56 protein-coding genes and 1 pseudogene (1 of these 57 cut by a window edge) are annotated in these 54,148 nt (G+C 72.5%); 20 read left to right on the top strand and 37 right to left on the bottom strand.

Features of this window, described 5'->3' with window-relative positions; genetic code table 11:
- From AB0D74_RS46915 to AB0D74_RS46905, 3 genes are all read left to right on the top strand, one after another.
- A protein-coding gene (locus AB0D74_RS46915) for a nucleotidyl transferase AbiEii/AbiGii toxin family protein (protein ID WP_362601468.1) crosses the window boundary here: on the top strand, positions 1-283 show its 3' portion. Its footprint begins 827 nt before the window's first position; 283 of the gene's 1,110 nt are visible here — the last part of the coding sequence; its start codon lies beyond the left edge, outside the window; the stop codon is at positions 281-283.
- Positions 284-468: 185 nt separating this feature from the next.
- Complete coding sequence (locus AB0D74_RS46910) at positions 469-1,971, top strand: metallophosphoesterase (protein ID WP_362601464.1); 1,503 nt, start codon at positions 469-471, stop codon at positions 1,969-1,971.
- A gap of 77 nt (positions 1,972-2,048) precedes the next feature.
- Positions 2,049-3,083, top strand: a complete 1,035-nt coding sequence (locus tag AB0D74_RS46905; RefSeq protein WP_362601461.1) for an LLM class flavin-dependent oxidoreductase — start codon at positions 2,049-2,051, stop codon at positions 3,081-3,083.
- 1 nt (position 3,084) lies between these two features.
- Here AB0D74_RS46905 and AB0D74_RS46900 read toward each other — a convergent pair whose 3' ends face one another.
- The gene (locus tag AB0D74_RS46900; protein WP_362601458.1) at positions 3,085-4,059 is read right to left on the bottom strand and encodes a TauD/TfdA family dioxygenase; all 975 of its coding nucleotides are present in this window, start codon (positions 4,057-4,059) and stop codon (positions 3,085-3,087) included.
- Between the two features lie 244 nt (positions 4,060-4,303).
- Here AB0D74_RS46900 and AB0D74_RS46895 point away from each other — a divergent pair, with 244 nt between their 5' ends.
- Positions 4,304-4,738 (top strand): cupin domain-containing protein, encoded by a 435-nt coding sequence (locus tag AB0D74_RS46895; protein ID WP_362601455.1) that lies wholly within the window; start codon positions 4,304-4,306, stop codon positions 4,736-4,738.
- Between the two features lie 19 nt (positions 4,739-4,757).
- On the opposite strand, the gene AB0D74_RS46890 is transcribed toward AB0D74_RS46895, so the two are convergent.
- The 6 genes from AB0D74_RS46890 to AB0D74_RS46865 all read right to left on the bottom strand — a co-directional run bounded on the left by AB0D74_RS46890 (position 4,758) and on the right by AB0D74_RS46865 (position 11,080).
- Positions 4,758-7,115 (bottom strand): SpoIIE family protein phosphatase, encoded by a 2,358-nt coding sequence (locus AB0D74_RS46890; RefSeq protein ID WP_362601453.1) that lies wholly within the window; start codon positions 7,113-7,115, stop codon positions 4,758-4,760.
- 57 nt (positions 7,116-7,172) lie between these two features.
- Positions 7,173-7,640, bottom strand: coding sequence for a peroxiredoxin (locus tag AB0D74_RS46885; RefSeq protein ID WP_362601450.1), 468 nt, complete (start codon positions 7,638-7,640; stop codon positions 7,173-7,175).
- Entirely contained in the window at positions 7,641-8,018 is a 378-nt protein-coding gene (locus tag AB0D74_RS46880) for a DoxX family protein (protein ID WP_362601447.1), read from the bottom strand.
- A gap of 31 nt (positions 8,019-8,049) precedes the next feature.
- Positions 8,050-8,595: a MarR family transcriptional regulator gene (locus tag AB0D74_RS46875; RefSeq protein WP_362601444.1), complete on the bottom strand. Its 546-nt coding sequence runs from the start codon at positions 8,593-8,595 to the stop codon at positions 8,050-8,052.
- Positions 8,596-8,684: 89 nt separating this feature from the next.
- Positions 8,685-9,410 (bottom strand): polysaccharide deacetylase family protein, encoded by a 726-nt coding sequence (locus tag AB0D74_RS46870; RefSeq protein WP_362601441.1) that lies wholly within the window; start codon positions 9,408-9,410, stop codon positions 8,685-8,687.
- Positions 9,407-11,080, bottom strand: coding sequence for a glycosyltransferase (locus AB0D74_RS46865; RefSeq protein ID WP_362601438.1), 1,674 nt, complete (start codon positions 11,078-11,080; stop codon positions 9,407-9,409). Before AB0D74_RS46865 ends, AB0D74_RS46870 begins: the two co-directional genes overlap by 4 nt.
- A 193-nt stretch (positions 11,081-11,273) precedes the next feature.
- On the opposite strand from AB0D74_RS46865, the gene AB0D74_RS46860 reads away from it, so the two are divergent.
- The 3 genes from AB0D74_RS46860 to AB0D74_RS46850 all read left to right on the top strand — a co-directional run bounded on the left by AB0D74_RS46860 (position 11,274) and on the right by AB0D74_RS46850 (position 13,777).
- Positions 11,274-11,687 carry a BlaI/MecI/CopY family transcriptional regulator gene (locus AB0D74_RS46860; RefSeq protein WP_362601436.1) on the top strand — a complete coding sequence of 138 codons (414 nt, stop codon included), beginning with the start codon at positions 11,274-11,276 and terminating at the stop codon, positions 11,685-11,687.
- 4 nt (positions 11,688-11,691) lie between these two features.
- The gene (locus AB0D74_RS46855) at positions 11,692-12,708 is read left to right on the top strand and encodes a M56 family metallopeptidase (protein WP_362601433.1); all 1,017 of its coding nucleotides are present in this window, start codon (positions 11,692-11,694) and stop codon (positions 12,706-12,708) included.
- A 130-nt stretch (positions 12,709-12,838) separates the two neighbouring features.
- Positions 12,839-13,777, top strand: a complete 939-nt coding sequence (locus AB0D74_RS46850) for an alpha/beta hydrolase fold domain-containing protein (protein ID WP_362601430.1) — start codon at positions 12,839-12,841, stop codon at positions 13,775-13,777.
- Positions 13,778-13,876: 99 nt separating this feature from the next.
- Here AB0D74_RS46850 and AB0D74_RS46845 read toward each other — a convergent pair whose 3' ends face one another.
- The 5 genes from AB0D74_RS46845 to AB0D74_RS46825 all read right to left on the bottom strand — a co-directional run bounded on the left by AB0D74_RS46845 (position 13,877) and on the right by AB0D74_RS46825 (position 20,309).
- On the bottom strand, positions 13,877-14,920 hold the full coding sequence (locus AB0D74_RS46845; protein WP_362601427.1) for an Ldh family oxidoreductase: 1,044 nt from the start codon (positions 14,918-14,920) through the stop codon (positions 13,877-13,879).
- Between the two features lie 20 nt (positions 14,921-14,940).
- Positions 14,941-16,641, bottom strand: coding sequence for a thiamine pyrophosphate-dependent enzyme (locus tag AB0D74_RS46840; RefSeq protein WP_362601424.1), 1,701 nt, complete (start codon positions 16,639-16,641; stop codon positions 14,941-14,943).
- A gap of 13 nt (positions 16,642-16,654) precedes the next feature.
- Complete coding sequence (locus AB0D74_RS46835) at positions 16,655-17,515, bottom strand: amidohydrolase family protein (protein ID WP_362601421.1); 861 nt, start codon at positions 17,513-17,515, stop codon at positions 16,655-16,657.
- Between the two features lie 141 nt (positions 17,516-17,656).
- Positions 17,657-18,856, bottom strand: coding sequence for an L-2-hydroxyglutarate oxidase (gene lhgO, locus AB0D74_RS46830; RefSeq protein WP_362601418.1), 1,200 nt, complete (start codon positions 18,854-18,856; stop codon positions 17,657-17,659).
- Positions 18,849-20,309: an aldehyde dehydrogenase family protein gene (locus AB0D74_RS46825; protein ID WP_362601415.1), complete on the bottom strand. Its 1,461-nt coding sequence runs from the start codon at positions 20,307-20,309 to the stop codon at positions 18,849-18,851. The genes lhgO and AB0D74_RS46825 overlap by 8 nt, the downstream gene beginning before the upstream one ends.
- Before the next feature lie 205 nt (positions 20,310-20,514).
- Here AB0D74_RS46825 and AB0D74_RS46820 point away from each other — a divergent pair, with 205 nt between their 5' ends.
- Positions 20,515-20,802 (top strand): antibiotic biosynthesis monooxygenase, encoded by a 288-nt coding sequence (locus AB0D74_RS46820; RefSeq protein WP_362601412.1) that lies wholly within the window; start codon positions 20,515-20,517, stop codon positions 20,800-20,802.
- Between the two features lie 157 nt (positions 20,803-20,959).
- Here AB0D74_RS46820 and AB0D74_RS46815 read toward each other — a convergent pair whose 3' ends face one another.
- The 9 genes from AB0D74_RS46815 to AB0D74_RS46775 form a co-directional block, all read right to left on the bottom strand.
- Positions 20,960-21,964 (bottom strand): methionine synthase II (cobalamin-independent)-like protein, encoded by a 1,005-nt coding sequence (locus AB0D74_RS46815; RefSeq protein WP_362601409.1) that lies wholly within the window; start codon positions 21,962-21,964, stop codon positions 20,960-20,962.
- Between the two features lie 4 nt (positions 21,965-21,968).
- Positions 21,969-22,433, bottom strand: a complete 465-nt coding sequence (locus AB0D74_RS46810) for a heme-binding protein (RefSeq protein WP_362601406.1) — start codon at positions 22,431-22,433, stop codon at positions 21,969-21,971.
- Entirely contained in the window at positions 22,430-23,215 is a 786-nt protein-coding gene (locus AB0D74_RS46805; protein ID WP_362601403.1) for an alpha/beta hydrolase, read from the bottom strand. Before AB0D74_RS46805 ends, AB0D74_RS46810 begins: the two co-directional genes overlap by 4 nt.
- A gap of 25 nt (positions 23,216-23,240) precedes the next feature.
- Entirely contained in the window at positions 23,241-23,612 is a 372-nt protein-coding gene (locus AB0D74_RS46800) for a VOC family protein (RefSeq protein ID WP_362601400.1), read from the bottom strand.
- Positions 23,609-24,379: a fumarylacetoacetate hydrolase family protein gene (locus AB0D74_RS46795; protein WP_362601397.1), complete on the bottom strand. Its 771-nt coding sequence runs from the start codon at positions 24,377-24,379 to the stop codon at positions 23,609-23,611. The genes AB0D74_RS46800 and AB0D74_RS46795 overlap by 4 nt, the downstream gene beginning before the upstream one ends.
- Positions 24,376-25,824, bottom strand: a complete 1,449-nt coding sequence (locus tag AB0D74_RS46790; protein ID WP_362601394.1) for an NAD-dependent succinate-semialdehyde dehydrogenase — start codon at positions 25,822-25,824, stop codon at positions 24,376-24,378. The genes AB0D74_RS46795 and AB0D74_RS46790 overlap by 4 nt, the downstream gene beginning before the upstream one ends.
- A 20-nt stretch (positions 25,825-25,844) precedes the next feature.
- Entirely contained in the window at positions 25,845-26,777 is a 933-nt protein-coding gene (locus tag AB0D74_RS46785) for a VOC family protein (protein WP_362601391.1), read from the bottom strand.
- Between the two features lie 103 nt (positions 26,778-26,880).
- Positions 26,881-27,792 carry a LysR family transcriptional regulator gene (locus tag AB0D74_RS46780; RefSeq protein ID WP_362601388.1) on the bottom strand — a complete coding sequence of 304 codons (912 nt, stop codon included), beginning with the start codon at positions 27,790-27,792 and terminating at the stop codon, positions 26,881-26,883.
- 112 nt (positions 27,793-27,904) lie between these two features.
- Positions 27,905-28,468, bottom strand: coding sequence for a carboxymuconolactone decarboxylase family protein (locus tag AB0D74_RS46775; RefSeq protein WP_362601486.1), 564 nt, complete (start codon positions 28,466-28,468; stop codon positions 27,905-27,907).
- Between the two features lie 229 nt (positions 28,469-28,697).
- On the opposite strand from AB0D74_RS46775, the gene AB0D74_RS46770 reads away from it, so the two are divergent.
- The 3 genes from AB0D74_RS46770 (at position 28,698) to AB0D74_RS46760 (ending at position 30,614) form a co-directional block, all read left to right on the top strand.
- Entirely contained in the window at positions 28,698-29,102 is a 405-nt protein-coding gene (locus AB0D74_RS46770) for a cupin domain-containing protein (protein WP_362601384.1), read from the top strand.
- A gap of 130 nt (positions 29,103-29,232) precedes the next feature.
- Positions 29,233-29,655: an SH3 domain-containing protein gene (locus AB0D74_RS46765; RefSeq protein WP_362601381.1), complete on the top strand. Its 423-nt coding sequence runs from the start codon at positions 29,233-29,235 to the stop codon at positions 29,653-29,655.
- Positions 29,656-29,849: 194 nt separating this feature from the next.
- A complete protein-coding gene (locus AB0D74_RS46760; protein ID WP_362601378.1) occupies positions 29,850-30,614 on the top strand; it encodes a DUF2690 domain-containing protein in 765 nt (254 codons plus the stop codon).
- A 54-nt stretch (positions 30,615-30,668) separates the two neighbouring features.
- Here the strand turns inward: AB0D74_RS46760 and AB0D74_RS46755 are convergent, their stop codons facing one another.
- The 6 genes from AB0D74_RS46755 to AB0D74_RS46730 all read right to left on the bottom strand — a co-directional run bounded on the left by AB0D74_RS46755 (position 30,669) and on the right by AB0D74_RS46730 (position 36,433).
- On the bottom strand, positions 30,669-31,994 hold the full coding sequence (locus AB0D74_RS46755) for an MFS transporter (RefSeq protein ID WP_362601375.1): 1,326 nt from the start codon (positions 31,992-31,994) through the stop codon (positions 30,669-30,671).
- A 233-nt stretch (positions 31,995-32,227) separates the two neighbouring features.
- Positions 32,228-33,178, bottom strand: a complete 951-nt coding sequence (locus tag AB0D74_RS46750) for a catechol 2,3-dioxygenase (protein WP_362601372.1) — start codon at positions 33,176-33,178, stop codon at positions 32,228-32,230.
- Positions 33,159-34,277 (bottom strand): 4-oxalomesaconate tautomerase, encoded by a 1,119-nt coding sequence (locus AB0D74_RS46745; protein WP_362601369.1) that lies wholly within the window; start codon positions 34,275-34,277, stop codon positions 33,159-33,161. The genes AB0D74_RS46750 and AB0D74_RS46745 overlap by 20 nt, the downstream gene beginning before the upstream one ends.
- On the bottom strand, positions 34,274-34,978 hold the full coding sequence (locus AB0D74_RS46740) for a 4-carboxy-4-hydroxy-2-oxoadipate aldolase/oxaloacetate decarboxylase (RefSeq protein WP_362601366.1): 705 nt from the start codon (positions 34,976-34,978) through the stop codon (positions 34,274-34,276). Before AB0D74_RS46740 ends, AB0D74_RS46745 begins: the two co-directional genes overlap by 4 nt.
- On the bottom strand, positions 34,975-35,730 hold the full coding sequence (locus AB0D74_RS46735; RefSeq protein ID WP_362601363.1) for a PIG-L deacetylase family protein: 756 nt from the start codon (positions 35,728-35,730) through the stop codon (positions 34,975-34,977). The genes AB0D74_RS46740 and AB0D74_RS46735 overlap by 4 nt, the downstream gene beginning before the upstream one ends.
- 52 nt (positions 35,731-35,782) lie before the next feature.
- On the bottom strand, positions 35,783-36,433 hold the full coding sequence (locus tag AB0D74_RS46730) for a GntR family transcriptional regulator (RefSeq protein WP_362601360.1): 651 nt from the start codon (positions 36,431-36,433) through the stop codon (positions 35,783-35,785).
- A gap of 294 nt (positions 36,434-36,727) precedes the next feature.
- On the opposite strand from AB0D74_RS46730, the pseudogene AB0D74_RS46725 reads away from it, so the two are divergent.
- Positions 36,728-36,988, top strand: a pseudogene (locus AB0D74_RS46725) (EamA family transporter); the annotation flags it as partial.
- Positions 36,989-37,121: 133 nt separating this feature from the next.
- On the opposite strand, the gene AB0D74_RS46720 reads toward AB0D74_RS46725, so the two are convergent.
- The 4 genes from AB0D74_RS46720 to AB0D74_RS46705 form a co-directional block, all read right to left on the bottom strand.
- Entirely contained in the window at positions 37,122-38,282 is a 1,161-nt protein-coding gene (locus tag AB0D74_RS46720) for an FAD-dependent oxidoreductase (RefSeq protein ID WP_362601357.1), read from the bottom strand.
- On the bottom strand, positions 38,279-38,476 hold the full coding sequence (locus tag AB0D74_RS46715; protein WP_359223486.1) for a ferredoxin: 198 nt from the start codon (positions 38,474-38,476) through the stop codon (positions 38,279-38,281). The genes AB0D74_RS46720 and AB0D74_RS46715 overlap by 4 nt, the downstream gene beginning before the upstream one ends.
- Positions 38,477-38,510: 34 nt before the next feature.
- Entirely contained in the window at positions 38,511-39,743 is a 1,233-nt protein-coding gene (locus tag AB0D74_RS46710; protein WP_362601353.1) for a cytochrome P450, read from the bottom strand.
- 337 nt (positions 39,744-40,080) lie between these two features.
- Positions 40,081-40,806: a response regulator transcription factor gene (locus tag AB0D74_RS46705; protein WP_362601350.1), complete on the bottom strand. Its 726-nt coding sequence runs from the start codon at positions 40,804-40,806 to the stop codon at positions 40,081-40,083.
- Between the two features lie 306 nt (positions 40,807-41,112).
- Between AB0D74_RS46705 and AB0D74_RS46700 the strand changes: the two genes are divergently transcribed.
- Entirely contained in the window at positions 41,113-42,153 is a 1,041-nt protein-coding gene (locus AB0D74_RS46700; RefSeq protein ID WP_362601347.1) for an alcohol dehydrogenase catalytic domain-containing protein, read from the top strand.
- On the opposite strand, the gene AB0D74_RS46695 is transcribed toward AB0D74_RS46700, so the two are convergent.
- A complete protein-coding gene (locus AB0D74_RS46695; RefSeq protein ID WP_362601344.1) occupies positions 42,137-42,793 on the bottom strand; it encodes a TetR family transcriptional regulator in 657 nt (218 codons plus the stop codon). The two genes, AB0D74_RS46700 and AB0D74_RS46695, sit on opposite strands and share 17 nt — an antisense overlap.
- Before the next feature lie 209 nt (positions 42,794-43,002).
- On the opposite strand from AB0D74_RS46695, the gene AB0D74_RS46690 reads away from it, so the two are divergent.
- The 5 genes from AB0D74_RS46690 (at position 43,003) to hemC (ending at position 48,591) form a co-directional block, all read left to right on the top strand.
- Entirely contained in the window at positions 43,003-44,475 is a 1,473-nt protein-coding gene (locus AB0D74_RS46690; RefSeq protein WP_362601341.1) for an MFS transporter, read from the top strand.
- Positions 44,476-44,585: 110 nt separating this feature from the next.
- On the top strand, positions 44,586-45,818 hold the full coding sequence (locus tag AB0D74_RS46685) for a sensor histidine kinase (RefSeq protein WP_362601338.1): 1,233 nt from the start codon (positions 44,586-44,588) through the stop codon (positions 45,816-45,818).
- Positions 45,815-46,501 (top strand): response regulator transcription factor, encoded by a 687-nt coding sequence (locus AB0D74_RS46680; protein WP_362601335.1) that lies wholly within the window; start codon positions 45,815-45,817, stop codon positions 46,499-46,501. Before AB0D74_RS46685 ends, AB0D74_RS46680 begins: the two co-directional genes overlap by 4 nt.
- Positions 46,502-46,594: 93 nt before the next feature.
- Positions 46,595-47,551, top strand: a complete 957-nt coding sequence (locus AB0D74_RS46675) for an ATP-dependent DNA ligase (RefSeq protein WP_362601483.1) — start codon at positions 46,595-46,597, stop codon at positions 47,549-47,551.
- A 104-nt stretch (positions 47,552-47,655) separates the two neighbouring features.
- On the top strand, positions 47,656-48,591 hold the full coding sequence (gene hemC, locus AB0D74_RS46670; RefSeq protein WP_362601332.1) for a hydroxymethylbilane synthase: 936 nt from the start codon (positions 47,656-47,658) through the stop codon (positions 48,589-48,591).
- A 301-nt stretch (positions 48,592-48,892) separates the two neighbouring features.
- Here the strand turns inward: hemC and AB0D74_RS46665 are convergent, their stop codons facing one another.
- From AB0D74_RS46665 to AB0D74_RS46650, 4 genes are all read right to left on the bottom strand, one after another.
- Positions 48,893-49,423, bottom strand: coding sequence for a hypothetical protein (locus AB0D74_RS46665; RefSeq protein WP_362601329.1), 531 nt, complete (start codon positions 49,421-49,423; stop codon positions 48,893-48,895).
- Positions 49,424-49,621: 198 nt separating this feature from the next.
- Positions 49,622-50,473, bottom strand: coding sequence for an ABC transporter permease (locus AB0D74_RS46660; protein ID WP_362601326.1), 852 nt, complete (start codon positions 50,471-50,473; stop codon positions 49,622-49,624).
- Positions 50,433-51,272 carry an ATP-binding cassette domain-containing protein gene (locus tag AB0D74_RS46655; RefSeq protein WP_362601322.1) on the bottom strand — a complete coding sequence of 280 codons (840 nt, stop codon included), beginning with the start codon at positions 51,270-51,272 and terminating at the stop codon, positions 50,433-50,435. The genes AB0D74_RS46660 and AB0D74_RS46655 overlap by 41 nt, the downstream gene beginning before the upstream one ends.
- Complete coding sequence (locus AB0D74_RS46650; RefSeq protein WP_362601319.1) at positions 51,269-51,724, bottom strand: MarR family transcriptional regulator; 456 nt, start codon at positions 51,722-51,724, stop codon at positions 51,269-51,271. Before AB0D74_RS46650 ends, AB0D74_RS46655 begins: the two co-directional genes overlap by 4 nt.
- A 274-nt stretch (positions 51,725-51,998) precedes the next feature.
- Between AB0D74_RS46650 and AB0D74_RS46645 the strand changes: the two genes are divergently transcribed.
- Positions 51,999-52,790 (top strand): RNA polymerase sigma factor SigF, encoded by a 792-nt coding sequence (locus AB0D74_RS46645; RefSeq protein WP_362601316.1) that lies wholly within the window; start codon positions 51,999-52,001, stop codon positions 52,788-52,790.
- Between the two features lie 3 nt (positions 52,791-52,793).
- On the opposite strand, the gene AB0D74_RS46640 is transcribed toward AB0D74_RS46645, so the two are convergent.
- Positions 52,794-53,111, bottom strand: a complete 318-nt coding sequence (locus AB0D74_RS46640) for an ANTAR domain-containing protein (protein ID WP_362601313.1) — start codon at positions 53,109-53,111, stop codon at positions 52,794-52,796.
- Positions 53,112-53,238: 127 nt separating this feature from the next.
- Between AB0D74_RS46640 and AB0D74_RS46635 the strand changes: the two genes are divergently transcribed.
- Positions 53,239-54,054: a VOC family protein gene (locus AB0D74_RS46635; protein WP_362601310.1), complete on the top strand. Its 816-nt coding sequence runs from the start codon at positions 53,239-53,241 to the stop codon at positions 54,052-54,054.
- Positions 54,055-54,148 lie beyond the last annotated feature (94 nt).

The following is a 54,148-nucleotide window of genomic DNA, read 5'->3' as shown; positions in this document are numbered from 1 at the left end:
GGATCTCTACGACGCCGTCCTCCTGGCAGAGGACAGTCGCACCCGGCTCTCCCCACGACTCCTGCGGAGGGTCCTCCGTGACTCCCCCACGGGTGCTGTACCGGATGGCTTCACCTTGGACTCGGTGCGGTTCGACGAAACGGACTGGGTGAGGTTTCAGGCAGATCGCCCCAACATCCAGGGAACCGCGCAAAGTTGGCTTCAGAGACTGACCGCAGCTCTGCCACCGGAAACCCTGCCTACTGGGTGCCGCCGCCGGCGAACGCACGGAACTCGGCGCTGACACGGGCACGCCGGACGACGGAGCCGGTCGGCGACATCCCGCACGAGCCCGGCACCCGCTGACGACGACCCCGGGTCCGCTCTCCGTCCCGGGATGCCCGCGCACCGTCGCTTTCGACCGGTGCTCCGACCGGTGCCTCGACAGCCGAATGCGGTTCGCCCCATTGATCGTTGTACCGTTCCCGCGTGTCTGACTCCTCACGCAAGACCGCAGAAGGCGCCGGCTGGGGCGAGGCCGAGCGCGGCGCCTACCGCCAACTGATGCCGGACCATGTCGAGAAGCTGTTCTGGTTCAACCCGAAGACCATGTGGGCGGCCCGCAACGGGGTGCTGGCCTCCTGGTTCGGCGATCCGACCGGCCGTACCCGCAGTCGCTGGGTGGCACAGCGGGCGGTCGCCGGGGCGCCCGCCGACAAGGTGATCAGGCGTCATGAGGCGGACCGGTTCTCGTTCATGGTGATCGGCGACACCGGCGAGGGCGACGACTCGCAGTACGCCGTGGTGCCGGGGTTCCTGAAGGCGAGTCGGGACACCGACTTCGCGGTGATCGCGAGCGACGTGATCTATCCGGTGGGCACCACCGACGACTACGGCACCAAGTTCTTCCGCCCGTACCGGGACTATCCGGCGCCGATCTACGCGATACCCGGCAACCACGACTGGTACGAGGACCTCGGCGCGTTCATGCGCGTCTTCTGCGACGACGCCCCGGCGCTCCCTGCCGAACCGAGACCGCGTCCGCTCACCCGCGCCTGGTGGCGCGCCCTGCTCTGGCACCGGCCCCGTGAGGCGGACGAGCAACTCCTCACGCAGGCGCAGAAGTTGCGGCCGAGTCAGGAACAGACGGCCGTACAGCCCGGGCCGTACTGGGCCATCGACGCCGGGCCGGTCCGGATCGTCGGCATCGACACCGGGCTGCTCGGCACGATCGACGCCGAACAGGGCGCCTGGCTGCGGGAGGTGTCCCGGGGGCCGCGGCCGAAGATCCTCGTCACCGGCTCCCCGCTGTACGTGGACGGCGAGCACCACCCGTGCGCGATCGAGGGCGGTGGCACGGTCGACGACGTCGTCCGCGACCCGGCCCACCACTACGTGGCGGCGATCGGCGGCGACATCCACAACTACCAGCGCTACCCCGTCGACGTGGACGGGCGCACCATCCAGTACGTGGTCGCGGGCGGCGGCGGTGCCTTCATGCACGCCACCCACACCATCCCCCCGGTGTCGGTCGCGAACGTCACCGAGGACGACTTCCGCTGCTACCCGCTGCGCGGCGACTCCCTCGCGTTCTACAGCCGGCTGTACGGCCGGCGGCTGCGGCTCCGGCGCTTCTTCACCCTCACCGAGGCGGAGGCGACGGCCGTGATCGCCGAGCGCCTCGGCATCAGGCCCGGGCGGCTGCCCGCCCCGGACACCCGGGTCGGCCGCCGTGCGCGCCTGGTCGCGACCCTGCTGGGCGCGGGCAGCCGCCCGGACCGCGGGCCACGGTTCCGGCTGCCCGTGAAGAAGATCTACACGCAGCTGTTCTCCCCCGGCTCGGCCACCTACAGCCCGCCGTTCTTCAAGTGCTTCCTGCGCCTCGACGTCAGCCCGGAGGCGGTCCGGCTGCGCTGCTTCGCCGCCACCGGGAACCGCCCCCAGGAACTGGATCCGCCGGTCGAGGACGAGATCACCATCCCGCTGACCTGACCCCGAGCTGATCACACTCCCGCAATGTTCGGGTGCCACAATCGGGGCAGAACTGACGTACGACCGCTGGAGGACCCGTGCCGTCCACCCCCCGCCCGCTGCGCAGACTGGGCTTCCTCACCATCGGCCTGTTCGACGGCGCCGATCCGGGCCGGGGGCACGAGTCCACGCTGGAGATCATCGAGCTGGGCGAGCGGCTGGGCTTCGACAGCGCGTGGGTGCGCCACCGGCACCTCCAGTACGGCATCTCGTCGCCGGTCGCGGTGCTCGCGGCGGCCTCCCAGCGCACCAGCCGGATCGAGCTGGGCACCGCCGTGATCCCGCTGGGCTGGGAGAACCCGCTGCGGCTCGCCGAGGACCTGGCGACCGTCGACCTGCTGTCCGGCGGCCGTCTCAACCCGGGTGTGAGCGTGGGCCCGCCCATGCACTACGAGCAGGTCAGGGAGGCCCTCTACCCCGACACGGCCGACGTCGAGGACTTCAGCTACGAGCGGGTGCGGCGGCTCCTGGACTTCGTCCGGGGCAAGCCGGCCACCGACTTCAGCGGGGTGGAGGGCTTCGAGGTGTTCTCCGACGTCGTCCAGCCGCACTCGGCCGGGCTCGGGCGGCGGCTCTGGTACGGCGGCGGCAGCCTCGGCTCGGCGCGCTGGGCGGGCGAGCACGGCATGAACTTCCTGACCAGCAGTGTCGTTCGGGCCGGGGACGAGGCGGACGGGTACGACTTCACGGAGATCCAGCTCTCGCACATCCGGGAGTTCCGCGCCCGCCACCCGGACGGCGAGGCGGCGCGGGTCTCCCAGGGGCTGGTGGTCATCCCCACCGACTCCGCCACGCCGCAGCAGCGCGCCCGGTACGAGGCGTACGCGGCCAAGCGGCTGCCCCGCACGACGGCCCCGCAGGGCCCCGGGCGGCTGCTCTTCGCGCCGGACATCGTCGGGACCTCGGCGGAGATCGTCGAGCGGTTGCACGCGCACGCCGCCTTCCGCGAGGTCGACGAGGTGGCCTTCGCCCTGCCGTTCACGTTCGAGCACGAGGACTACGTCCAGATCCTCACGGACATGGCGACCCATCTGGCCCCGGCGCTCGGCCGGCGCCCCACGGCCACCGCCTGAGTCACCAGCGGCGCACCTCCGTGCCGGTCACCGGCTCCGACGGCTTGCCGTCCACCCCGACCGGCACCTCGCCGTGCAGCATCACCCGGTGCATGACGCGCGGGAAGCCGAGATGGGCGTTGTCGCTCGGCGCGAGGTGGATGGTGGCCCGGTTGTCCCAGAAGGCGACGCTGCCGGGCTCCCAGCGGAAGCGGACCGTGTACTCGGGCCGTACCGCCTGTTCGAGCAGCATCTCCAGGAGCGCGGCGCTCTCCGGGCGGGAGACGCCGGCGATCTGCTCGACGTAGTAGCCGTTGACGTACAGCACCCGCTCCCCGCTCTCGGGGTGGACCCGTACCAGCGGATGCACCGAGGCCACCTGGTGGTCGAGGAGGTGGCGCAGGTAGGAGTCGTCGCCGGGGCGGGGCTGGTAGCCGACGCCGAGGCGGTGCTCGGCGCGCAGGCCGTCGACGAAGGCGCGCACGGGCGCGGAGAGTCCGGCGTAGGCGGCGGCCAGGTTGGCCCAGGTGGTGTCGCCGCCGTAGGGCGGGACTTCCTCGGCGCGCAGGACGGTCGCGGCGGGCGGGTCGATGCGGGCGCCGTGGTCGCAGTGCCAGCCGCGCAGCAGGGTGTGCCGGCGTCGCTGGAGCCACTCGTCGTGCTCCATCCCGAACCGGCCGCCGAGTTCCAGCCGGTCGGCGGTGGTCTCCACCTCCGGGAAGCCGGCCGGTGAGGCGCTGCCGCGGCGGCCGAGCACGACCGGTTCGCCGAAGCGGCGGGCGAAGGCGACGTGCCCGGCGTGGTCGAGCCGCTGGTCCCGGAAGAAGACGACCTTCCAGCGCAGTACGGCCTCCCGGATCAGGGCGACCACGGCGTCGCCGAGTTCCGCGGTGAGGTCGACCCCGGTGATCTCGGCCCCGATGTGCCCGGCGACGGGTCTCACCTCGGCTCCGGCGACGCCCTGTGCCCGTCCTGCCGTACCCCGGTCGGTCGTCATGCGTACTCCGCGTGGTCGTCGGTACCCGTCCAGGGAAGATCGTGACAGCCCGGCGTGCGAGGCGGAAGGGAACACCCGGGTCGGGTTGATCATCGCCCGCCCGGTCCGCGCGGCCGGGGGTACGTCACGGTCCACGGCAACGTCCCCCGCGCGTACCGGGATCGGGCCGTTCCCGGTACGTCGGGCCGTGCGGGGGCCTATGTTCGCGAAGGTACTCGATCTTCGGTTCAGGAGGCCCCCACACATGCGTACCGCGCTCCGTACCGCCATGGCCGGGGCGGTGGCCGCCGGCACTCTGCTGACCTGCGGCACCGCCCACGCCACCCCCGCCGGACCGGGTGTGACCGGCAGGGTGATCAGCCAGACCACCGTCGGGGACACGGACTACGTCCTGCGGGAGATCACCGTCCCGCCCGGCCAGACGACCGGCTGGCACTACCACGACGGCCCGGTCTACGGATACGTCCAGAAGGGTACGCTCAGCCACTTCCACTCCGACTGCAAGGAGGACGGCGTCTACCGGCGGGGCGGCACGGTGTACGAGTCGGGCGGCCCGGCCGACGTCCACCTCGGCGCCAACCTCGGGGACACCGACCTGGTCCTGGACGTGCTGTACGTCCTGCCGCACGGCTCGCCGTACGCGGAGTCCGTGCCGAATCCGGGCTGCGACTTCGAGTAGGGCCGGGCGGCCCGTCACGTCAGTCGTCGGTGACCGGCAACGGGCCTTCGGGCAGCGGCTGTTCGGCCCAGATGGTCTTGCCGCTGCCCGTCTGCCTGCTGCCCCAGCGCTGGGTGAGCTGGGCGACGAGGAGCAGGCCACGGCCGCCCTCGTCGTACGCGTGCGCCCGGCGCAGGTGCGGTGAGGTGGAACTGCCGTCGGAGACCTCGCAGATGAGCGCGCGGTCGCGGATCAGGCGCAGCTGCACGGGCGGTTCGCCGTAGCGGATGGCGTTGGTGACGAGTTCGCTGACGACGAGTTCGGTGACGAACGCGGCCTCGTCCAGGCCCCAGTCGGTGAGCCGTTCGACGGCCGCCTGCCGGAAGTGCGCCACCTCGGCGGGGTCGGACGGCACGTCCCAGGTGGCGACCCGGTCGGCGCCGAGCGCGCGGGTGCGGGCCAGCAGCAGGGCGACGTCGTCGGCCGGCTGTTCCGGCAGGACGGCCTTGAGGACGTTGTCGGTGAGGTCCTCAAGGGAGTCGGAGGGGGCGCTCAGGGCGCGGCACATCTCCTCGGTGGCGCGGTCCACGTCCCGGTCGCGGTCCTCGACCAGGCCGTCCGTGTAGAGGGCGACGACGGATCCCTCGGGCAGTTCGAGCTCCGTCGCCTCGAAGGGCAGCCCGCCGACGCCGAGCGGTGGTCCCGCGGTCATCGGGATCAGCTCGGCCGCGCGGCCCGGCAGCACGACCGCGGGTGCCGGATGCCCGGCGGCGGCGAGGCTGAGCCGCCGCGATACGGGGTCGTAGACGGCGTACAGGCAGGTGGCGCCCAGTTCGGCGACCTCCTCGCCGGAGCCGTCGGCGGCGAGGTGGGTGACCAGGTCGTCCAGGTGGGTGAGGAGTTCGTCGGGGGGCAGGTCGACGTCCGCGAGGGTGCGTACGGCGGTGCGCAGGCGGCCCATGGTGGCGGAGGAGGGGATGCCGTGGCCGACGACGTCACCGACGACCAGGCCGACCCGGCTGCCGGAGAGCGGGATCACGTCGAACCAGTCGCCGCCGATGCCGGCCTGCGATCCGCAGGGCAGATAGCGGTGGGCGACCTCGACGGCGGCCTGGGGCAGGCCGCGGGGCAGCAGGCTGTGCTGGAGGGCGAGGGCGGTGGAGCGCTCGCGGGCGAAGCGGCGGGCGTTGTCGATGCAGACGGCGGCGCGGCTGGCGAGTTCCTCGGCGAAGACGGTGTCGTCGATGACGTAGTCGTCGGGATGGCGCATGCGCACGCCCACCACGACACCGAGCAGGACGCCGCGGGCCTGCAGGGGTACGGCGATCATGGAGTGGACGCCCTCGCGGTGGGCCCGTCCCTCGGGCGCGCGGGCGTTGCGCTCGTCGACCCAGCGGCGGAACTCGGGCTCGCCTGCCTGGCCGACCACGGCCCGCCGCTCCCGCAGCGCCCGCGCCGGCGGTGACGCCGCCGGGTGCGCCTCGGACTCGCCCAGCCGTACGGCGGCCTCGGGGGTGCCCTCGGTCACGGAGCCGTGGGCGACCCGGCGCAGGGCGATGTCGCCCTCCGGCACGGTGAGCGGTTCCTCGGCGCCGAGGACCCAGTCGAGGAGGTCGACGCTGGCGAAGTCGGCGTACCGGGGGACGAGGAGTTCGACGAGTTCCTCGGCTGTGCGCACCACGTCGAGGGTGGTGCCGATGGCGGTGGCCGCCTCGTTGAGGAGGGCGAGCCGGAGCCGGGCCAGGTACTGCTCGGTGCTGTCGAAAGCGGCGAGGGCGACGGCGGTGAGCTCGCCCGCGGGGTCGCGCAGCGGCCACATCTCGATGCTCCAGGCGTGCTCCCGGTTCAGGGCGGGGGCGCCGGTGAAGCTCTCGTAGCGGACGGGCCGGCCGGTCTCGACGACCTGGCGCAGATGACGCAGGAAGCCCTCGCTGTGCGGGGCCTCCTCGACGGTGTCCGGGAAGAAGCGGCCGAGCAGGGCCTCCTCGGGGACGCCCATGACGTGGCAGGCGGCGGCGTTGGAGCGGAGGTAGCGCTGACGGACGTCGAAGACCGACATGGACATGGAGGCCTGCTGGAAGGCCTGGCCGGCGAGGGTGGGGTCGGCCTGAAAGGGTGGGTCGGCGGTGAGGACGTAGCCGGTGACGGCGCCGTCGGGGCCCAGGACGGGGCAGGCGGTCAGGGCGATCTCCGTGCGCCGTCCGTCGGCGCACCGCAGCGCGACGGTCCCGCGGCGGGCCTCCGGCGCCTCGGCGGGCACCGGCTCGGCGAGGAGGTCGGTGGCGGGCCTGCCCACGACCTCCTCCGCCCGGTGCCCGGTGAGCATCCGCGCACCCTCGCTCCACCCCGTCACCCGGCCCAGGGCATCGATGATCGCCGCGGCGGCGACACGCTCCATACGCCCCAGGATGAGACCTATGCTCCGGCGCATCAAGCGCGGACCGGGGCCGGCGGCTCAGCCCTGGTGGGCGCGCAGGGCGGCCAGCGCCCGGTCGGCGTGGGTGTTCATGCGCAGCTCGCTGCGGACGACCTCCAGGACGGTGCGGTCCTGGGCGATCACGAAGGTGGCCCGCTTGGTCGGGGCAAGCGAGAAGCCCCGCTTCACGCCGAACAGCTCCCGGACGGCGCCGTCCGCGTCGGAGAGCAACGGCATGCCCAGTGTGTGCTTGCCGGAGAACTCCTGCTGGCGTTCCACGCTGTCCCCGCTGATCCCGACGGGCCGGGCGCCGACGGCCGCGAACTCGGCGGCGAGGTCCCGGAAGTGGCAGGCCTCCGCGGTGCAGCCGGCCGACAGGGCGGCCGGGTAGAAGAAGAGTACGACCGGCCCGTCGGCCAGCAGTTCCGTGAGGTTGCGCGTCGTACCGGTCTCGTCCGGCAGCGCGAAGTCCTCGATCGTGCTTCCCACCTCGACAGGTGCCGCCATCTATCGGCCCTCCTCGTTGCGTGCGACCCCGCGCGCCCACAGCACCAGAGGGATCTGGAGCGGCAGGCGGGCGAGGGCCGCGGTTCTGAGCGGCTCGGGCCGCTTCTGCCAGTCGACGGCCATCTGCACGTTGGCCGGGAACACGCCCACGAAGAAGGCGGCGGCAGCGCGGGCCGCCGCCTTCCGGGTACGGGGCAGGGCGATCCCCGCCGCCAGCGCCAGCTCGACGGCCCCGCTGCCGTACGTCCAGGCCCGCGGGGATCCGGGCAGCGCCTTCGGGATCGTCGCGTCGAACTGCTTCGGCGCCGCGAAGTGGGCGACACCGGCGGTGGCGAGCAGTCCCGCCAGCAGCAGGGGTGAACGTTCGGACCGGGCCACGAAGCCTCCTCTGACGACCTGCCGCCGGATATTACCGGGCGGTACCGGTCCGGGGCGCCGGGGGCACCGTCTCGGCGGCCTCCTGGCCGGACTCGTCCTCGACCGCGTGGGTCAGGAAGTCGTCGACCATGCGGTGGAAGAGGGTGGCCAGCTGCCGCAGTTCCTCCGGCTCCCAGCTGTTGAGGGCCAGTTGCATGCCGCGCGCCCCGGCGTCCCGGACCCGGTCGACGGCGGCCCGGCCGGCGTCGGTGAGTTCGATGCGCTGGGCGCGGCGGTCGTCCGGGTCGGGCACGCGGGTGACGTAGCCCGACCTCTGGAGCTGCTGCACGGTGCGGGTCACGTGGGACGCCTCGACCCCGAGCCGCTGGGCCAGCTCCCCGGGGCGCAGCGGCTCGGAGTCGGCGACCTGGCGGAGCAGGGCCACCGCGGCGCGGTCCAGCGGGACACCGGCCAGGGCCATCAGCCGCTCGTGCTGGCGGGCCCGGGTGCTCAGGTAGGTGATGCGCGTCAGGGCACGCTCGATCTCCACCACCTCCGAGGTGGCGGCGGGGACGTCTGGCAGCGGTTCTGTGGGCATACCGGCCAGTTTACCATATCGTTGCGTAACTCAAGTAAGTTACTGCGTGGGTTTACCCTCCGTACTGCGCAGAGCGTACGCACCGGCTGTCAGACGCGGTGCTCACGCAACGGCCCGACGGTGAGTCCCCGCTGGTCACAGCTGTCCAGGAGGTGTGGCAGCGCGCCCAGGGCCGAGCGCCAGGCGCCCGGCGCCGAGGTGCAGTCCGAGTCGTGCAGCAGGATCGTGCCGCCGCCGTCCAGGTCCCGGACGACCGTACGGTGGACGGAGTCCGGGGTGGCGCGGGCGGTCCAGTCCTCGCCCCAGCAGGTCCACAGCACCGGCGTGAGGCCGAGGCGGCGGGCGGCGAGGTGGGCCGCGGTGGACATCACTCCGTACGGCGGCCGGAACAGCCGCGGCGGCTGCCCGGTGAGGTCGCCGACGGTGTCCCGGGCCCGGGCGAGGTCGTCGTGGGTGGCCCCGGGACCGCGCAGCAGGAGCGGCCGGTGCAGCCAACCGTGGATCGCTGTCTCGTGCCCGGCCGCGGCGATCTCCCGGACCAGGCCGGGCGAGCGGCGGGCCTCGCGGCCGAGCAGGAAGAAGGTGGCCCGGATCTTCCGCTCGTCCAGGGCGCGCAGGAAGAACGGGGTCGACAGCGGGTCCGGCCCGTCGTCGAAGGTGAGGGCGACGTGGTCCGCCCGGCCCCGGCCGGCGAGGCGGGGCATGACGCGGTTGCGCAGCGGCCCGAAGGTGGAGATCACGGGAGCCGCGTGCAGGGCGAGCGCCGGGAGGGCGGCGAAGGCGGCCGTACGGAGCAGGCGTGCGGGGACGGTCACGAGTGGTGCTCCTCCTGGTGCGGGCCGCCGGGGTGGGCGTCGTCGTCGAGGTCCAGGGTGTGGCCGATCGCATGGATGACGCCCGGCCCACTACCGGTCGTGGCGACGGCGGTCCCGACGGCTCCGGCCCAGAGGACACAGGCCACGGCCGCACTTGCGGCGAGCCGTCGAACGGCCGAGCGGCGCAGGCTGGGAGCGGGCGGACGGGGACCGCGCGCGGTGGCCTGGCGGGGCTCGTGCGGGGCGGGCGGGAGGCCGGGTGCGGATGCGACGCCGGGAACGGGCGCAACGCCGGCAACGGGCCCGACACCGGCACCAGACTCGGCGCCGAGGGCAAGCGCCGCACCGGAAGCAGACTCGGCGGCGAGGGCAGGCGCCGCGCCGGAAGCGGACTTGACGCCGGAAGCAGGCGCGGCCGGGGCCGTCGGGTGCGGCGTCGGCCGGTGGCGGGCGGGCGGCAGCCGGAGCGGCAGGGGCGCCGGCAGCGGGCCGGGGGCGCGGCAGGCGCGGGCGATCTCGTCCGCGGGGCCCGCTCCGGTGACGGCGAACAGGGCGTGGCCCGCCTCGCGTTGCAGCAGGCCGCGCGGGCCGTCGATCAAGTCGCCCAGCACGTCCTTGAGTTCGGCCGGGTCACGGATCCAGGCGGCGACCCCGGCCTCGTCGAGCGCGGCGGCGTTGGTGAGGCCGTGGCCCGGTATGCAGCGGTAGCTGGCGACGGGCAGGCCGGCGGCGAAGGCCTCCAGCGAGGTGAGACCGCCCGCGTTCTGCACCAGCACGTCGGCCGCGTGCATCAGGCCCGGCATGTCGTCGACCCAGCCGTAGGCGTGCTCGATGCCGTCGGCGCGCAACTGCCGCACCAGGGCGTCGTTGCGACCGCAGACGACGACCGGTACGGCCGCACCGCAGTCGCGCAGTTCCAGGGCCACCTGGCGGACCGGGCCGACACCCCACGAACCGGCGACCAGCAGCGCCAGCGGGGCGTCCGCGGGGAGCCCGAACCGGTCCCGGGCCGCCCGGCGTTGCCCGGGGTCGGCGGGACGGAAGCGCGGGTCCGCCACCGGGCCGCCCACCCGCACGTCCCGGGCACCCAGGGCGCGGGCCTGGGCGGCGGGCACGGCGTGGGCGGCGAGATGGACGTCGACGCCCTCGGCCACCCACAGCGGGTGCACCGAGAAGTCGGTGAGATAGGTGAACACCGGTACGTCGAGGCGGCCGGTCAGCCGCAGCCTGCCCAGGACACGGCTGGCGCCGGGATAGGTGGAGACGACGGCGCCGGTGTCGGCGGGGAGGGCGGCACGCAGCCGGTGCTCGGCGGTGCGCAGCAGCGCGCGGGCCAACGGGCCGCCGCCTCCGGCGCGTTCGGTGCTGGTGTAGACGCGCTGGTAGATCCAGGGCGCCCGGACGAGCATCCGGTGGTAGCCGTCGCGGACGGCCCGGCCGAGCCGGGCGGGGAGCAGATCGAGCAGGTCGTACCGGTCGACCGTGACACCGGCCGCCGTCAGCCGGCGTTCCAGTTCGCGCGCGGCGCCGTCGTGGCCCGCGCCGATGCTCGCGGAGACGATCACGACGCGCTCGGCGGCCGTCGCACGCCGGGAGGCGCGGTCGGGCCGGGGACGCAGGGCGGCAACCGCCAGGGCGCGCAGATGCACCGTACTTCCGAGGTGGGGCATGGGTGGATTCCTCCGCAGAGACTCCGCAGGTGGAGTGGAGCGGCGAAACTCTACAACATGTAGTAGGTAAACTCGTACAACTTGTAGTAGACGACTGCCACTCGGCTCGGCGACCACGGAACCCGGTTCTACATGCCGTAGTAGCAGTCCGGGTAGGCTGTGGGCTCGAACGTTGGTTGAAGGACGGTGAACGGTGCGCGACCGGAAGATCGAGGAGACCGGCGAGGCATCCGGCCGTCGGGCCCCCGGCGAGTTGGAGAGCGGGGTGCTGGCCGCCCTCTGGGCCGCGTCCGAACCGCTGACCGCCCGGCAGGTCCAGGAACGGCTGCCCGGGGACCTCGCCTACACGACGGTGCTGACGATCCTGTCCCGGCTGCACGACAAGGGCACCCTGGTACGGCACCGGGCGGGCCGGGGCTACGCGTACGCGCCGGTGCGCGACGAGGCGTCCGACACGGCCCAGCGGATGCACACCCTGCTGGAGCGCGGTTCCGACCGGGAGGCCGTGCTCAGCCGGTTTGTCTCCGAACTCTCCGAGGAGGACGAGCAGTTGCTGCACCGGCTGCTCGGCGAACACGACGCGGGCCCGGCCGGCGAAGGGCCCTGAGCCGGTGACCGTCAGCGTCTACGTCCCCTTCCTGGTCACCGTGGTCCTCGCGGTGGCCGCGCCCCGGCTGGCCCGGCGGTTCGCGCCGCGCCCGGCGGCCTGGGCACTGGCAGGCGGCGCACTGGTGACGGCGCTCGGCTGGCTGGGTTCGCTGGCGCTGCTGGCGTTCACCGGACTCGCCCAGATACCCGAAGTCGCCGAGGAGGGCCGCTGGTCGGTGGCGGCACTGCGCGCGGACGACCCCGTGTACCTCACCGTGTCCGCGGTCGCGGCGGTCGCCCTGCTCGCCTCCCTCACCGGCCTCGCCGTAGCCGCCGTACGGCAGGCCCGGCATCTGCTCTGGGCCCGTCGGGAGTGCGCGCGGCTGCCCGGGGACCTGGAGCTGGCCGTGCTCGACGACGCGTCGCCGCACGCCTTCGCGCTCCCCGGGGCGCCGGGCCGGATCGTGGTCTCGCACGGGATGCTGCGCTGCCTCGGCGACACCGAGCGGGAGGCCCTGCTCGCCCACGAGCGGGCCCATCTGCACGGCCGCCACCACAGGTTCCAGAGCGCATGGCGGCTCGCCGCCGCGGCCTGCCCCCTGTTGCGGCCGTTCGCCGAGACCGGCGGTTACGTACTGGAGCGCTGGGCCGACGAGGAGGCCGCGGACCACGTCGGGGACCGGACGGTCGTCGCCCGCGCGGTGGGCCGCGCGGCCCTCGCCTCGGCCCGGCCCCCGGCCGGCGCCTCGCTCGCGGCGACCGGCGGCGCCGTGCCGCAGCGGGTCCGGGCGCTGCTCGCCCCACCGCCGCCGCGCCGCGCACTGCCGCTGGTCGCGGGGGCCGCGCTGCTCGTGGTGTCCTGCGCGAGCCTGGCGGAGGCCACGTCCGACAGCGAACGCATGATCGAGGGCGCCCAGTTCGCCGCGTGCGTCACCGCGTTCAAGGACTCCGGGACACCGGCGCAGCCGCCCGAGCACGGGCCCTGCTGCCACCCGCCCCGCGACCGCGACCACGACGAGCCGGGCCGACACCCGCGCTGAGCCCGGCGGGGCTTGACAGCACGATCGTCACGGGGGATATCGTCACCCGACGATCGGCAGGATTCCTGATGGTCGATCGGTCGCCCGCCGGCGCCGCCCCACGGTCCGGGCCCCTCCCGATCGGAGCCGCATGTCCCTTCTGGCACGACCTTCGGCCGCCGCGCTCGTCGCGAAGACCCTGCAACGCCTGACCGGGTTCGCGAGCAGGCGCCCCAAGGGCCCGGGCTCCGACGCCGCCTCGCACGCCCGGTTCCCCGAGTTCCCGCGCACCGTGCGGACGTTGACCGTCCCGACGTCCGTCGCCCCGGCCCGCGTCACGGTCTACCTGCCGCCGGCCACGACGCCCGCTCCCCCGGTGCACGTCAACTTCCACGGCGGCGGATACGTCATGTCGCTCACCGAACTCGACGACCCGCTCTGCCGGTTCCTCGCCGCCGAGGCCGGGGTGGCCGTGGTCAACGTCGACTACGTCGTCGCCCCGCAGCACCCCTTCCCGGCTCCGCCGCGCCAGGCCTACGAAGTGGTCCGCTGGGTCGCCGAGCACGCCGCCGAACAGGGCTGGGACGGCTCCCGGGTGACCGTGGGCGGGCAGAGCGCCGGTGGCGGACTCGCCGCGGCGGTGGCCCGGCAGGCGCTGGCGGAAGGCGGCCCCTCGATCGCGCTCCAGGTGCTGCACTATCCGCCGCTGGACCTGGTGACGAACGCGGCGGACAAACAGGCCGCGATCGCCAGGCCGATGCTGCGGCCCTGGATGGCGGAGGTGTTCGACACGGCGTACGTGCCGGAGCCGAAGCGGCGCGCCGACCCGCTGGTCTCCCCCGCGCATCCGTCGGACACGGCCGACCTGACGGGGATCGCACCGGCGCTGGTGATCACCGCGGCGTACGACCTGTTGCGGGCGGAGGGCGAGCGCTACGCCTCGCGGCTGGGGGCGGTGGGGGCGTTGGTGGAGCATCACGAGGTCGCGGAGGCCGACCACGGGTACGACGGCAAGGACGACGTGAAGGCGCGGGAGGTGTATGCGCTCATCGCGCGTCATGTGCGTGAGGTGCACGGGCGGGGCGCCTGAGAGCTCGGGGGGGTGCCCGGTGGTGCGCGACGGGCCGTCGTCGGTGGCTGGTCGCGCAGCCCCCCGCGCCCTCCAAGGGGGCGCGGCACGCACCGGCGTTCAGACGGGCAGGGATACGCCGAACTTGTCGGCCTGTTCGGTGAGTTGGCTCCACACCTTGGGCGCCACCGGGATGCCCTTCGCGCCCCGCTCCTCCGCCACGGCCGCGCTGCGCTCACCGGGGTAGAACACCCCGTCCGCGCCCTCCGCGACCGGTAGCCCCTTCAGTGCGGTCAAGGTGTCGTCGACGTTCGCGACGAAGGTCTCCGGGTCGCCGAAAGCCGCCGGGTCCACGGCGACGAGGAGGGCGTTCTGCCGGTGTTTGCGGTCGCCGGCGTGGAAGGAGGCGAAGATCGGGGCTCCGACCAGGACGCTGGTCAGGAGTTCGAAGGCCAGGGACATCCCGGAGCCCTTCGCGCCGCCCAGCGGCAGGGGCATGACCGCCCGTTCCGGGTCGGTCGTCGGAGTGCCGTCCTCCGCCGCGGCGGCCCCCTCCGGCAGCGGTGTGCCGTTCGCCCTGGCCTGGCGGATCCTGCCGAGGGCGACGGTGGCGGTGGCCATGTCCAGCAGCAGCGGGGCGTGTTCGCGGGCCGGTACGGCGATGGCGAGGGGGCTGGTGGCGACGGCCGCGCCCTGGGCGCCGGTGTAGCCCATGTTGGGCATGCCGGCCACGAAGCCGAGCCCGACCAGGCCCTGTTCGGCGATCCGGGACGCGTAGCAGCCGATGGCGCCGGTGTGGACGGTGCGGCGGACGCCGACCGAGGCGATGCCCGTCTCGCGGGCCCGTCGTACCGCTTCGTCGGCGGCGGCGGTCAGGGCGACGGGGCCGGGGGCGCGGTCGGCGTCGAGGACGGCGGCGGCCGGGGTCGTCGACTCGATCGTCATCTTCGGGTGCGCGTTGGCGATGCCCTTGGCGAGCAGGTCCAGGTAGGCGGGGACGCGGGCGGTGCCGTGCGAGTCGACGCCGCGCTGCGCGGCCCAGACGAAGACGTCGGCGGTGGTGCGGGCGTGCTCGGCGCTCAGGCCGCCCTTTTCGAGGAGGGCGGCGGAAAAGGCGCGCAGGTCGTCGGCGGGCACCAGGATCTTGGCGGGGGTGCTGGACATGGTTGCGGTGTGTCTCCTGGCTAGCGGGTGACTAGGACGTCCACGACGGCGGTCGTGCCCTCGGCCACGGCCTTGAGGGCACGCTCCAGCGCCGGCATGAGCGCCTCCGAGGTGTCGACGGTCTCGGTGTGCATGCCGAACGGCTCGGCGAACGCGGCGAGCCGGGGCAGCCGGTGCAGATCGGTGCCGAGCCATTCGCCGGTCTGGGCCGCCGCGCCGTCGGGGTAGAAGCGGCGGTGGTTGAGGTTCATCGACTTGTAGACACGATTGTTGAACACGACGATCAGCAGCGGCAGTTCGTATGCGTGGGAGGCGTCGTACGAGGGGATCACCGGGTTGTAGGCGAAGGCCCCGTCGCCGATGGTGAGGACCACCGGCCGCTCCCTCGCGGCGAGTTTGACGCCCAGGGCGACGGCGATGCCCTGGCCGAGTCCGCCCTGGACGTAGAAGTAGGAGTCCGGGGCGGGGGTGCGGAGATGGCGCCTGACGACGCGGCTGTGGGTGATGGTCTCGTCGACGACGATCGCGTCCTGTCCGTCAAGCAGTCCGCGCAGGGCGGCGGCGACCAGGACCGGGTCGACGCCCTCGGCCTCGGCCGCCTTCGCCTCGGCCGCCTCGATCGCGGACTGCTCGGCGGCGTGCCGTTCCTGCTGTGCCGCCCGGCGCACCTCGACCGTCCGGTCGTCGAGGTCCCTGGCCCGCTTGGTCAGCTGGCGCAGCGTGTTGGCGACGTCGCCTTCCAAGTACGTGTCGGCGAAGAGCACTTGGTAGACGACGTGCGGGCGCTGCGGGACCTCGTCGATGACGACGACCTTCGCCCGGGAGGGGCGGCGGGAGGGCGGGTAGAAGGGCGCGCGGCAGTTGACGAGGAGGATCAGGTCGGCCGTGTCCATCCAGGGCCCGATGTCGCTGCCGGCGTGCAGCGGATGGGTCCGCGGGAAGTTGCCGCAGACCGCCGAGTCCGGCTCGACGACGGGGATGTGCCAGGCCTCGGCGAAGGCGACCAGAGCCTCGAAGCCGCCCGCCTCGCGCCCCGCCGTCTCGGTGACGATCACGGGGTTGGCCGCCTCCCGGACGAGGTGCGCGACCGGGTCGACCTCCTCCGGCGAGCTGTGGGTGGCGCCGGGCGGCACGACGGGCTTGGCCTGGCGGCCGTCCCAGTCCTCCAGGAGGATCTCCAGCGGGATGTTCAGGTAGGCAGGTCCGGCCGGGGCCCGCCAGGCCAGTTCCGCGGCCCGGGTGATCATGGTGGGCAGCGTGTGCACGCTGGCGGCCTCGGTGGACCACTTGGTGAAGGGCCGGGCGATGCCGTGCGGGCCGCCCACGACCGACAGGTTGCGGTACCACTGGCCGCCCGGGTCGTGGCCGGGGGCGTCGCCGTACGTGGTCGACTCCGAGGAGGCGACCACCATCGGCACGCCGGCCAGCAGCGCGCCGTGCACGGCCATCGAGCCCTGGAGCAGGCCCGGGGCCGCGTGCAGCAGCACACCCTGGGGGCGGCGCGCGATCAGCCCGTACCCGGTGGCCATGCCGACGGCGACCGTCTCGTGGGTCAGGTCGAGGTAGCGCGGGGCGGGTTCGCCGTCGCGGTGACGGCGGGCCAGTGCCTCCCAGACCGGGGCCCATTCGGAGCCCGAGGAGCAGAAGACGTGGTCGGCGCCCGCCGCGTGGAAGGCGGAGACGACGGCGTCGCCGCCGTCGAGCCGTGGGGTGGTGGTCATCGCCGGTGCGTCCTCAGCCCTCGACCGGCCAGTTCAGGACCTCGGAGACACCGCGGCCCATGATCCATTCGAGCTCCTCGGGCGTGAAGTCCCAGTGCTTGGTGAACTGCTCGATGGTGTCGGTGTAGGTGATGCCGTGGCCGAGCAGCCGGGTGATGTCGGTGCCGTAGAAGCAGCGCTGCGGGCCCATTTTGTCGACCATCTCGCGCACGTACTTCTGGATGTTGTCGTTCGGGAAGGGCTGCGTGGAGTAGCCCGGCAGCGCCGACACCTTGACGTAGATGTTCGGGTGGACGTGCAGGTCGGCGGTCTCCGAGACCCAGTAGCCGATCGCGTCGTCGACGCAGCGGGCCATGATGCCCATGTGGTCGATGATGATCTTCAGCTCGGGGTGCCTGGCGGCGATCTCGCCCAGCTCGCGCTTCCAGATCGGGGCGTGGACCATGGTCGGAATGCGCAGCTCCTCTGCGACCGGCCAGTACCAGTCGTTGGTGCCGTCGATCATCCAGTTCCGGTCCTGCGGCCGGTGGAAGGTGAGCCGGGTGCCCTTCACGTGCGGGTTCTGCGCGAAGTCCCGGAGCATCGCCCTGCCCTCCTCGGGCTTGTTCTGCGGGATGCGGGCCATGATGCCGAACCGGTCCGGGTGGGCCTCGCAGGCCTCCAGGGCGTAGTCGATGCGGTCGCCCTCCCAGGACGGCGGCAGGATCAGCGCCCGGTTCACGCCGGCCTCGTCCATCAGCTCCAGGGCCTCCTCGTAGGAGAAGGGGTCCTCGCGGTGGCCGTTGAGCCGGATCCGCTCCCGGGCGCCGGGCACCCAGGGGCGATCCGGGGTCTCTTCCTTCCAGATGTGGATCTGCGTGTCGACGACGAACATGGCGCGGACTCTTTCTCTCGAACGAGGGTGTGGGGTGGTGCGGAGGGAACGCTAGGCAAACCGCGGGCTCTTGCGGAGATCCCGGCGCGCAAGCTGTTGTTGCACGGAAGTGCGCTGTTCGCGGGGCATACGGCCGCTGTCTCAGGCGTCGCCGAAGACGGCCGCGGTGATGTGTTCGGCGATCGCCATGGAGGCGGTGGCGGCCGGCGAGGGGGCGTTGCGTACGGCCGTGATCCGGCCGGCCCGGTGGATGCGGAAGTCGTCGACGAGCGTGCCGTCGCGGTCCAGTGCCTGCGCCCGTACGCCCGCCCCGCCGCGCACCACGTCACGGACGCCGACGCCCGGGACGTACCGCTGGGCGTCCTTCATGAAGGCAGCGGCGGAGAAGGAGCCGCGGTACTCCTTGATGCCGGTACGCCAGTGCCGGGCGGCCATCCGCCAGGTGCCGGGGTAGGCCGCGAGGGCCAGCAGGTCCCTCGGTGACACCGTGCTGCGCCGGTAGCCCTCCTTGGCGAGGGCGAGGACGGCGTTGGGGCCGACCTCCACCGAGCCGTCGACGCGCGGGGTGAAGTGCACACCGAGGAAGGGGTAGCGCGGGTCGGGCACCGGGTAGACGAGCCCGCGGACCAGATGGGTCCGGTCCGGCCTGAGCAGCATGTATTCGCCGCGGAAGGGGATGATGCGGGGCTCCTGCCGGTCCTGCGCCAGCCGGGCGACGGAGTCGGACTGGAGGCCGGCGCAGAGGACCAGCCGGTCGACGCGGACCCGGTCCGGTCCTGAGGCGACCTCGATGCCGCCCGGCACGGTGGTGACGGCGGTGACCGGGAAGCCGAGGCGCACCTCGCCACCCGAGTCCACGACGTCCCCGGCGAACGCGCGGGCGACCGCCGGGTAGTCGGTGATCGCGGTGCGCGGGGAGTGCAGGGCCGCGATGCCGCCGACGTGCGGTTCGAGTTCCCGGATCTCCGCCTTCGAGATCCGCCGCAGCTCCGGCACGTGGTTGTGCTTCGCCCGCTCGTACAGGTTCGCCATCCGGCCGAGCTCGTCCTCGCGGACCGCCACGACCAGTTTGCCGATCTCGTCGTACGGCAGCCGGCGGTCCTGGCAGTACTCGCGCAGCAGGGAGACGCCCCGCACGCACAGATCGGCCTTGAGGCTGCCCGGCGGGTAGTAGATGCCCGCGTGCACCACGCCGGAGTTGTGGCCGGTCTGGTGCCGGGAGACCTCCTGTTCCTTCTCCAGGACCACGACCCGGGTACCGGGGCGGCGCAGCGCGATCTCGCGGGCCGTGGCCAGGCCCACGATGCCGGCGCCGACCACGCCGACCGTCTCGTCACCCATCGGCCCGCTCCCGGGCACCGATGTGGACGGCCACCGTCTTGACGCGCGTGGAGAACCTCAGGACCTCCTCGCCCTGCTCCTTGTAGCCGGTCCCGGAGTCGTGGAAGCCGCCGAACGGCAGATGGACGTCCCAGCCCGTGGTCGTGGTGTTGACGGCGACCTGCCCGCACTCGGCCTCGTCGGCGAAGCGGTACGCAAAGCCGAGGTCACGGGTGAAGACGGCGGCGGCGAGCCCGAACCCGGAGTCGTTGACCGCTTCGACGGCAGCGCCGAAGTCACCGACCGCGCGGACGGCGAGGACGGGCCCGAAGACCTCCTCCCGCCAGACGGCCAGGTCCGGGGTGATGCCCGCGAGGACGGTGGGTTCCAGGTAGCAGCCGTGGGGCCGCTCGCTGTCCGATCGGCCTCCGGTGAGCACGGTCGCGCCCTGCTCCACCGCCCGGTTCAGGTCGGCGAGGACGCTGTCGCGCTGCTTGGGGCTGGACAGCGGGCACAGGGTGGTCGCCGGGTCGGTGCCCGGGCCGACGGTCAGCTCCTGTACCTCCGCGACCAGCAGCGCGACGAACTCGTCGTGCACCGGCTGCTCGACGATCACCCGGCTGGTGGCCGTGCAACGCTGTCCTGCCTGGCCGAAGGCGGCGGCCACGACGGCCTTCGCGGCGGCGGGCAGATCCGCGTCGCGCAGCACCACCGACGCGTTCTTGCCGCCGAGTTCGCCCTGGAAGCGGACGTTGCGGTCGGCGAGGCGGCGCCGGATGCGGTTGCCCACGGCGTTGGAGCCGGTGAAGGTGATGCCGGCGATCCGGGGGTCGTCGAGGAGGGCCTCCTCGATCTCGGCGGTCCGGCCGGTGACGACGTTCAGGACACCCGCGGGCAGGCCCGCGTCGTGCAGGGCCCGGGCGAAGTGGAGCCCGGCCAGGGGTGTCTCGCCGGCCGGCTTGAACACGGCCGCGTTGCCGGTGGCAAGCAGCGGGGCGAGCTTGCGGGCCGGGGTGATCAGCGGGTCGTTCCAGGGGCTGATCACCAGGATCACGCCGATCGGCTCGCGCTGGGTGTGCGTACGGTGGTTCGGGCGTGCGTCGTGCAGGAGGGTGCCGTAGCCCTGGCGGGCGAGACCGGCGTAGTACTCCAGGAAGTCCGCGGCCTTCAGCGTCTCGCCGGTCGCCTCGGCCCGGGTCTTGCCGTTCTCGGCGGTGACGTCGGCGGCGATCTCCCCGGCCCGCTCCCGGATCAGCCGGGCCGCCTCGGTGAGGACCCGGGCGCGTTCGAAGGGGCTGGTGCGCTTCCAGGCGGCGAAGCCGCGCTCGGCGTGGTCGTAGGCCCGGGTGACGCCCTTGGCGGAGAGGGCCGGGACACGGGCGAAGGGGGTGCGGACGTCGGCGGGGTCGTGGACGTCGATCCATTCGCCGGTGCTCACCCACTCCCCGCCGAGGAGGGTATCCAGAGTGCGCATGGAGATCACTTCCTTTGTCGTCCGCGCTGCCGCCCGTGCGGGCCGTCTGCGACAACACACCATGTGGGAGGGGGTCCACCAGCCCCACGGGGGCAGGCATAGATTGCGCTGCGCGCGAGCCGTGGGGCGCATGATCCATGCTGGAATCGGGCGGACCGGACAGGTTCCGAGACACGTTCCGAGACACGTTCTGAGGAGAAGACGGATGGCATACACAGTCGTCGCCCGCTACCGCTGCGCGCCCGCCGACGCTGCCGCGGTGCGCGCCGCGCTGCTGAAGGCGCGGGAGGCCACGCGGACGGAGCCGGCGAACCTGATGTACGACGTGCACGTGGTGGAGGGTGAGCCGGGTGGGTTTCTGCTGTACGAGCGGTACGTGGACCGGGAGGGGTTCGAGGCGCACAAGGCGGCCGAGCACTTCAAGGAGGTCGTCGTGGGGGTGGTGTGGCCGTTGCTCGTGGAGCGCACGGTGACGTTCGCCGAGGTGATCTAGCGGCTGCCGGGCTGGTGCGAGTGGAAAGGGCGCGGGTCGTGGTGGGTTGCTCGCGCAGTTCCCCGCGCCCCCAAAAGAAAGGGGCGCTGCACGAGCGCCCCTTCAGGGGCGCGGGGAACTGCGCGACCGGCCATGACGGACCCGCAGGCGAGAACGCTCAGAACTCGTTGCCCCAGCAGTACCGGGCGATGGTCTCGACCAACACGAGCTTCTTGAGCTGACCGTCGGCTCCCAGGAGCGGTCGGCTCGCCACGTCGGCGAAGCCCCGCGAAGGGGAGACGGCGCCGTCCTCCAGGTCCTTGAACTCACCGACCGCGTCGATACGGGACATGACGGCGTCGATGTCCTCCAGCTCCGGCACCGTCGCGTCGACCACCCCCAGGCAGAAGTCCCGGTCGTCCGGCAAGGCCCGGACCAGGTCGAGTTCGGCCCGCGTGCCCTGGTCGAACGGGAGGATCCAGCGGTCGGCGCCGATGCCGGCGTACAGCTGCTCGGCGCGCGCGAGGTCCAGCTCGGCCGGGGCCGACCAGCCGGGGGCGAAGCCTATGCGGACACCCTCCGGACGCTCGTCGAGGCGTACCGCAAGGGCGTCCACGGCCAGCGCGTCCGCGAACGGCAGGGCACCGGGATCGGCGGGGCCGGGGCCCAACTGGGCCAGCAGGAGCGGGTTGTCGAGCTGGATCAGGCGGACGCCCGCCGACACCAGGAGCTGGATCTCGGCGCGCACGATCTCCGCGAGGGCCTCGCCCAGCTCCCGCGCCGAGGAGACGCCGAGGCCCGGCCGGAAGGTGGTGGCCGCCAGGTACGCCGGGGAGGGCAGGGTGGCCTTCGGGGCGATCACCGTCAGGCCGGCGAGCCGGGCGGCCCGGTCGGCGAGCAGCGGGCCGTCGGCCTTGGGCAGGGATTCGGCGACCCAGCGGACCAGGCCGTCCGGGCCCGTCTCGTCGGTACGGCGGAAGCCGGACACGCCGTCGAGGACGGCGCTCCGGAAGTCCTCGCGGGGGTAGTCGCCGTCGGTGACGACGGTGGAGCGCAGCTTGCGCTGGTAGGCGACCGCCTCCCGGACCGCCGCGTCGACGGCCTCGGGGTCGGCGGTGGACAGGCCCGCCGGGCGGACCAGGCTGCCGTGGTGGTCGATGCGGTAGTTGAACGTGTCCGCCATGGTGTCAGTCCTTTCCGCCGGAGCCGGTGACGCCCCACGCGGCGAACTCCAGCTCGTAGCCGAGCGCCTTCAGGACCTCCTCGGCGATCCGCTGGTCCTCGTCCGCGGTGCCGCCGGCGATGCCGAGCCCGCCGATGACCTCGCCGTCCTTCTTGATGGTGACGCTGCCCTCGGCGGCCATGATGGGGAGGGCCGCGCCGGGGAGTTGGGAGAGCTGGGCGAAGAAGACGGGCTGGCTCTCCTGCCACTTCTTCAGCATCGGGCCCGGGCGCTGCATGACGGCCGCGGTGTAGGCCTTGGCGCGGGCGATGTCGGGGGTGAGCGGGCGGGCGCCGTCGGGGCGGCGGATGGCGACCGGGAAGCCGCCGGCGTCCACGACGGCGACGCTCACCGCCTTGCCGATCTCCTCGGCGCGCTGGTGGGCGGCGCCGATGATCTCCTCGGCGGCGGCCAGGGTGAGGCTGGTCATGCTGCTTCCTTCGGTGCGGTGAGGGTGCGGCGGAGCCGGGCGACGGCGGCGTTGTACTGCCCGGGCGCCTCCCAGTACATGGAGTGCGGGGCGCCCGGGACGATCTCCAGGTGCGAGCCGGGCAGCAGTTCGTGGGCGCGGGTGACGGTCTTCACGCCGAGGACCGCGTCCTTCTCCCCGGCGAGGAAGGCGACCCGCACGCCGGAGGCCCGGATCTCCTCCAGGGTCGGGCCGTCGGTGTCGAGGTTGCGCAGGTCCTGCATCCTGGCCACGTTGAACGTGCCCATCTGCTGGAAGAGGAAGGTCAGGTCGGCCCGTTCCCGCTGGAACGTTCCGGTCAGCAGCCGGTCGATGACGGGGAGCTTCACCGCCTCGGCCCGGTCGGCCGCGGCCAGTTCCCGCAGCTCGGGGTGGCTGATGCCGCCGAGGGAGTGGCCGAGGACGACCGAGGAGACCCGCTCGGGGCGGAGCAGGCCGGCGCGCAGGGCGGCGACGGAGCCGATGGACTGGCCGACGAGCATGGCGTCGGTGATGTCCTCCTGGTCGAGGACGGCGACGACGTCACCGGGGAAGTCCTGGCCGTCGAACTCGGCCATGGAGGAGTCGGACTTTCCGAAGCCGCGCAGGTCCACGGTGAGGACCGTGAACTCCTCCCGCAGCGCGGCCACTTGTTGCCACCAGGCGGCGTGGTGGCCGCCGCTGCCGTGCACGAAGAGGATCGCCGGGCCGCTGCCGTGGCGCTCGTAGTAGATGGAGGTGCCGTCGGAGTCGGCGAGGGGCATGGGGTGAACTCCCGTACGGATGCGCTCAGTTGGGGCGGCGGCTGTGGTGGACGAGTTCGATCATGGTGTGGTCGGGGTCGTGGATGTAGCAGAACTTGGACTGGTTCTCGGGGCGTTCGATCGGCCGGGTGTGCCGGATGCCCAGCTCCGTGAGGTGGGCGAGGAAGTCGTCCCAGTCGTCGACCTCGACGGCGAAGTGGTAGGGCGCCATGCGCTCCATCTCCTCGACGGGAGTGAAGTGCAGGTCGAAGTTGCCCCGGGTCATCAGCACCACGCGGGTGTTGGACTTGGGCTGGATGCGCTTCATCCCGAAGACCTTGGTGTACCAGGCCGCGGTGCGGTCGGGGTCGGTGGTGGGGAAGTTGACGTGGTGGATGTAGCGGGGTTCCGCGGTCATGAGTGGTTGCCTTCCAGGTGTACGGGGTTGGACAGCGCGCCGATGCCGCTGATCGCGACCTCGACGGTGTCGCCGGGGTCGATCCGGCACGTCGACTCGGCGCCCATCCACAGCACGTCACCGGGGTGCAGGGTGATGTGCCGGGTGATCTCGACGATGTAGTCGAAGGGGTCGAAGACCATGTCCCCGGTCGGGAACGCGGCGCGCACCTCACCGTTGAGCCGGAGCGTGGTGGTCTGGGCGAGGGCGTCGACGTCGGTCTCGATCCACGGGCCCATCGGCTTGAACGTGTCGCTGTTCTTGCTGCGCCAGAACGTGCGGTCCTGGTGCTGCCAGGTGCGGGCGCTGACGTCGTTGCCGATGGTCCAGCCGAAGACCGACTTCCGGGCGTCGTCGTACGTCGCGTGCCGGACCGCACGGCCGATGACGGCGACGAGTTCGGGTTCGGCCTCGAAGCGTCCGGTCACCCCGGCCGGCTTGACGATCGGCGAACGGTGGCCGGTGAGCGCGTTGTTGGCGCGGTAGCCGACCTCGGGGCGCTCGGGTGTCGCGGCCCCGGCGTGCTCGATGTGCCGGGGGTAGTTGTAGCCGACGGCGTAGAACACGCCCGGGACCACGGGCGGCAGCCAGGTGGCGTCGGCGACCGGGATCGTGCCGAGGACGTCGGGCTCGCCCTCCAGCGGCGACCCGGAGAGCAGTTCGACACGGGACTCCCCCACCCGGCCCCAGACCGCCCGTCCCTCCACCGAGACCCGTGCGTACCTCATGGCGTCAGCAGGTGGGAGACGCGCTTGGTGACCAGGTAGGCGTCCAGTGCCTCCGGGCCGCCCTCCCGGCCGTACCCGCTCTCCTTGACCCCGCCCGAGGGCGCCTCGTGGACCGAGCCGCCGCAGTGGTTGATCGAGAGGATGCCGGCCTCCAGCCCGTCCGAGAGTCTCTCGGCGGTGGCGGCCGACCTGGTGAACCCGTAGGCGGCCAGGCCGTACGGCAGGGAGTTGGCGGTGGCCAGGGCGTCGTCGAGGTCACCGAAGGGCACGATCGGTGCGAGCGGCCCGAACGGCTCCTCGGAGAGCAGGTCCGCGTCGGCCGGTACGTCGGTGAGGACGGTCGGGGCGAAGAAGTAGCCGGGGCGGTCTAGCCGTTCGCCGCCGGAGCGGACCGTGGCGCCCTTGCGCACCGCGTCCGCCGTCAGCCGCTCCACCGACCGCAGCCGCCGCTCGTTGGCCAGCGGACCCATGGTGGTGCCCTGCGTCAGCCCGTCGCCGACGACCACCGATTCGGCGGCCTTGACGAACTCGGCGGTGAAGTCCTCGGCCAGGGACTCGTGGACCAGGAAGCGGCTGGGCGAGGTGCACACCTGGCCGGCGTTGAAGAACTTGGCCTGGGCGGCGCGGCGGGCGGCCTGTCCCGGGTCGGCGTCGGCGCAGACGATCACCGGGGCGTGTCCGCCGAGTTCCATCAGGGTGGGTTTCATGACCTGGCCGGCCGCGGCGGCGAGGAGCTTGCCGACGGGCACCGAGCCGGTGAAGGCGATCATCCGGGTGACCGGGGAGGCGATGAGACGGGCGGAGACCTCGGCGGGCTCGCCGAAGACGAGGTTGAGCACTCCGGCGGGCAGTCCGGCGTCCGCGTAGCACTCCACCAGGGCGGCGGCCGTGGCCGGGGTCTCCTCGGAGGCCTTGATGATCAGCGAGCAGCCCGACGCCAGGGCCGAGGAGATCTTGCGGTTGGGCCCGCCGACGGGGAAGTTCCAGGGCACGAAGGCGGCGACGGGGCCGACGGGTTCGCGGCGGACGGTGAGGACGGTCCCGGGTGCGGAGGGCACGATACGGCCGTAGGCGCGCCGGGCGTCCTCGGTGTGCCAGCGCAGGGTGTCCGCGGTGCGCCTGGCCTCGCCCGTCGACTCGGCGAGGGTCTTGCCCTGCTCCAGGGTCATCACGCGGCCGATGTCGGCGGCGCGTTCGGCGATGAGGTCGGCGGCCCGGTCGAGGACGGCGGAGCGCCGGGCGATCGACGTCGCGCGCCACACCTCGAATCCGTGCTCGGCGGCTTCGAGTGCGCGGTCGAGGTCGGCGGGGGTGGCGAGGGGGACCTCGCCGATCGTCTCCTCGGTGGCGGGGTCGACGACGGGGGCGGTCCGTCCGGAGCCGCCCCGGCACCACTCGCCCGCTATGTACATGCGGACGGCGGGATAGCCGTGGTCGGTGGTCATGAAGGGGTGCCCTCTCAGGTTCAGGACGGGGTGCGGGACGCGGTGGGGGCTTCCTGGTCGCGGTTGGTGCGCAGCGCCCAGATGTGGTGCGGCGGGCTCGTCTCGTGGACCCGGGTGCCGTACGTGTCGTCGGCGCGGTCCATGTCGGCGGCGTACTCGACCCGGCCGCCGCACGGGGCGTGCAGGAAGCGGAAGACGTTGGAGCCGATGGTGTGCCGGCCGAGCCTGCGGGCCTCGCGCCAGCCGTGCTCGATCATGTGGTTGCCGCCCTCGATCACGTCGTCGAAGCCGGGCACCTCGTAGGCGATGTGGTTGATGCCCGCCCGGTCGGGGCGGTGGCACAGCAGCATGGTGTGCTGGTCGTCGTCGCCGGGTGCCTGCAGGAAGACGCCCATCGGCTCGACCACGTCGGTCGGGCGGAACCCGAGCCGGTCGACGTAGAAGCCGACGGCCGCCTCGCGGCCCTCCTGGGGGATGTTCAGGGCGACATGGCACATGCGCAGCGGGCGGACCCGGGTGATCGGTTCCAGGGCGGTGTTCCAGCGGGTGACGCTGCCGAGGGTGTTGGCGGGGCGGGGCGTGACCGGGGCGGGTGCGGGGCGGGCCAGGGTGAGGCCGACGCCGAAGCCGGTCCGGTCGACGGTGTGGTGGACGCCGTCGGCGCTTTCGCGGACGGCGCGGTCCCGGCCGGCTGCCGTCACCAGCCGGGCCAGTTCCTCCGGTGTGTCGACGCCCCAGACGACCTCGCGCAGCGTCGGCCCGTCCTCGACGGGGGCCGGCAGCAGCGGCGACGGCCGGGAGTCGAGGTGCAGGGTCTGGCCGGTGAGGGTCTCGAACACCGCGTGCTCGTCGGTCCGTTCCAGCATCGACAGCCCGAAGTCGTCGAAGAACCGGACGCATTCGGCGATGTCGTCGACGCCGTAGGTGACCGATTCGATTCTCTGGATTCCCATGGATTCCTCGTTTCCGGGTCGCCTCGCGAGCGTAGATTTCGGCCGACGAGGACCTCAATGGCGTGAGTGGTACGGAATGCGCAAGCGTTTCTTGCGGCTTGCGCTACGACCGGATCGTGGGAATCGGGTTCTGCGCGAACCACCCGGCGAGGAAGTCCAGGAAGACGCTGATCTTGCGCGGGGTGTCCTGCCCGGGTCCGTAGATCGCGTACAGCGGGCGGTCGGGCACGGCGAGGTCGGGCAGCAGCACCTGGAGGGCGCCGGAGACGAGGTCGTCGTAGGCCGGGCGCTGGGGCAGCAGGGCGATGCCGCGGCCGTGCACCGCCGCCTTCTGGAGGGCGATGTAGGAGTTGGACGAGAACGCGATGTTGCGGATCTTGTGCAGGGTGCTGGCGTGCCCGTGGCCGATCCGCCAGACCGGGTCGTTCAGGTGGACCAGGCAGTCGTGGCCGGCGAGGTCGTTGGGGTGGACGAGCGTGCCGCACCGTTCGATGTACTCCGCCGAAGCGCACAGCACGAAGGGCAGCGAGGCGATCTTCTTCAGCCGGACGCTGGAGTCCCTGAGGTCCCGGGTGTGGAAGGCGACGTCGAATCCGCTGTCCAGGAAGTCGTAGGTGCGGTCCGACATCCCGCCGAGCTCGAACCTGACCTGGATCTTCGGATGGGTCGCCGAGAACGCGGCGATGGCGTCCCCGAGGTCGAGACTGCCGATCCACTTGGGGCAGATGACGCTGAGGGTGCCCTCGGGCCGGTCGTGGAGCTGGGCGATGCCGGCGTCCTCGGCCTCGATCTCGTCGAGAATGCGGGCGGCGAACTCGGCGTAGCGCCGGCCCGGCTCGGTGAGGCTGACGGAACGGGCGGTGCGGTTGACCAGGCGTACGCCGATCTGCCGCTCCAGCTCCGCCACGTGCCGGGACACCAGGGAGCCGGACGAGCCGAGTTTCTTCGCGGCCCCGCTGAAGCTGCCGACCTGGGCGACGGTCACGAAGCTGTGCATGAGGAGCAAGCGGTCCATTTTTTCCTCCGAACGCGCGTGCGGCTCGCTCGCGCCGGTCACCCACACAAATCGAATGTCGGCAATTCTGTCAACGCTTGTACGCTTAAAAGATCGGCCGCGTTTCTCATGGTCAGGCGGTGGACGGGGCCCCCGACGGGGTGATCCGGCCGTACCCGCGGACGTCCGGGAACGGGGGCTCCCGGTCGGCCTGGAGGTCCACCTGGAAGGCGTTCAGACACATGCCGAGCATGGTGAAGTTGCCGAGCGCGCCGATCGTGTCGACGAGCCCCCTGGGGCCGAAGTGCGCCAGCGCGCGGGCGAAGGTGGCGTCGGTGACGAAGTGCTCCTCCAGGACCTCCCGGCAGAACTGGTAGAACGCCTGGTCGGCCTCGTCGTCGAAGACCGCCGCGCGCTTCTCGGCGATGGCCGCGACGGCCGCTTCCGGGATGCCGGCCTCGACCGCCTGGCGGACGTGGGCGTTCCAGGAGTACTGGGCGTCCCAGTTGCGGGCGGCCATCAGCAGGGCCAGTTCACGCAGGTGTGCGGGAAGGCTGGAGTCGAAGCGGGCGAAGGCACCGAGGGACTCCGCGCGTTCGCACATCTCCGGGCTGTGCAGCCAGACCCGGAACGGGCCGCGGACGGCGCCGCGGCGGCCGGCGATCCGGGCGGCCAGCTCCCGCTGGCGGGGGTCCATGTCGTCTTCGCTGAGCACGGGGAGCCTCATGGGGCCGGTACCTGCCTTCTCTCGCCGACGGCCGTCGATGGCCGTCGATGGCCGGGTGAGGACGCTACCGGCGGCCCGCGGCCGGTCACACCTCCCGGAGCGCAAGGTAAAACTGCACGCCAGGGGGCACCCGTTCGCGCCCGCGCGGCCTAGCGTCGGTCGGCGTACCGGGTACGCCACAGTGGAGAGGAACCCCCGGATGACCACGATCATCAAGGCCGCGTCCGTACCCCTGCTCGACCGGGGCGGCGCGGTCGTGACGACACCGCTGATCACCACGCCGTCCGCGGGCGGCGAGAACCTCGTCACCAGCGGGATGAGCGTCTACCCGGTGGGCTCCGGGGCGCCGTTGCACTCGCACAACTGCGACGAGCACGTGACCGTCCTGGAGGGCGAGGCGGAGGTGTGGGTGGACGGCGAGGCGACCCGGCTGGCCCGGTTCGACACCACCTACGTCCCGTCCCCCGTCCCGCATCTGTTCCGCAACGTCGGCGACACCCCGCTGCGGATCCTGTGGGTGTACTCGTCGGGGTACGTCACGCGGACCTTCACGGCCACGGGGAAGACGGTCGAGCACCTGTCGGACGCGGACCGGATGGGCTGAACCGGCGGCGGCCTGGGACGTCCCAGGCGTCCCAGGGCACGCGGGGACGACATGGTGACGGTTCGGCACGGAAACGCTCCGAGTCGTGATCACGCTTCGTGGTCACCGGCACGACAGCACGGAGGTTTCCATGTCCCGTCGGATCCTGAAGAACGGCCTGCTGGCCACGGTCGCGGTGTTCGCGTTCCTGCCCACGGCCGGAGCCGCCACCGCGAGCGCCGCCACCCCGGTCCCCGCGCCGCAGGGAATCGTGCAGTACTACAACTACACCACCCTGCCCGCGCCGGCCGGCCACCGTCTCCACACCCGGCACTACACCTACCGGACCGTGGGCCGGGTCACCACGCACCGCGTCCGCCTCAACGTCCGCTCGGGCCCGAGCACCCGCTACCGCGTGGTGAGCCACCGGCACAACAACCGGCTCGTCCCGCTGACCTGCAAGACGTACGGCGGCTCGGTGCGCGGCAACCACACCTGGTACCGGCTCCCGCACCACAAGGGCTACGTCTCCGCGCACTACGTCCGGGTCGGCCACGCCGTCCCGTGGTGCTGACGGGCCGTCACCGCCGCATTCCCTGACCGCGCAGGCCTGTTCGGGAACCCGTGTTCCCGAACAGGCCTTCGGCATGCACCCCCCGATTCACCGTCTTCACACCAGTTCGCCGATTGCGGCCCCGGTTCCGATGGGAAGCCATTCCGACAACAGGGGCGAAACGCCCATAGCGTAATGAAGTCGAGGCACGCAACATGCCGCACTCCGAAGGAGCGAGAACCACCCCATCGGACGAGTCGTCGACGGCGAGGCTGCGCGAACTCAAGGAGCGTACGGGGCTGAGCCTGGCGGCGCTGGCCGCCCGCACCCCGTACAGCAAGTCCGCCTGGCACCGCTATCTCTCCGGCGACAAACGGCCGCCGCGCGCGGCCGTCGAGGCCCTGGCCCGGCTCGCGGGCGCCGACCCCGCCGCCGTACTGGCGTTGTGCGAGGCCCCCGAGGGGCCGCCGGCCGCGGAGGCGCCCCGGCAGGGCCGGCCGGCGAGGCGGTGGCGGCTGCCGCTGACCGCGCTCGCCCTGCTCGCCGCGGCCGGAGTGACGGCCGCGGCGGCCGTGACCGTCTCGGACCGGCAGGGCACCCCGGACGTCCAGCCGGTGTCGGCGGCGCCGCGCTGTCACGGCCGGTCCTGCCAGGGCGAGTTGCCGGACGCGTCGGCGTGCGACCGGGACGCGCGGACCAAGAGCCGCGTCACCGGCGTCGCCTACGACGTCCGGCTGCGCTGGTCCCCCGCCTGCGGCACCGCCTGGTCCGAGGTGCGGCTGCACACCCCGCTCGCGCGCGAGGTCTCGGTCCGGGCCGGGGAGGACGTGCTCTCGGCGAGCTATCCCGCCGAGGACTCCGTCGGCTACACGAGCCCCATGCTCGCGGTGCCGGCCCCCCGGGGTGTGGAGGCGTGCGCCGAGGTGGCGGGACAACTGGCGTGCACGGGCCTTGAGGCGGAGCCCACCGGGGAACCGTAGGAAGGCGCCGCGCCCGTGGAAGGGGCGCGGCGCCGGACCGGTCCGGGGGGCCGGTCAGTGGGCGGCGACCAGCTTCTCCCGGTCGTTGCCTGCCTGCGGCTGCCGGGCCGAGCGCAGGGCGGCGATGCCGATGAACACCATCGAGGAGACACCGGCCAGCGCGAAGGCGGTGAATCCCCAGTCGCCGTTGCCCGCGGCGAGCAGCTGGCCGCCGAGCCACGGACCGAAGACCGCGCCGAAGCGGCCCATGCCGGAGGTCCAGCCGACGGCGGTGGCACGGTTGTCCGGGGTGGAGCGGATGGAGACGGTCGCGTAGATCATCGTCTGGGCGCTGTTCAGGAAGACGCCGGTGAGGAAGACGACCAGGGTGGTCACGCCCATCGGCATGTGGACGCTGAGCAGGTAGACGCCGACGGCGGTGAGGGCGAACCAGACCGCGGCGATGCGCGGGGCGCCGAACCGGTCGGCGGCGCGGCCCGCGACCAGCATGCCCACGATGCCGCCGAGGTTGAAGACGACGACGAAGGTGAGGGCGTTGGTGAGCGCGTAGCCCTCGGTGCGCATCAGGGTCGGCAGCCAGGTGGCGACGCCGTAGACCAGGAGCAGGCCGCCGAAGGAGGCCAGCCAGTACAGCAGGGTCTGCAGCCACTCGCCGCCGCGGAACAGGGCGAGCAGCGCGTCCCAGCGGTCGGCGGCGGTCTTCCTGGCGGCGACGGCGGGCAGTTCGACCTCGTAGCGGCCGGCCAGGGCGGTGGCCTCCTCGGTGCGGCCCTTGGCGACCAGGAAACTCAGCGACTCGGGCAGGAGCTTGAGCAGGAAGGGGACGAAGAGCAGCGGGAGCACGCAGACCCAGAAGGCGGAGCGCCAGCCGAAGGGGTCGACCAGCCACTTGGCGACGTAGGCGGAGAGGATGCCGCCCGCGTGGTGGGCGGTCATCAGCACGCCGATGGTGATCGCGATCCGGCCGCCCCTGGCGTAGTCGGAGACCATGCTGATCGCGGTCGGCAGCAGCCCGCCGAGGCCGACGCCGGCCAGGGTGCGGCCGAGGCCGAAGACCCCGAGGCTCCCGGAGACCGCGCAGATCCCGGAGGCGAGCGAGAACAGGGTGACGCAGGCGACCATCAGCTGCTTGCGGCCGATCCGGTCGGCGACCGTGCCCGCGGTCAGGGCGCCCACCAGCATGCCGAAGGTGGCGTAGGAGCCGAGGTCGCCGGCCTTGTCCGGGGTGATGCCGAAGGTCTTGGTCTCCAGCAGGTGGGGGAGCACCGAGCCGTAGATGAACATGTCGAGGCCGTCGAAGAGCACGGCCAGCCAGCACAGGCCGACGACCAGCAGGGCCAGTCTGCTGCCGCGCGCGGACAGGGCGGGGGAGGAGGACATCGTTGTTTTCCTCTCGTCCAGGAGGCGTTCCCTGGAGGGGAAGCGGTAGAGGGGGTCGAGGCGGCTCGTGCGGCTGACCCGTGGTGCGTAGACGCTAAGGATCGACCGACCAAAACGTCAACACTTTTGTCAACAATCACAGCAACAATCCGGGTTCCCGCAGGTGGCAAGGGGGGTGGGCGACGCGCGCTGTGGCGCGTCACCCACCCCCCCTGCTGCCCGCCGTGCCCGGTTCAGCCGACCGGTGGTGTCCCGTGGGTGTGGAAGGACTCGATCGTCTTCAGACCCCAGGCCTGGCCCTTGGCGCGTTCGGCCTCGGTCCAGGTGACCAGCGGCCAGTCGGGGGCCAGCACCAGCCGGGTGAGCGGGTTGCACAGCTCGATGCGGTTGCCGCCCGGCTCGTAGACGTACAGGAAGAACGTCTGCTGGATGGCGTGCTTGTGCGGGCCGGTCTCGATGAACACGCCGGTGTCGATGGCGAGGTCGGCCGCGCGCAGGATGTCCTCGCGGGTGTCGGTCGCGAAGGCGATGTGGTGCAGCCGCCCGGTCGACCCGGTCCAGTCGGACGTGTAGACGACGTCGTACGACTTGTGGGTGAAGGTCAGCCAGCGGGCCGCGATCGTCCCGTTGTCCAGGCGGACCTGCTCGGTCGACCGGGCGCCCAGGACCTGTTCCTGGAACTCGGCGTTGGCGAGCACGTCGGCGGCGAGGAAGTTGACGTGGTCCAGGCGGCGCACGCCGACACCGCGGTTGGGCTTGGCCTGCGGCTGGTTCTTCAGCGCGGGTTTCAGCTCGTCGGGGGCCCGGTAGTGCTCGCTCTCCCAGTAGAGGGCGTGCTCGTGGCCGTCCGGGTCGGTGGTGACGTAGAGCTTGCCCAGGCCGGGCTCGTCCTCCGCCCAGTGGCCGGTGCCGCCCGCGTCCTCGACCGCCTTGATACGGCGGTGGAGCGCCTCCTCGCCGGAGGTGCGCAGGGCGAGCCGGCCGAGGCCGGGCCGGTCGCGGGCGGTGAGGACCAGGCTGTGGTGCTCGTAGTCGTCGTACGTGCGCAGGTAGACGGTGTCGCCGTCCTGGCCGTTGACGGTCAGTCCGAGGTAGTCGGTGAAGAAGGCGACGCTGGCGTCCAGGTCCGGGGTGAACAGCTGGGCGTGGCCGACATGGGCGATGTCACCGAGGGGCGGAGCCATCGTTGCCTCCTTGAGGTCGTACGGGAAGGGCGGCGGCGCGCGGGAAGACGGTGCCGTCGAAGATCTTGCGGGCGGTGCGGACGACCGCGGTGCGGCGGACGGCCGGCGGGGAGCCGCCGGAGCCCGGGTCGACGCTGGTGTCGATCTCCAGGAATCCGGTGGGGTGTTCGATGCGGATCCGGTCGCCGTGGGCCGGGAGCCGGGCGATCCCCTCCCCCACCCCGCCGGGCAGCCGCAGGCCGGCGGCCACGCTGGCGGCGCCGAGGACGCCGATCGAGGTGTGGCAGCGGACGGGGATGAAGGTCCGGGTGGTGACCGCGCCGCCGTCGCGGGGCGGGGCGAGCAGGCTGAGCTTGGGCACGGTGGCGGTCTCGACGTCCCCGAGGCCCATCAGTTTCCCGGCCGCGAGCCGGATCTCGTGGAGGCGGTCGGCGAGGGCCAGGTTCTCCTCCAGGTCCTTGGGCGTCTCGTAGCCGGTGACGCCGAGGGCGCCCGCCGCGACGAGCACGGTCGGCATGCCGTTGTCGACGCAGGTCACCGCCGTGCCCGCGACGGTGTCGCGGACGTTGCCCGTGGGCAGCAGCGGGTTCCCGGCGGCCGGGAACTCGATCACCACCGGGGCGGCCGTGCCGGGCACCCCGGAGATCACCGCGTCCCCGGTGTAGTCGACGCGCCCGCCCGGGGTCGGGAAGGTGGCGACGGCCGACTCCCCCGTGTTGAGCATCCGGATCCGTACCGAGGTCTCGCCGTCACCGGCGGCCACGAGCCCCCGCTCCACGGCGAACGGCCCGACCCCGGCGAGGATGTTCCCGCAGTTCTGCCGGTCGGTCACCTCCGGCCGGTCGACGGCGACCTGGAGGAAGAGGTAGTCGACGTCCGCCTCCGGGTCGTCCGACGCCGAGACGACCGCCACCTTGCTGGTGAGGGGGTGCGCCCCGCCGAGGCCGTCGATCTGCCGCGGGTCGGGGCTGCCCATCGCCCGCAGCAGCAGGTCGTCCCGGGCGGCTCGGTCGGCGGGCAGGTCCCCGGCCAGGAAGTACGCGCCCTTGGAGGTGCCGCCGCGCATCAGCATGCAGCGCACCTCCGCAGGCCCGGTCATTTGCCGTGCTCCGCGTACTCCTCGTACGTCTGGTACTCGACGCCCAGCCGCGTGAGGGTCTCCCGCAGTCCGTAGCGGTCGAGGCCGAGCTGGCCCTCGACGAAGGCGGCGCGGGTCGCGGCCTCCTTGGCCTCGCGGGCCGCGGACTTCTCGGCCGTCTCGCGGACCCGGTCGCGCGGGACGACCACGACCCCGTCGTCGTCCGCCAGGATCGCGTCACCCGGGTTGATCACCTGGCCGTCGATCGCGATCGGCACGTTGACCGAGCCGCCGGTGGCCTTGACCGTGCCCTGCGAGGAGACCGCCCGGGACCAGGCGGCGAAGCCCATGTCCCGCAGCTCCTGGGTGTCGCGGATGCCGGTGTTCAGGACCACCCCGCGCACCCCGCGCTGCTTCAGCGCGGTCGCGAACAGCTCGCCGAACAGCCCGTCCGTGCACGGCGAGGTGGTGGTGACGACCAGGATGTCGCCCTCGCCGCACTGCTCGACGGCCGCGTGGATCATGAGGTTGTCGCCGGGCCAGCTGAGCACGGTGACGGCCGTGCCGGCGACCCGCACGCCCTGCTGGACCGGGCGGATCCCCGGGCCGAGCAGCCCGGTCCGGCCCATCGCCTCGCTCACGGTGGCGACACCGAAACCGGCCAGGGCGTCGACGTCCTTCAGCTCCGCCTTCGGCGGGTCGGTGACGATCACGCCGCTCATGCCAGCTCCTTCGCGATCTGCGGGAACGGCCGCATGAACGCCTCGGCCATGGTGTTGTGGGCCAGGCCCAGGTTGGGTCCCGCGTTCCGCTTGAGCTGGACGCCCCGGCGGACGGCGAGGTCGGTGTAGTAGGCCCACAGGTGCTGCTGGGCGCCGAGGCACTCCATCGCCTTGCGCTTGGTCTCCCAGACCTCGGTGATGTCGAGCAGGACCTCGGGCCGGAAGCCGCTCATCTCGGGCTGGTGCGGCTCGAAGTAGAAGACCGGCGGGGCGCCGATGATGTCGCCCTCGCCCGGGTAGCCGATGGCCTGGGCGAGGATGCGGGCCTCCAGGGCCATCCGGTTGGCGGCCGGGTGGTCGCCGTTGTACGGGTCGTCGACGGGGTGGGTGAGCACGACGTCGGGCTGGGTGTCCCGGTAGACGGCGACCAGCTGGTCGGTCAGCTCGGCGCCGGCGACCAGCGGGTAGTCGCCGGCGTCGAAGAAGCGGACCTCGGCGCCGAGAACGGCGGCGGCCTTCTCCGCCTCCTCGCGCCGTATCGCCTTGATCTCCGCCAGGTTCCTGCCCTCGCGCCACGCCTTGGCGGACTCCCCGCGTTCGCCGAAGGTCAGGCAGGCGATGGTGACCTTCTCGCCCCGGGACGCGGCCAGGGCGATGGCTCCGCCCGCCCGCCACACGAAGTCCCCGGCGTGCGCGGTGACGACCAGGGTGGATCGCGGTGGAGTGGTGGCCGGCGCGTTGGCGTGCGTCATTGAAGAACTCTCCTTGGTGGACAGGTGTGCGCCCACCCGGCCCCGGGCGTGCTCAGTCGCGCAGTGCTTCGATCACGCTCGTGAGGTGGGCGCGGACGGCCGCCTCGGCCGCCTGCGGGTCCCTGGCCCTGATCGCCTCGATCATCGCCAGATGCTCGCTCAGGGAGTGCTGCGGACGTCCCGGGCGCAGCGCCAGCTGGAAGCGGTGCCGCACCAGTTGGGCGTTGAGCCGCTCCAGCAGTTCCACTGCGGTCTGCTGGCCGGAGATCACCCGGATCCTCGCGTGGAGTTCCTGGTTGAGCTCGGAGTAGGTGACCGGTTCGCCGTCGGCGACGGCCTTGGTCATGGCCGTACCGAGGTCCGCGAGGTCGGCGAGCTGCTCGTCGCTGGCCGCGACGGCCGCCTTGGCGGCGCAGAGTCCCTCCAGGACCATGCGGCACTCCGTGATGGCGACCGCTTCCTCCACGGTCACCACCCGGACCCGCGAACCGCGGTTGCGGATCCGCTCGACCAGTCCCTGTGCCTCCAGATCGATCAGTGCCGCACGGATACTGGCCCGTGTCACACCGAACTCCTCGGCGAGTTCGTTCTCCACCAGCCGCTGGGCCGGGGCCATCTCGCCGTGCAGGATCGCCTGCCGCAACAGCGTGAACGCATGCTGCTTGGCCTGCTCTCCGGTGCTCGGACGGGCTTCCTTCGGCATTGCGCCCTCCCTGAGTGAGTGCCTGTCGAACGTAAATCTAGCCAAACAAGATTGTCAACAATTTTGTCTGCCGTATTGCGGCCGGTGGACGATGCCGGGCCGCGGAGACTGTTCGGCGGTCGGCTCGGCGGTCATAGCTCAGGGGGGGTGCGGTGGCGGTACGCCGGTCGACGAGCAGGATCCGGCCGCCGATGTCGGCGAGCCGTGCGAAGCGGGGCCGACCAGGCAGAGCCGATCCGCGGCCGGGTGTGCCCGGAACCGGTCTCCTGGACCAGGTCGGCGGCGTCGGTGAAGGTGCCCTCGTGCTGCTGGGCGTCGTGCATCCCGCTGAACCGGCTCGTCGGCCGGCGCACGCCCGGGGCTCAGGGATCAGCTGCGGTCGCGACCGTCTCGGCGCCGACGTTCCTGCCGGTCGGGATCGTGGTGGCGGTACGGCACCCGCCGACGACAGGTGCGGTCCTGTGCGCGGTGGCCGCAGGAGTCCTGTCGTCGGCGGTCCCGTACCTGGCCGGCCTCCTCACGCCCCCCGGCAAGGTCCCGGCCCAGACCTTCGGGCGGGGATCGGGGCGGTGGTCGCGGCCAACGAGGTCAACCTCTCAAGGAGGCCCGGCCGAGGTGCGCCCCAGGGGCGCGGGGAACTGCGCGACCAGCCTCCGCCGGCCCGCAGTCCACCCCCGACCGCCCCGCATCACCCCACGGCTTCCTTCCAAGCCGCTCCCGCCGCGACCACCTGCCGCCACCCCCGAAGCACCTTCGGCGCCATCCCCACCGCGAGCACCCCGCTCAGCCGCTCCCCCGTCCGGTACGCGGCCACGAACCGCCGCTCCGCCAACTCCCCTTCCACGACCCGTACTTCCTCGTGCCCTCGCAGATACCCGTACGCCTGGATCTTCATCTCGTACTGGTCGGACCAGAAGTACGGCACCGGTGAAAACGCCTTGCGCGCACCGGGATTGAGGAGATTCCGCGCTGCGGCCATGCCCTGCTCGGCCGCGTTCGTCCGGTGCTCGATCCGCATCGAGAGCCCGAACAACGGGTTGTACCAGCGGGCCACGTCCCCGGCCGCGTACACGTCCCGCGCCGCCTCGCAGTACTGGTCGCAGACGACACCGTCGCCCACCGTGAGCCCGCTGCCGGCCAGCCACTCCGTGTTCGGCAGGGAGCCGATCGCGACCAGCACCTCGTCGGCCTCGATCTCCTCCCCGTCGGCGAGCCGCACCCCGTCCTCGGTCACCTCGGTGACACCGGCGCCGGTGCGCAGGTCCACGCCCCGCTCCAGGTGGGCCCGGGACAGCACCCGCCCCACCTCCTCACCCACCGCGTGGGCGAGCGGCACCGGCGCGGGTTCAAGGAGCGTCACCTGCGCGCCCAGCTTCCAGGCGACGGCGGCGGCCTCGGCACCGAGGAACCCGGCGCCGACCACCACCAGCCGCTGCCCCGGCCCGAGCCGCTCCCGGAGGGTGAGCGCGTCGTCGAGGGTGCGCAGCACGTGCGCCCCCTCCCCCGGCAGCCGGCGCGGCCGCACCCCCGTGGCCAGGATCAGCCCGTCGTACGCCAGCTCCGAGCCGTCGGCCAGACGCACCGTACGGTCCGCCACGTCCAGTCCGACCGCCGCGACCCCGAGCCGCAACTCCAGCCCCAGGGCGTCGAGTTCCACAGGCGCCCGCAGTGCCACCCGCTCCGGCGCCCACTCGGCCGACAGCACCTGCTTGGACAGCGGGGGCCGGTCGTAGGGCAGGTGGGGTTCGTCGCCGACGAGGGTGAGGGTGCCGTCGTAGCCCTCGCGCCGGAGCGTCTCGACCGCCGCGAGCCCCGCGGCGGAGGCGCCGACGACCAGGATCCGGTTCACTTCTCCGCCAGCCGGATCGCGGCGGCCGGGCAGATCGCGACGGCCTCGCGGACGTCGTCGAGGGCCTCCTCGGCCGGGTTCTCGTCGATCACGAAGGCGATGCCGTCCTCGTCCCGCTGGTCGAAGACCTCGGGGGCGACGAGCACGCACTGCCCGGACGCGACGCACTTCGGTTCGTCCAGTTCGACATGCATGGTGTTCTCCTCAGTTTTCTTCGGGGGGGTGGGGTCACCAGGTGACGGGGAGTTCGTGGACGCCGTACACGCCGCCGTTGTGCTTGAACGGGAGGTCGTCGATGTCGGCGGCAAGGCGGAGGGTGGGGATGCGGCGGTAGAGGGTGCCGTAGACCACCTGGAGTTCCATCCGGGCCAGTGGCTGGCCCAGGCACTGGTGGACGCCGAAGCCGAAGGCGACATGGCGGCGGGCGTCGCGGGTCAGGTCGAGGCGGTCGGGGTCGGCGAAGACCTCGGGGTCGCGGTTGGCGATATCGTTGGGCATGATCACGCCCTCACCGGCGCGGATCACCTGCCCGCCCACCTCGATGTCCTCGAGGACCGCACGGCGCCTGCCGCTGTGCACGATGCTCAGGTAGCGCAGCAGTTCCTCGACCGCGGCGGCGACGGCCCTGGGATCGTCGGTGTCGCGCAACAGGGCGAACTGCTCGGGGTGTTCGAGCAGGGCGAGGGTGCCCAGCGCGATCATGTTGGCGGTGGTCTCGTGCCCGGCGAGCAGCAGCAGGACGCCCATCTGCGCGGCGCCCAGCCGGGTCAGCTCGCCGGCCTGCACCCGGGCCACGAGCCCGGAGAACAGGTCGTCGGCGGGGTGCTGCATCTTCTCGCCCATCAGCCGGTCGAGGTACTCGGCGAGCCTGCCGTGGGCGGCCGTCCGGTCCTCGACGGTGGTGTCGCGGCTGATGAGCAGCCTGCTGTTCTCCTGGAAGAAGTCGTGGTCGTCGTAGGGAACGCCGAGCAGTGCGCAGATGACCAGCGAGGGCACCGGGAGCGCGAAGGCCTCGACCAGATCGACGGGGTTGGGCCCGGCCAGCATCTCGTCGATCAGGTCGTCGACGATCTTCTGCACGGCAGGCCGCATGGCGTCGACGCGCTTGATCGCGAACGGCGCGGTGACCATACGGCGCAGCCGGGCGTGCTCGGGGTCGTCCATCATGATGAAGCTGGCGGTGTTCCCGCCGTCGGTGACCGGCATCTGCAGCGGATATCCGGGCCGGGTGAGATCGGCGCTCAGCCGGGGGTCGAGCAGCAGGGCGCGCTGGTCCGCGTACCGGGTGAGCAGCCAGTAGTCCTTGCCGTCCCAGAGCCGGACCTTGGTGAGGGGGCCCTCCTCCTGGGCAGCGGTCAGGGCCGGGGGCGGGTCGAAGGGGCAGCGGGCGGCCCGGGGCATCGGGAAGTCGGGGACCTGCGCGGCCGGGCCGGGTCGGGGGTCCGTCAGGGTGTCGGCCATCTCTGTCTCCTCGGGGTGGGGGACTCCGCTCGCGGCGGAGCGCCGGGATGATGGGTACGAGGCCTCGATGAACACATGCAAACAGGTGGGACTGACCGGCTCCGGTCAGTTTCCTGACAGTCGGCTGACGTGGCCCAGATCACAGCGCAGGACCGTTGCCATAAACGACACATCCGTGGCAGATGCCATGAACTCCCTTATGTCCCATGGATGTTGACGTGTCATGACGCGCAACCCCGGTACCCCCTGAGACCTGTACTCAGCCGTCCCGACGCGCACCCGCGGCCGGTCGGCGGGGCCGCCCGCGCATTTGCTCACGGATTCCATCGCGAACTGTTCACTCGTCGTCCGACGGCTCCCCCAGCCAGTAACCGAAGCCCCGCCGGGTGTGGATCAGCGCGGACCCGTCCCGGTCCACCTTGCGCCTGAGCCGGGAGACCAGTTGCTCGATGGCGTTGTCGCCCCGGAACTCGCCCCAGACGTACCGGCTGATCTGCTCCTTCGACAGCACCTTGTGGGCGTTGACGAGGAGGTGGCGCAGCAGCCGGTACTCGGCGGGCGTGAGGTCGAGGGTGCGGCCGTCGCGGCGGGCCCGGCAGGTGCCGTCGTCCAGGACCAGGTCGGCGTGGTCCAGCACGCTCCCCCACCGGCCGCCGTCGCCCCGGTCCCGGAGCAGCACCTTCACCCGGGCGAGGACTTCGGCGATCCGGAACGGCTTGGTGACGCAGTCCCGCTCGCCGGCACCGAGTTCCGGCACCAGCCGGGCCAGGGAGTCGCAGTCGGCCAGCAGCAGGACGGGCGGCCGGTAGGCGGGCTTGAACCGGCCGCCCCGGGCGAGGTCGTCGAGGCCGGGCAGTTCGGCGTCGATGACGACGAGGTCGAACCGGCGCTCCGCGAACCGGCGCACCACCTCGGCACCGCTGTCCGCAAGGGCGATCCGGTAGCCCGCCAACTCCAGCGTGGTGGCCAGGAGTTCGGCGATGTCCGGGTCACCTGCGGCGACCAGGAGCTGTTGGCCGCTGCCACGGGCGAGCACCTGGGGTGCCGAAGAGCTGCCGTACATGGGGAGCCGTTCCTTCGTGAGCGCCGGGCAATTAGCTTGCTTGACTCAAGTAAGCCACATATGCTTGCCTAACTCAAGTAATCGGGGTGGCTCTGAGCGGAGGCCACCCCGAGGGCCCGCCCGACGGCGGGTCCGGGCGCCGGACCCGTGGGGACGGGTACCGACGCAGCCCTCGGGCCGGCCACCGGCCCACTCCCCCCCGGCCCGGCACCCGGCCCGAGGGCACCCACCACCGCGACCGCACCACCCCGGGCGAGCCCCAGCGGCACCCCGGGCCGGTACCTCCAGAAAGCGAGAGTCACCCCCATGGCCACGATGAAGTCCGTACAGACCGGTGGCGTCGGCAGGATCGAGGTCGTGGACGTCGAGCGTCCCGTGCCCGGTCCGAAGGACGTCCTGCTGAAGATCCGCGCGGGCGGTATCTGCGGCACCGACGTCACCTTCCTGCACATGGGCGGCATGCCCGCCCACGCTCACCTGGGCGGCGACCTGGTCCCGGTCCCGCTGGGCCACGAGCCGGCCGGCGAGGTCGTCGAAGCCGGCGCCGAGGTCACCGGCCTGAAGGTGGGCGACCGGGTCGTGGTGAACCCGCAGGACGCGCCCACCGGGATCATCGGCTGCGGCGGCCGGTACGGCGCGCTGAGCGAGTACCTGCTGATCGAGAACGCGGAGGTCGGCCGGAGCGTCGCGGTGTTCCCGGACACCGTGCCGTTCGAGGTCGCCGCCCTCAACGAGCCGATGGCCGTCTCCCGGCACGCGGTCAACCGCTCCGAGGCCGGTCCTGACGACAAGGTGGTCGTCTTCGGCGCGGGCCCGATCGGCCTGGGCGCGGCCATCTGGCTGAAGCTGCGGGGCGTACGGCACGTGGTCGTGGCCGACGTCATACCGGCCCGGCTGGAGAAGGCGCTGGCCGTGGGTGCGGACGCCGTCATCAACTCGGCCGAGGAGGACGTGACCGCACGGCTGACCGAGCTGCACGGGCAGAGCGCCAACGCGCTGGGCCAGCCTCGCCCGGACACCGACATCTTCATCGACGCGGCCGGCGCCCCGGTCGTCTTCGACACCGTGGTGGCCAACGCGAAGTGGCACGCCAGTCTGGTCATGGTCGCCGTGCAGAAGAGGGGCGAGGTCGACCTGGGCGGCATGCTGCGCAGCGAGCTGACGCTCATCGCCTCGCAGGGCTACCCGACCGAGATCTTCGAGGTCACCCCGGAGCTGGTCGAGCACCACGAACGGTTCGCGAAGCTGATCAGCCACCGCGTCCCGTTCACCGACGTGGAGGGCGCCTTCCAGCTGACCCTCACACCGGGTGCCGCCGAGAAGGTCGTCGTCACCTTCGACGCGTAGCGGTGACCGGCGCCAGCCACAGCCCCAGCAGGGCGTCGGTGAGTCCGGTGGCCGCGTCGCCCCAGGTGGCGCGGGGCGTGTCGGTGCCCTCGGCGAGGGCGCGCTCACGCTCGGCACAGGTGTGCAGGATCAGCGTCCGGGCCATCTGGCCGCGTTCGGTGCGGACCTCGGCGGGCAGCTCCGGCAGCCGCCGGTTCAGCCCGGCCACGGCCTCCCGCAGCGACGGCGAGGCCAGGGACTCCTCGACCATGATGTCGTAGAGGGCAGGGTCGGTCGCCACCTGGGCGCAGAAGCGGGCGTACCAGGTGGGGCTGCCCAGACCGGCGAGGTGTTCGGTGATCGGGCGGACCAGGCAGTCCACCCAGCCGCGGACGTCGTCGGAGTCGCCCACGGCGGCCAGCAGGCGGACCCGGATCTCCTCGATCTGCCCGAAGTGCCGGGCGGCGATCGCGCGGACCAGGTCGGCCTTGGTGCCGAAGTGGTAGCCGACCGCGGCGTTGTTGCCCTGGCCCGCGGCCTCGCTGACCTGGCGGTTGGACACGGCGTAGACGCCCTGCTCGGCGAAGAGCCGTTCCGCCGTGGCGAGGATGACCTCCCGTGTCGCGCCGGCCTGCTCCGCCCGCGCCGTCCTGCCCGCCATGCCCACCACCGCTCCGGGACCACGCACCACCCGGACCGGCCGGTCCCGCCAGCCGTACCGGGGCCTCGCCCGGGGCGGCGAGGTCCAGCCGAAAGAGCCTACGTGGCGGCGGCGCACAGTGCCGCCACCCCTGCCAGTAAAGTAAGTCAAGCGACTGACTTAAATAGTGGCCATGTCGCTCCCTGTTCTGCCTACGGAGGCCCTCTCCCATGTCCGAAGCCCCTGTCCGGCCCGCCGGGTCCACAAGCCCGGCCCAGCCGAGCCCGAACGCGGTGGTGGCGGTGCTGGCGCTGTCCGGTATCACCGTCTCGCTGATGCAGACGCTGGTGATCCCGATCGTCCCGGAGCTGCCGAAGTACCTGGACGCCTCGGCGTCCAACGCGGCCTGGGCGGTGACGGCGACCCTGCTCGCCGCCGCCGTGGCCACCCCGGTGGCCGGCCGCCTCGGCGACATGTTCGGCAAGCGGCTGATGCTGCTGGTCAGCCTGGTGCTGCTGGTCTGCGGCTCGGTGGTGGCCGCCCTCAGCGACTCGCTGGTCCCGATGATCATCGGCCGTACCCTGCAGGGCCTCGCCGCCGCCGTGGTCCCGCTCGGCATCAGCATCATGCGCGACGAGCTGCCGCCGGAGCGCCTCGCGGGCTCGACGGCCCTGATGAGTGCCTCGCTGGGCGTCGGCGGCGCGCTCGGCCTGCCGGCCGCGGCGTTCATCGCGGACCACTACGACTGGCACGTGCTGTTCTGGACCTCCGCCGCCCTCGGTGTCGTGGCGTTCGCGCTGGTCAAGTTGCTGGTGCCGGAGTCCAAGGTGCGCTCGGGCGGTCGCTTCGACGCGCTCGGCGCGGTGGGCCTCGCGGTCGGTCTGGTCTCGCTGTTGCTCGCCGTCTCCAAGGGCGCCGACTGGGGCTGGGCCAGCGGCACCACGCTCGGCCTGTTCGCGCTCGCGGTCGTCGTGCTGCTCGCCTGGGGCTTCTTCGAACTGCGCACCACCCAGCCGCTGGTCGACCTGCGCACCACGGTCCGCCGCCAGGTGCTGTTCACCAACCTCGCCTCGATCGCCTTCGGCTTCTCGATGTTCGCGATGTCCCTGGTGCTCCCCCAGCTGCTCCAGCTGCCGACCCAGACGGGCTACGGTCTCGGCAAGTCGATGCTGACGGTCGGTCTGGTGATGGCTCCGCAGGGTCTGGTCATGATGGGCTTCGCCCCGGTCTCCGCGGCGATCACGAAGGCCCGGGGCCCGAAGGTCACGCTGATGATCGGCGCGGTGATCGTCGGCGTCGGTTACGGCCTCAACATCCTCCTGATGTCCGAGGTCTGGCACCTGATCCTGGTCTCCTGCATCATCGGCGCCGGTGTCGGCTTCGCGTACGGCGCGATGCCCGCACTGATCATGGGCGCGGTCGCGGCGTCGGAGACGGCGGCGGCGAACAGCCTCAACACGCTGATGCGGTCCATCGGCACCTCGGTGGCGAGCGCCGTCGCCGGCGTGATCCTGGCCCAGATGACCATCAGCCTCGGCGGCGCCACCCTGCCCTCCGAGAACGGGTTCAAGGTGATCATGGCGATCGGCGCCGGCGCGGCCGTACTGGCCTTCGTCCTCGCCTCCTTCCTGCCCGGCCGCCGCCCGGCGGAGCCGGAGCCCGCTCCGGCCCCGGCGGCGCCCACAGCCGAGTCCGTGCACTGAGCCGCCGACGCGGACGGTGATCCGCGGTGGGGCGGGCGGTCCCCGGTGAGCCGCCCGCCCCACCGCCCGGGGCACGGACCATGGGCACAGGAGACCGACCGGAGCGACCGATGAGCACCCCCTGGCAGCGCTACGCCGAAGAGCACGCCCGCACCGTCGACACCATGGCGGCGGTGCTGCTGTTCGCCTCGTTCCTGCTCGGCAGCGAGATCACCATGCCCGCCGGATCCCAGCCGAGCGAGGCCGGGCCGACCATCGCCCTCGCCGCCGTCGGCTGCGGTGCCCTGCTCTGGCAGCGCACCCGGCCGCGCACGGTGGTCGCCGTCGGCGCGGCGGCCACCGCGGCAGCCGCGGGGCTCGGGCAGCTGCCGACCCCGCTGCTGCTGGGCGGCCTGATGCTGGCGCTGTACCGGCTGGCGGTCGTCACCGACCGCCCCACCGCGCGCAGGTTCTACTTCGGGAGTCTCGCCCTCGTGGTGATCACCGCCATGGTCTTCGCCCCGTCCGGCGTCCCCTGGCCGCTGGAGACGATCAGCCCGGCCGCCTGGCTGCTGCTGCCGGTCGTCGCCGGCAATGCCGTACGGCTGCAGAGCGCGTATCTGGAGGCGGTGCACGCGCGGGCCGAGTACGCGGAGCGCGGCCGGGAGGAGGAGGCCCGGCACCGGGTCGCGGAGGAGCGGATGCGGATCGCGCGGGAGCTGCACGACGTGGTCGCCCACCATCTGGCCCTGGCCAACGCCCAGGCCGGGACGGCGGCCCACCTCTCGCGCACCCACCCCGACCAGGTGCACCGGATCCTGCGGGACCTCGCCGGTACGACCGCTGCCGCGCTGCGCGAGCTGAAGGCCACCGTGGGCCTGCTGCGGCAGACCGACGACCAGGACCTGCCGCTCGCGCCGAGCCCCGGCCTCGCCCAGCTGCCGGAACTCACCGAGGCCTGCGAGTCCGCCGGGCTGACCGTGCACGTCCACGTCGAGGGCATCCCCCAGCCGCTGACCGCGGGCGTCGACCTGACGGCGTACCGGATCGTCCAGGAGGCGCTGACCAATGTCACCAAACACGCCGCCGCCGAGGCCGCGTACGTCAGGATCGGGTGGGCCCGGGACAACGTGACCCTCACGGTCACCGACGACGGCACCGCCACCGCCCCGCCCGCCACCGCCCCGTCCGCGCCCGCGCCCGCCCACGGGCGCGGATTCGGGCTGATCGGGATGCGCGAGCGGGCCCGGTCGGTCGGCGGCGCCTTCGCCGCCGGGCACCGGGACGGCGGCGGCTACGAGGTCACCACCCGGCTGCCGCTGTACCCCGGCGCCCCGGAACCCGAAGGACATGAGATGCCATGACCATCCGCGTACTCCTCGCCGACGACCAGGCCCTGTTGCGGGCCACGTTCCGGATCCTGGTCGAATCCTGTGCCGACATGGAGGTGGTGGCGGAGGCCACCGACGGCGCCGAGGCGGTCGCACTCGCCCACGAGCACCGGCCGGACGTCGTCCTGATGGACATCCGGATGCCCGGCACCGACGGGCTCGCCGCCACGGCCGCCGTCTGCTCGGACCCGGAACTGTCCGGCGTACGGGTGCTGATCCTCACCACCTTCGAGGTCGACGAGTACGTGGCCCAGGCGCTGCGCTCCGGGGCCAGCGGCTTCCTCGGCAAGGACGTGACCGCCGAGGCGCTGCTGGACGGGATCCGGACGGTGGCCGCCGGCGAGTCGCTGCTCTCCCCCACCGCGACCCGCAGTCTCATCACCCGGTTCCTGGCCACACCCGCGCCCGGCGCACGGCTCGCCGCACCCGAACACCTGCGTGTGCTCACCGCGCGCGAACGCGAGGTCATGGCGATGGCGGCCGAGGGCCGCTCCAACGAGGAGATCGCCGGGAAGCTGTTCGTCTCCCCGCTGACCGTGCGCACCCACGTCCACCGAGCGATGACCAAGCTGGACGCCCGGGACCGGGCCCAACTGGTGGTGATGGCCTACCAGTCGGGGCTGGTGCAGCCCCCGCCGCCGGCACCGGCGCCCTGAGGCCTGTTCGGGGGAACCGGTCCCGGAAGGCGCGTGCGGCGGCCGTGCCGGGTTCACAACTCCTGGGTGACCGCCCTCCCCGTGATCCCGCCCATGCTCGCCACCGCCGGCCGGCTGCCGCCCGCCGCGCAGGACACCCGGTGGGCCTACGAGACCAAGCAGGACGGCCAGCGGGTGGTCGTCTACCTGCCCGGCGACGGCAGCCTGCTGCTGCGCGCCCGCTCCGGCGAGGTGATCACCGCCGCCTATCCGGAGCTGCACCCGCTGGCGCGGGCCCTGGGCCGGACGCCGGCGATCCTGGACGGCGAGGTGCTGGCCGTCGACGAACACGGGCGCGCCGACTTCCAGTTGCTGCAGAGCCGGATGGGCCTGGCCCACGCGCCGGCCCGGGCGGCACGGATGGCGGCCCGGGTCCCGGTCCACCTGGTGGTCTTCGACGCGCTGCTGCTGTCCGACCCGCTGCTCACCCTGGCCTACGCGGACCGCCGGGCGCGTCTGGAGTCGCTCTCCTTGGACGGGCCCCACTGGTCGACGCCGGGGGCCGTCGTGGGGCACGGCGCCGAGGCACTGCGGGCGACCCGGGAGCACGGTCTGGAGGGCCTGGTCTGCAAACGCCTGGACTCGGCGTACGAGCCGGGGGTGCGGTCCCGCGCCTGGATCAAGATCCGGAACATGCGCGCCGAGGACGTGATCGTCGGCGGCTGGCTGCCGGGCAAGGGGCGGCTGACCGGACTGCCGGGCGCGGTGCTGGTCGGCCAGCGCTCCGCCGACGGGCGGCTGCGGTACGTCGGCGGGGTGGGCACCGGCTGGAGCGCGGCGGAACGGACCGAACTGGCCGCGCTGCTGCGGGCCGCCGGGACCGACTCCTGCCCCTTCGACCCGGTCCCGCCGGTCCCCGGCGCCCACTGGGTGCTGCCCCGGCTGGTCGGCGAGGTCGCCTACAGCACCCGGACCCGGGCCGGCCTGCTGCGCCAGCCGTCCTGGCTGCGGCTGCGCCCGGACCTCACGCCGGAGGAATCGGCGGCGGACCTGCCGGAGGAGCGAGGCTGACGGGCGGGGGGCCGGGCTGACGGGCGGGGTGCCGGGCTGACGACCGGGCTGCGGCCGACAGGATGTCGGAATCGGCGGACGGCGGGAAGGTCTATCGTGTCCCCATGTCCGCACCCGAGTTGATCCGTATCGTCTCCCGCGACTCACCGATGGCGCTCGCTCAGGTGGCCCGGGTCCGGGCCGAATTGGCTGCGCTGTACCCGCAGGTGCGCACCGAGGTCGTGCCGGTGAAGACGACCGGCGACAAGTGGCTGGGCGACCTGTCCCTGGTGGAGGGCAAGGGGGCGTTCACCAAGGAGGTGGACGCCGCGCTGCTGGACGGGGCGGCCGATCTCGCCGTGCACTGTGTGAAGGACGTGCCCGCGGACCGGCCGCTGCCCGCCGGGACGGTGTTCGCGGCGTTCCTGAAGCGGGACGACATCCGCGACGCCCTCGTCCACCCGGGCGGGCTGACCCTGGACGAGCTGCCGCCGGGCACCCGGATCGGCACCTCCGCGGTGCGCCGGGTGGCCCAGCTGTCGGCGACCCATCCGCATCTGGAGTGCGTGCCCTTCCGTGGCAACGTCAACCGGCGGCTGGAGAAGCTGGCCGCGGGCGAGGCGGACGCGCTGCTGGTGGCGATGTCGGGGCTGGAGCGGATCGACCGCACGGACGTCATCACCGAGGTGCTGGACCCGGAGACGATGATGCCGCCCATCGGCGCGGGCATCCTCGCCCTGCAGTGTCGGGAGGGGGACTCCGAGCTGATCGACTTGGTGAGCGGGCTGGGCGACCCGGCGACCCACCGGGAGGCCACCGCCGAGCGGATGTTCCTCCATGTGCTCCAGGGCCACTGCAACAGCCCCATCGCCGGCTATGCGCGGGTCGACGGCGGCGGTGAGCTGTCGCTGCGTGCCTGTGTGTTCACGCCGGACGGCAAGACCCGGCTGAACGCCCACGAGTGGGCGGGCCGGCTCGACCCGGCGACCCTCGGCACGTCGGTCGCCGTGGCGCTGCTGCGGCAGGGGGCCCGGGAGATCATCGACGGCATCCCCCACTAGGCGCTCCGCTGGAGGTGCCGCGCCGGGTCGTCGTGCGTCTGCGGCGGCGTGGTCGTTTTTCGCGCAGTTCCCCGCGCCCCTGTCGGGCCCGGTGGTTGCCACGCCAGGCCGTTGTCCGGGTGCGGCGGTGCGGTGGCTTTTTGCGCAGTTCCCCGCGCCCCTGTCGGGGGCGGTACGGGTCGCGTCGGGACGTTGTCCGGGTGCGGCGGCGTGGTCGCCTTTCGCGCAGTTCCCCGCGCCCCTGTCGGGGGCGGTACGTGTCGCGTCGGGACGTTGTCCGGGTGTGGGGGTGTGTTGTGGGTCAGGGGGTGGTGGGGCCGGGTTCTGTTTGGTCCTTGAGGTAGGTGGTGACCTGGTGGGCCAGGCTGCCGGGGCCGGTGGGCTGGCAGGCTGTGGCGGTGGTGGATTCCAGGACGCCGATGCCGCCCGCCCAGAGCCGGCGTTCGGTCCACTCCTCGTCGACGCGCAGCTGGATCTGGATGTCGACCTGGGTGAGGGCGGTCTCCGGGCCCGCGGCGTAGAGGACGGCGGTGGCGCGGCGCAGCGGGTAGACGTCGAAGCCCTCGATGAACTGGGAGTTGCGCCAGTCGATGAACGCGCCCTCGCCGTCGGAGCCGACCCGGACGTCGATCTGGCCGTCCTCCAGCTGCACGCTGAAGTGGCCGGAGCCGCGGTTCTCGATGGTCACCCGGGCACTGAAGTACGTCAGCCCGGCCGCGGCGTCGTCCCGGCCGCGCGGCGGCTCGGACTTCTCCAGGCGGTGGACGCGGACACGCAGACCGGCATGCTCGTCGTACTCGTGCCAGTCCCCGACCACGTTCGGCTCGTACACAGTGCCCCTCTCGACCCACGCTGTTTATCTGTGTGCTCAGCGCACTGTCAAATGAGTGGAATGCGCTGTGGCCAGGGGGTTCGCCCGCTTTGATCGCTGATCAAGCGTTGCGCAGCGGTTATCCCGCCCCGGGGGTCCGGGGCGGGTCGCGGGCGCGTGCCGCACATCACGTCGGTGTACCCGGCACGTGTCGCCGGCTCAACGGGCGAGGCGCCCGAGCAGCGAGGAGGCCGCAGTGATGCCGAGCGCGGCGGCGACCGCCAGGACGGCGAAGTCGAGGCCGAGATGGGCGGGGGTGCCGAGCAGCAGGCCGCGCAGGGCGTCGACCTGGTAGCTCAGCGGGTTGACCCTGCTGACCACCTGGAGCCAGCCCGGCATGATCGCCAGCGGGTAGAGGGCGTTGGAGCCGAAGAACAGCGGCATGGTGATCGCCTGCCCGATGCCCATCAACCGGTCGCGGCTGAGGACGATGCCGGCGATGCTCATCGACAGGCAGGAGAAGAAGGCCGAGGCGAGGACGACGGCCAGTCCGACGCCCAGGAGCTTCAGGGGGTTCCAGGTGAGCGACACGCCGAGGAGTGCGGCGATGACGATGACCACGACCGCCTGGATCAGGGACTTCACGCCGGCCGCGAAGGCCTTGCCGGTGATGAGGGCCGAGCGGGGGGTGGGGGTGACCAAGAGCTTGTTGAGGATGCCTGCGTCGCGCTCCCAGATGATCTGGATGCCGTAGAAGATCGCGATGAACATCGCGGACTGGGCGATGATGCCGGGCGCGAGGTAGTCGATGTAGGGGATGCCGCCGGTGGGTATCGCGTGGATCCGGGTGAAGGTCTGGCCGAAGATCAGCAGCCAGAGGGCGGGCTGGATCGCGCGGGTGTAGAGCTCGGTGCGGTCGTGGCGGAGCTTCTGCAGCTCGACGGCGCACATGGCGACGACCCGGGCGGGCAGCAGCCGCCAGCCGGAGCGCGGCTGGGGCGGGGTCAGCAGCAGGGACGTGCCCGTGCGCTCAGCCGACACGGTTCGCGGTGCGGCGGGTGCTTCGGACATCGCGGAAACCTCCTGACTGGTCGTCGAGGCCGCTGCCGGCCACGTCGCGGAAGACGTCTTCGAGGGTGGGCAGGGCGTCGCTGCCCTGACGCTCGGCGAGGCCGCGCCTGAGTTCGGTGGGGGTACCGAGGGCGCGGATACGGCCGCGGTGCATCAGGCCGATCCGGTCGCAGTGCTGGTCGGCCTCGTCCATGTAGTGGGTGGTGACCAGCACGGTCATGCCGGTCGCCGCGCGTACGGAGTTGATCTGGTCCCACACGCTGGTGCGGGCGATCGGGTCGAGGCCGATGGTGGGTTCGTCGAGGATCAGCAACCGGGGTGCGCTGACCAGCGCCTGGGCCAGTTCGAGGCGGCGCACCATGCCACCGGAGTAGGTGCCGGCGAGCCGGTCGGCGGCGTCGGTGAGGTCGACGGCCTCCAGCGCCTCGGCGACCCGCGGGGCGCGCTCGCGCCGGGGGACGTCGAAGACGCGGGCGAACAGCTCGACGTTCTCGCGTCCGGTGAGCCCGCTGTCGGCGGACAGCTGCTGCGGGACGTAGCCGAGCAGCCGCCGTACGGCCATCCGCTCCCGGCCGGTGTCGTGGCCGAAGACGCGGACCATTCCGGCGGGGACGGGCAGCAGGGTGGTGATGCAGCGGATGGCGGTGGTCTTGCCGGCGCCGTTGGGGCCCAGCAGTCCGAAGACCTCGCCCTCTCCGACGCTGAGGTCGAGTCCGTCGACGGCCCTGGTCTCCCCGAAGGAGTAGGAGAGCCCGGTGCAGGCGACTGCGGTGCTGTCCGGCGTGGTGTCCGGCGTCATGATTCCCCGGCCTCCTCGTGCAGGGTGTCGGCCAGTCTCCGCAGCGCGGGAAGCGCCGCGCTGAGCGCCTCCCGGTCCGCCTCGTCCAGCCGGGCGACGTGACCGGCGACCAGTTCCGCGCGGCGGCGGTGCCAGTCGGCGAGTCGTTTCTCGGCGTCCTCGGTGAGCAGCAGCCGGGCGGCCCGGCGGTCGGCCGGGTCGGTCTCCCGGCGCATGAAGCCGTCCTTGACGAGCTGGTTGACCAGTGTCGACACCGAGTTGCCCGCCAGGTACAGCTCCTTGGCGGCGTCCGAGATGCCGATCCCGGGCCGGGACTCCACCAGCCGCAGCAGCTCCACCTCGGCGCCGCGCAGCCGCGGGCGGGTGAGTCCGCGCCGCAGTCTGCGGCGGATCAGCCGCTGGATGCCGACCAACGCGTCGGCGAGTTCTTCCGGGAAGGTCTCCGATTCCACGCCTCGAAGATTACCTCTGCTACAGAGGTATATCCCCCCAAGGAACGGTCAAGGGACGGGCCGACATGAAAGGCAAGGAGCAAATGAGAGCAACGTCACTTTTTCTAGTGAATTGTTTCGCTTTGCGCCTTTCGGGGCATTCGCAGCTAAGTGCTTCGGACCGGAGGCACGTGCGTGGGAGCCGGCTTCCGTCGGTCGCCCCGAGCCTCCCCAGGGTCCGAGCGCGTTCTCCCACGGTGTCCGTCCACCAGCACCGCTGAGGGAGGTGCGCGCCATGCGTGCCACCTGTACACCCAGGTCCCATCCGCACGACGACGCCCCCGACACGGCCCAGGCCTTCGTACGGCTGGCCGAGCTGCCTGCGGGCCCGGAGCGGCGGGCGCTCCGGGACGAACTGGTCGAGCTGTGGCTGCCCATGGCCGAGCGGATCGCGGTGCGGTTCCGCGGCCGGGGGGAGAACCTGGAGGATCTGTACCAGGTCGCCGCGCTGGGGCTCGTGAAGGCCGTCGACCACTACGACCCGGCGCGGGGCCGGGCCTTCGAGGCCTACGCCGTGCCGACCATCACCGGCGAGATCAAGCGGCACTTCCGGGACCACATGTGGACCCTGCACGTGCCACGCCGGGTCCAGGAGCTGCGCAACCGGGTCCGGACCGCCCTCAAGGAGCTGGAGCAGACGACCCCGGGGCGCGTGCCCACCGTCGCCGAGATCGCCGCACGGGCCGAGCTCACCGAGGACGAGGTGCGGGACGGGACCGAAGCGCTGGAGTGCTACTCGGCGCTGTCGCTGGACGCCGAGGTGCCCGGCGCCGACGGCTACGCGCTCGGTGACGCCCTGGGCGGCCCGGACCCCGGCTACGACCTGGTCGTCGACCGCGCGACCGCACAGCCCTGTCTGCGGAGCCTGCCCGAGCGCGACCGGCTCATCCTCTACCTGCGGTTCTTCCGCGGTATGACGCAGAGCCGGATAGCCGAGCAGCTGGGTATCTCGCAGATGCACGTGTCCCGCCTGCTCACCGCCTGCTTCGACCGGCTGCGCGAGGAGTTGCCGGCGGAGGCCGGCTGAGGCTCACCCGGTGGGCGGTGCGCCGGGAATCTGCGTGGGGCCGTACCGTTCGAGGGCCTCCGCCAGCTCGACGCGGATCTCGGCCGGCATGTCGCCGGTGCGCCCCCAGATCAGGATCAGGTCCGCGACGCTGCGCAGCTTGATGTTGGTGTGCTGGGAGACCTCCTTGAGCACCTCCCAGCCCGCGTCGGGCGTCACCCGGCCGAGCGCGACGACCATGCCGATCGCCTGGTCCACCACGGCGTGGGAGGCGACGGCCTCCTTGAGCTGGTCGACCTCTTCCTGCAGGCGGAAGATCCGGTCCGGCTCGCTCTCGCGCATCCACCCATCGTGTCACCCGTCCGGCTCCGCGCCACCGGGGTACTCGGCAGGCATTCCCACCGCTTCCGGTTGGAGACTGGTGGCAGACCGGTCGCCCCGCCGGCCCCGACACCAGGACGCGAGTGCCATGAACGACGACACGCCTCCCCCCTGCCCCGCACCGAAGAAGCGGGAAGTGGTCTCCACGCACTCGGTCTTCGGTGCCCCGTGCTGGGTGAGCCTGACCAGCCGCGACCTGCAGACGACCGAGGACTTCTACAGCGCCGTGCTCGGCTGGCGATGGCGCAGCGTCCGGCTCGGCGACCACTTCCGGATCGCGCTGGCGGACGGGGTGCCGGTGGCGGGCATCGCCGCGGTCGCCTCGATGTGGCAGATGGCGGTGGCCTGGACGCCGTACTTCGCCGTACCCGACGCGGACGAGGCGGTGTCCCGGGCCCGTGAGCGCGGCGGAACCCCCGCGGTGGGTCCGCTCTCCTTCCCGCCCGGCCGGGCGGCGCTGATCGCCGACCGGGACGGTGCCGTCTTCGGCATCTGGGAGGGGGAACTGGTCTCCAACTGGGAGACCTGGCGGCAGGCCGCCCCGACCTTCATCCGCCTGCACACCCGCAACGCCTTCGACTCCGCGATGTTCTACGGCGAGGTCCTCGGCTGGGCCTCCGACAAACCGGGCTGCTGCGAGGTCGAGTACGAGGCCGGCGAGGTCGTGCTGCGCAGCCGCGGCGATGCCGTGGCCCGGATCGACTCGGGGGCGGTGGAGGCGGCCCCCGATCCGTCGGTACGGCCGCACTGGCAGATCCACTTCGCGGTGACCGACGTGGCGGCCTGTGCGCGGATCGCCGAGAAACACGGTGGCAGTGTGCTGAGCGAGGAGGACACCGAGGCGATCCTCCGGGATCCGGACGGGGCACAGTTCACGGTGACGACGGCGCGGGGGGCGCGGTGACCCGTTCCGGGGGCGCCGTCGTCGGGTGCGGGTGCGTCGTGGCTGGTCGCGCAGTTCCCCGCGCCCCTGAAGGGGCGCGGCGCCGAGGGGGATG

It is taken from the genome of Streptomyces sp. NPDC048278 (genome assembly GCF_040652195.1).
GTDB lineage: Bacteria > Actinomycetota > Actinomycetes > Streptomycetales > Streptomycetaceae > Streptomyces.
This window is presented reverse-complemented; position numbering and strand designations above follow the sequence as displayed.

Excerpts from the sequence above, each read along its gene's own strand:
- AB0D74_RS46900 (WP_362601458.1), bottom strand. The coding sequence starts at position 4,059 with ATGACGACCGACCGGGGTACGGCAGGACGGGCACAGGGCGTCGCCGGA.
- AB0D74_RS46895 (WP_362601455.1), top strand. The coding sequence starts at position 4,304 with ATGCGTACCGCGCTCCGTACCGCCATGGCCGGGGCGGTGGCCGCCGGC.
- AB0D74_RS46890 (WP_362601453.1), bottom strand. The coding sequence starts at position 7,115 with ATGGAGCGTGTCGCCGCCGCGGCGATCATCGATGCCCTGGGCCGGGTG.
- AB0D74_RS46885 (WP_362601450.1), bottom strand. The coding sequence starts at position 7,640 with ATGGCGGCACCTGTCGAGGTGGGAAGCACGATCGAGGACTTCGCGCTG.
- AB0D74_RS46875 (WP_362601444.1), bottom strand. The coding sequence starts at position 8,595 with ATGCCCACAGAACCGCTGCCAGACGTCCCCGCCGCCACCTCGGAGGTG.
- AB0D74_RS46865 (WP_362601438.1), bottom strand. The coding sequence starts at position 11,080 with ATGCCCCACCTCGGAAGTACGGTGCATCTGCGCGCCCTGGCGGTTGCC.
- AB0D74_RS46850 (WP_362601430.1), top strand. The coding sequence starts at position 12,839 with ATGTCCCTTCTGGCACGACCTTCGGCCGCCGCGCTCGTCGCGAAGACC.
- AB0D74_RS46845 (WP_362601427.1), bottom strand. The coding sequence starts at position 14,920 with ATGTCCAGCACCCCCGCCAAGATCCTGGTGCCCGCCGACGACCTGCGC.
- AB0D74_RS46840 (WP_362601424.1), bottom strand. The coding sequence starts at position 16,641 with ATGACCACCACCCCACGGCTCGACGGCGGCGACGCCGTCGTCTCCGCC.
- AB0D74_RS46835 (WP_362601421.1), bottom strand. The coding sequence starts at position 17,515 with ATGTTCGTCGTCGACACGCAGATCCACATCTGGAAGGAAGAGACCCCG.
- lhgO (WP_362601418.1), bottom strand. The coding sequence starts at position 18,856 with ATGGGTGACGAGACGGTCGGCGTGGTCGGCGCCGGCATCGTGGGCCTG.
- AB0D74_RS46825 (WP_362601415.1), bottom strand. The coding sequence starts at position 20,309 with ATGCGCACTCTGGATACCCTCCTCGGCGGGGAGTGGGTGAGCACCGGC.
- AB0D74_RS46820 (WP_362601412.1), top strand. The coding sequence starts at position 20,515 with ATGGCATACACAGTCGTCGCCCGCTACCGCTGCGCGCCCGCCGACGCT.
- AB0D74_RS46815 (WP_362601409.1), bottom strand. The coding sequence starts at position 21,964 with ATGGCGGACACGTTCAACTACCGCATCGACCACCACGGCAGCCTGGTC.
- AB0D74_RS46810 (WP_362601406.1), bottom strand. The coding sequence starts at position 22,433 with ATGACCAGCCTCACCCTGGCCGCCGCCGAGGAGATCATCGGCGCCGCC.
- AB0D74_RS46805 (WP_362601403.1), bottom strand. The coding sequence starts at position 23,215 with ATGCCCCTCGCCGACTCCGACGGCACCTCCATCTACTACGAGCGCCAC.
- AB0D74_RS46800 (WP_362601400.1), bottom strand. The coding sequence starts at position 23,612 with ATGACCGCGGAACCCCGCTACATCCACCACGTCAACTTCCCCACCACC.
- AB0D74_RS46795 (WP_362601397.1), bottom strand. The coding sequence starts at position 24,379 with ATGAGGTACGCACGGGTCTCGGTGGAGGGACGGGCGGTCTGGGGCCGG.
- AB0D74_RS46790 (WP_362601394.1), bottom strand. The coding sequence starts at position 25,824 with ATGACCACCGACCACGGCTATCCCGCCGTCCGCATGTACATAGCGGGC.
- AB0D74_RS46785 (WP_362601391.1), bottom strand. The coding sequence starts at position 26,777 with ATGGGAATCCAGAGAATCGAATCGGTCACCTACGGCGTCGACGACATC.
- AB0D74_RS46780 (WP_362601388.1), bottom strand. The coding sequence starts at position 27,792 with ATGGACCGCTTGCTCCTCATGCACAGCTTCGTGACCGTCGCCCAGGTC.
- AB0D74_RS46775 (WP_362601486.1), bottom strand. The coding sequence starts at position 28,468 with ATGGACCCCCGCCAGCGGGAGCTGGCCGCCCGGATCGCCGGCCGCCGC.
- AB0D74_RS46770 (WP_362601384.1), top strand. The coding sequence starts at position 28,698 with ATGACCACGATCATCAAGGCCGCGTCCGTACCCCTGCTCGACCGGGGC.
- AB0D74_RS46765 (WP_362601381.1), top strand. The coding sequence starts at position 29,233 with ATGTCCCGTCGGATCCTGAAGAACGGCCTGCTGGCCACGGTCGCGGTG.
- AB0D74_RS46760 (WP_362601378.1), top strand. The coding sequence starts at position 29,850 with ATGCCGCACTCCGAAGGAGCGAGAACCACCCCATCGGACGAGTCGTCG.
- AB0D74_RS46755 (WP_362601375.1), bottom strand. The coding sequence starts at position 31,994 with ATGTCCTCCTCCCCCGCCCTGTCCGCGCGCGGCAGCAGACTGGCCCTG.
- AB0D74_RS46750 (WP_362601372.1), bottom strand. The coding sequence starts at position 33,178 with ATGGCTCCGCCCCTCGGTGACATCGCCCATGTCGGCCACGCCCAGCTG.
- AB0D74_RS46745 (WP_362601369.1), bottom strand. The coding sequence starts at position 34,277 with ATGACCGGGCCTGCGGAGGTGCGCTGCATGCTGATGCGCGGCGGCACC.
- AB0D74_RS46740 (WP_362601366.1), bottom strand. The coding sequence starts at position 34,978 with ATGAGCGGCGTGATCGTCACCGACCCGCCGAAGGCGGAGCTGAAGGAC.
- AB0D74_RS46735 (WP_362601363.1), bottom strand. The coding sequence starts at position 35,730 with ATGACGCACGCCAACGCGCCGGCCACCACTCCACCGCGATCCACCCTG.
- AB0D74_RS46730 (WP_362601360.1), bottom strand. The coding sequence starts at position 36,433 with ATGCCGAAGGAAGCCCGTCCGAGCACCGGAGAGCAGGCCAAGCAGCAT.
- AB0D74_RS46715 (WP_359223486.1), bottom strand. The coding sequence starts at position 38,476 with ATGCATGTCGAACTGGACGAACCGAAGTGCGTCGCGTCCGGGCAGTGC.
- AB0D74_RS46710 (WP_362601353.1), bottom strand. The coding sequence starts at position 39,743 with ATGGCCGACACCCTGACGGACCCCCGACCCGGCCCGGCCGCGCAGGTC.
- AB0D74_RS46705 (WP_362601350.1), bottom strand. The coding sequence starts at position 40,806 with ATGTACGGCAGCTCTTCGGCACCCCAGGTGCTCGCCCGTGGCAGCGGC.
- AB0D74_RS46700 (WP_362601347.1), top strand. The coding sequence starts at position 41,113 with ATGGCCACGATGAAGTCCGTACAGACCGGTGGCGTCGGCAGGATCGAG.
- AB0D74_RS46695 (WP_362601344.1), bottom strand. The coding sequence starts at position 42,793 with ATGGCGGGCAGGACGGCGCGGGCGGAGCAGGCCGGCGCGACACGGGAG.
- AB0D74_RS46690 (WP_362601341.1), top strand. The coding sequence starts at position 43,003 with ATGTCCGAAGCCCCTGTCCGGCCCGCCGGGTCCACAAGCCCGGCCCAG.
- AB0D74_RS46685 (WP_362601338.1), top strand. The coding sequence starts at position 44,586 with ATGAGCACCCCCTGGCAGCGCTACGCCGAAGAGCACGCCCGCACCGTC.
- AB0D74_RS46680 (WP_362601335.1), top strand. The coding sequence starts at position 45,815 with ATGACCATCCGCGTACTCCTCGCCGACGACCAGGCCCTGTTGCGGGCC.
- AB0D74_RS46675 (WP_362601483.1), top strand. The coding sequence starts at position 46,595 with ATGCTCGCCACCGCCGGCCGGCTGCCGCCCGCCGCGCAGGACACCCGG.
- hemC (WP_362601332.1), top strand. The coding sequence starts at position 47,656 with ATGTCCGCACCCGAGTTGATCCGTATCGTCTCCCGCGACTCACCGATG.
- AB0D74_RS46660 (WP_362601326.1), bottom strand. The coding sequence starts at position 50,473 with ATGTCCGAAGCACCCGCCGCACCGCGAACCGTGTCGGCTGAGCGCACG.
- AB0D74_RS46655 (WP_362601322.1), bottom strand. The coding sequence starts at position 51,272 with ATGACGCCGGACACCACGCCGGACAGCACCGCAGTCGCCTGCACCGGG.
- AB0D74_RS46645 (WP_362601316.1), top strand. The coding sequence starts at position 51,999 with ATGCGTGCCACCTGTACACCCAGGTCCCATCCGCACGACGACGCCCCC.
- AB0D74_RS46640 (WP_362601313.1), bottom strand. The coding sequence starts at position 53,111 with ATGCGCGAGAGCGAGCCGGACCGGATCTTCCGCCTGCAGGAAGAGGTC.
- AB0D74_RS46635 (WP_362601310.1), top strand. The coding sequence starts at position 53,239 with ATGAACGACGACACGCCTCCCCCCTGCCCCGCACCGAAGAAGCGGGAA.